Raw genomic sequence first — 55,338 nt, 5'->3', positions numbered from 1 at the left:
CTCGACCACGGTCAGGTGCTTGAGCAGCCCGGCGAGGGTGGTCAGCGAGGGCACCAGCCGCCGGGCCGCGTCGGCGTCGGCGAGGCCGCGCGCCTTGCGCAGCACGGTGGCGCGGTGGAAGTCGAGGAACGCGTCGAGGATCGCCCGTTCGTCGCCCGTGCGGGCGAGGACCGGACCCAGTGTCGGATCGATCGTCGGGGTCGCCATCGCCAGACCCTAGTCGCCCGGACGGGCGGCCCGCTGCCCCGCTATCCGCTGCGCGGGCCCGCCGGCCGGGGCAGGATGGGCGCATGGCTTCCACGGTGCAGATCCCCCTGGTGGGCGGCGCGGCCGACGGCGACACCGTCACGGTCGAGCTGGACAGCAACGGCCGCCCGCCGCTGACCCACCACCACCTCGGGCCGGGCGGGCTGGCGGAGGCGGAGATCTACGAGCTGGAGTCCGGGGACCGGCCGGAGCACGAGTGGGTCTACACCTCGCGCGGCCCGGCGGTCTGACCGCGCCGGCTCAGGCCACCGGCGTCAACACCCGGGCCCGAATGCTGTCCAGCACGCTGCGGGTCACCTGCGAGGTGCCGCGCGCCTGTTCGCACACCTCGGCCACCCGGCGGGCGGTCTCGTCGGCCCGGGCCGCCCGTTCGTCCCACAGCCGGTCCACCTCGGCCAGCAACGGGCCCTCCACCTCCCGTTCCATGCCGCGCAGCGCCGGCACACCGAGCCGCTGGGCCAGGTCGAAGACCTTGCCGGCGTACGGCAGGGGCAGGAACGGCGTGTTCATCATGGCCGCGAAGATCAGGAAGTGCAGGCGCATCCCGACCGCCAGGTCGAAGTGCCGCATCAGGCCGAGGATCTGCGCCGGCCGGTAGTCGCCGTGCAGGATCCGGCCCCGGTCGGCGGCGATCATGTGCGACAGCACCCCGTGCGAGTGCCGGATGTCGTCGCGTTCCATCGGCACGAACAGCACGTGCGCGTCGATCCGGTGCACCAGGAAGTCGCCGATCTGGGCGAGCAGCCGGTGGTAGCCGTCGACGTCGAGGCGTTCGGCGGCCCGGCCCGGCTCCCGCACGCTCAGCCCCACCAGCCGGGAACCGGCCGGTACGCCCTCCTCACGCAGCCACTGCGTGGGAAACTCCTCCGGCTCCAGCAGGAACGCCGGGTCACCGGTCACGGTGATCGGGTTGACCAGGCCGGCCTCCTCCAGCACCATCCGGGACTCCTGGTCGCGGACGGTCACCTCGACCGCCTGCGCCAGCGTCTCGCACACCATGCCGGTGTCCACCCCGTCGGTGAGCGGACCCACTCCGACCGCGTAGGTCAGCAGCGGCAGGCCCCGCTCCTGGGCGACCCGGACCACCCGCAGGTAGCGCCGCGCCTCCCGGTCGTAGAGGATCCCTCCGCCGCCCAGGACGAGCAGGTCGAGCTGGTTGAGCACCTGGGACGAGTCGACCCGGCTGACGCCCTCCCACGGCACCGCCTCGACCTCGGGGTGGGCCAGCGCGGTGTGCGCGGGGTTACGGGAGAACACGATGATCCGCGCGTTCGGTTCGTGTTGGCGCAGGTCGGCCAGGAGGCCGGTGAGGATCGCCTCGTCACCGAGGTTGCGACCTCCGTACGACCCGAGCACACCGATGGTCAGTCCGGTGCCAGCCCTCATCCGATGCTCCTTCCCAGGGGCGTCCGGACCAGCGTTCCCGCGGTATGCGGTGGGGTAACCCGGGCGGTGGACCGGTCAGGGGGCGAGCGCCGCGCCACCGACCAGGCGGGAGACCAGGGAGGAGACCACCTGATCGGGGTCGAACCCGGCGTCGATCGAGGTGGTGAGCAGGTCGAGCAGGAGCCCGTCGACGGCGTAGTGCAGCAGCGCCACCTCGTACGCCCCGCCGGGCAGGGCGGCGGCGACGTGGAAGGCGACGTCGTCGGCGTACCCCCGGCGGAGCACGTCGCCGAGCGCGGCGCGCAGCTCGGGCCGGCGGGCGGCCTCCAGCCGCAGCTCCAGCAGCGCCCGGGTGAGGTCGGGCTCGCGGGTGGTGCGGGCGACGACGTCGCGCAGGTAGTCGGTGACCAGCGCGAGCGACGGTTCCCGGCGGCCGAGGTCGGCCAGCACGGCCGGGTCGGGCGCCATCCGGTCGAAGATCCGCTCGGCGAGGCCGGCGAGCAGCGCGGCGCGGGACGGGAAGTAGTTGGAGGCGGTGCCGGTGGGCACGCCGGCCTCGGCGTCGACCGCCCGGTGGGTCAGGCCGCGCGCGCCGGCGGCGGCGAGGACCCGCAGGCCGGCGTCGGCGAGCAGGGTACGGCGTTCCGTGTTCCGGGCCACGTCGCCGAGCCTAGCACCAACCACGACAGATGTTGTACATTCGTCGAACCACGACAGCCGTCGTGGTAACCCCGGACATCGGAGTCGGTTTGCGCAAGCTCGTCTACTTCGTCGCCAGCACCCTCGACGGCTTCATCGCCGCGCCCGACGGGTCCTTCGACTTCCTCCCCCTGCAGCCGGACGTGGCGCCCTACCTGGTGGCCGAGTGGCCGCAGACGCTGCCCACGTTCGCCCACGACCAGCTCGGCGTCGCCTCCCCGCCCCGCGGCCGCTTCGACACCGTGCTGATGGGTCGCGGCACCTACGAGCCGGGCCTGAAGATCGGCGTCACCAGCCCCTACGCCCACCTGAAGCAGTACGTCTTCAGCCGCTCCCTGCCCCCGGCCGACCACCCGGACGTGGAGGTGGTGACCGGCGACCCGGCGGCGTTCGCGCGCGAGCTGAAGACGCGGCCCGGCGCCGACATCTGGCTCTGCGGCGGCGGCCAGCTCGCCGGCCAGCTCCTCGACGAGGTCGACGAGCTGGTGGTCAAGCTCAACCCGGTGGTGGTGGGCAGCGGCATCCCGCTCGTCGAGCGGGGCTTCTCGCCCGACCGGTTCACGCTCACCTCCGCGCGCCCGTTCGACAGCGGCGTCGTGGTGCTGCGCTACGCGCGGTAAGGCGGGGCCCCCGCTTAACGCATTCGGTAGAGGCGGGGCCCCCGCTTAACACCTCGGGCCCGGCAAACCCGGTTGCCGGCGAGGGCGGGCAGCACGCACGGTGGAACGGTGAGCAGCCCGACGAAGACCCGGATCACCTGGCGCGACCTGCCCGCCCACGTCCGTACCGCGGTCGAGGCCATCCTCGGCGACGAGGTGGTGGCGGCCGAGTCGCAGCCGGGCGGCTTCTCCCCCGGCACCGCCGACCGGGTCCGCACCGCGCGCGGCGGCCGGGCCTTCGTCAAGTCGGTGAGCCCCGCGCAGAACGACCGCAGCCCGGCGATGCACCGGGCGGAGGCCCGGATCGCCGCCGCCCTGCCGCCGACCACGCCGGCGCCCGAGCTGCTCGGCAGCCACGACGACGGCGAGTGGATCACCCTGGTCTACGCCGACGTGGCCGGCCGGCACCCGGCCACCCCGTGGGACGCCGGTGAACTGGCCACCGTGCTGTCCACCCTGGAGGCGGTGGCCGCGACGCTCACCCCGGCCCCCGCCGTCGCGACCACCACCGCGGCCGACGCGCTCGCCGACGACTTCGGCGGCTGGCGGCGGATCGCCGACGACCCGCCGGCCGACCTCGACCCGTGGGCCCGGGCCCACCTGCACGAGCTGTGCGCCGCCGCCGACCGGGGCCTCGCCGCCCTGGCCGGCGACACGCTCTGCCACCTCGACGTCCGCGCCGACAATCTGCTGCTCGGCCCGGACGGCACGGTCACCCTCGTCGACTGGCCCTGGGCCTGTCGCGGGCCGGCCTGGCTGGACACCCTGCTCACCGTCGTCAACGTCCAGGTGTACGGCGGCCACGACCCGGACGCCCTGCTCGCCACCGCGCCGCTCACCGCGCGGGTCGACCCGGCCGACCTCACCGGGGCGCTGGCCGGCTTCACCGGCTTCTTCCTCGACGGCGCCCGGCGCCCCCCACCCCCCGGCATCCCCACCGTGCGGGCGTTCCAGCGCCTCCAGGGCGACGCGCTGCTGCCCTGGCTGGCCCGCCGCCTGACCGGTTGAGTCAAACCCGCTTCGCGTACGCGACGAAGGCGCGCCAGGAGGCCGGGGCGAAGGCGAGGGTCGGGCCGGACGGGTTCTTGCTGTCCCGCACGCCGACGACCTCGGGCAGGTTGTCCGCCACCTCGACGCAGGCACCGCCGTTGGAGCCCGATCGGGATGACTTGCGCCATCGCGCACCGGTCAGATCCATGAGCTTGCCGCCTCCTTGATCAGATCGAGGGACTGCCTACGGGACAGGGCTTCCCCTCGCACCGCCTCCCAGTGCGCTTCCAGGGCAACGAGATCCTCGACCTGGTGCATCATCTGCGCGCGGATCTGGTGGTCGAGGTAGGCCGCGACCGATCCGTCGGTCAGGCTCGCCAGGATGAAGCCGCCCTGCAACGCAGCGTAGAGGCCGGCCTCCTCCGGCACCACCAGGATCTGCACGTGCGGCAGCACGGCCATCTTCACCAGGTGCGCCAACTGTTGGCCCATCAGACCCGCGTGGCCGACGAGGGGACGACGAAGCACCATCACATCGATGACGGAGACCAGCCGGCAGGGGTGTTCCCGGGTGATGATCCCTTGTCGACCGAGCCGGGAGGTGACGCGCTGGTCGATCTCCTCTGCGCTGAGCAGGCTGTCCGCCAGCGTCATCCGCGCATACGCCTCGGTCTGGAGGATGCCCGGCACGTAGGCCGGCTCGTACCAGCGGAGCATGGTGGCCGCGCGCTCGTCGTCGACCCAGGCACGCATCCAGGACGGCGCCCCGTCAGTCAGCGAGGCCCGGCGCAGCATCCGGAGGAACAGGCCGCCGGTCTCCAGCGCCTCGTCGATGGCGGTGAGGTAGTCCGCCTTCGGCGGGCGCTGACCCGTCTCCACCCCGGACACGTGGGACGCGGAGTAGTTGATCCGCCGGGCCAGGTCCTCCTGGCTGAGCCCGGCCCGCGCGCGAGCCTGCCGCAGCTCACCGGCGATGAAGTCCCACCACGAACCGCCCACGGTCTCCCCTTGTCCGCCCGTCGACTCCCACGGTCTCCCGGGCCGGAGCCCGAGCCCGCCCGGCCACTACCAGGAGTGGCGGGAAGCCTTCCGAGCGTAGTGCCGCCCGTCACAGACTGTCATCCGGCGAGCCGACTCCCGTCCGGCCGCCACCGGGCCGCCCCGATGTCCCCCCGATGCCGGGGCGGCCCACCCTTCGCGCCGAGAAAGGTCGTGACGCACGTGGCCGCGTTCCTCGTACCCCGGCTCGGGCCGCATCCGGACCGGCCGCGTCCCTACCCGACCGACCACCCGGCGCACCTGCCGCTCCGGCCACTGTGGCTCTGCCGCGCCTGCGGCACACCGTGGCCCTGCGCCCAGGCCCGCATCCTGCTCAAGGTCGAGTACGCCGACCACCCGGTCGACCTGGCCGTCTACCTCTCCGGGCTCTACCACGAGGCCACCCACGACCTGTTCCGCCTCAACCCGCACGACGGCCCGACCCCACGCGACCTGTTCGACAGGTTCGTCGGCTGGGGTCCGTACCGTCGCGGGGTGCTCGACCGCCCGGCGGCCGACGCGGAGGATTAGGCTCGGCCACCGTGCCCGCTGAGCTGACGATCCGTGCGGCGACCCCCGACGACGACGTCGACCAGGTCTTCGATCTGCTGTGGCAGTTGGCCCCCGCCGACGACCGTCCCGCCCGGGAGGCGCTCGTCGCGGCCTGGCGGGGCCTGCACGCCCAACCGGGCCGGGAACTGCTGCTGGCCCGCCTCGGCCCGAGGCTGGTCGGCACGCTGGACACCGTGGTCGTGCCGAACCTGACCCACGGGGCGCGGCCGTTCATGCTGGTGGAGAACGTGGTCGTCGACCGGGCGGCCCGTCGTCGCGGGGTGGCCGGCGCGCTGATGCGGGCCGCCGTGGACCGCGCGCACCACACCGGCTGCTACAAGATCCAACTGCTGTCCAACCGAAGCCGGGTCGAGGCCCACCGCTTCTACGAGAGCGCCGGCTTCACCCCCTCCGCCACCGGCTACCGCCGCTACCTCTAACCTCCCACCCACCACCCCGCCGATCTTGCAGTTACCGCCCCACAAAAGCCCGATATGCGCCTTATGCCTGGGCCGAAAGTGCAAGATCGCCGCACGGGTGGGCGCGGGGGCCTTGGGCACGACGCGCGGGAGCGCGAGGGCGCGGGCGTGCGGGCGTGAGGGCGCTTGGGCGGGTGGGTCAGGGATGGGTGGGGGCGGCCAGGGGGTTGGTCAGCAACGGAGAGAAGGCGAGGTCGGCGGCGCCGATCAGGGTGGCGTCGTAGCCGAGGGCCGAGACGGTCAGTCGGGCCTTGTCCCGGGAGACGGGCAGCACGTTGGCGGCGATCCGGCGACGGACCTGGGGTGCGGCGGCCGGGAACACCTCGCTCAGCGTCCCGCCGAAGATCACCACACCGGGGTTGAACAGGTTGATCAGGTTCGCCACGCCGATGCCCAGCCAGTCCCCGATCCGACCGAGCGCCTGGCGGGCCGCCGCGTCCCCGGCACCGGCGGCGGCGACCACGGCGCGTACCGCCTCGCGTCCCCGGTGGTCGGCCGGGCGGCCGGCCTCGTCGAGCAGCGCCCGCTCACCGACCTCGGCCTCCAGGCAGCCGCGTGACCCGCAGCCGCACGGTCGCCCCCGATAGGGGTTCACCAGCATGTGCCCGACCTCCGAGCCGTAGCCGCCGTCCCCGTCGAGCAGGTCGCCGCCGACGACGATCCCGCCGCCGACGCCGACGTCACCGTGCAGGTAGATCAGGTTCTGTACGCCCAGGCCGGCGCCACGCTGGTGTTCCGCCATCGCGCCCAGGTGGGCCTCGTTGCCGACCAGCACCGGCAGGCCCAGGTCCAGCCGGCGGGCCAGCTCGGCGCCGAACGCCTGGTCCACCCAGCCCATGTCAGGTCCGAACCGGACCATCCCGTCACCGGGCCGGATCATCCCGCAGTAGGACGCGCCGACACCCACGCACACCGACCCGGGCGGCGCGCCCCGGTGCAGTTCCCGGCCGAAGCCGGCGAGCACGGAGACCACCGCGTCGAGGTCGGCGCCCGCGCGCGGCCGGTCCGCCTCCAGCCGGGCCGCCATCACCCCGCCCAGGCCGACGCGGGCGGCCACCAGCCGGTCCACCGCGATGTCGAAGGCGAGCACGTGGACGGCCTCGGACTCCGGCCGGACCACGAAGGACGGACGCCCGGCCCGGCCGCCCGACGTGGCGGGCACCTCGCGGACCAGACCGGCCGCGGCCAGCTCGGCCGTGAGCGCCATGACCGTGCTGCGGTTGACGCCCAGCCACTCGGCGAGCCCGACGCGCGAGACCGGCCCGGCCAGGTGGACCCGACGGAGCAGCGCGCCGAGGTTGCGCCGCCGGCTGTCTCCGGGCGCGCCCCGGTCCGTGGACAGACCCTTCGGCATCGACCACCCCGTCAGCGCGCCCGCGGCTTGTCGTTCGAGGATAGACCTCGACCCTCCGGCGGCCCGGAGGCGTACGCGCGCCGGGTGGTGTGCCACCAGCAGGTCTCGTGGTGACGCCGGCGGCGGTCAGAACATCCGCAGCCACCGCCGGAGGTGATCGACGAGGTTGCGCGGCTGGAGTGGGGGAAGCGCTCGGCGCAGTTCCTCGTCGGTGGCCGGGCGGGCGTCCAGCGCGGCCTGCCGCAGCAGCGCCCGGTCGACCCGCAGTCCGCCCATGACCCGCACGTTCATGTCGTCGTGCCGGGCCACGTACCCGTGCGTGTCCGCACTCCGGACGAACGTGAGGCCGGCTTCCGCGCGGCACTCGGTGGCGCCGAGGCAGACCTCGTCGCCGGACGCGTACGTGACGTAGAGCGTGACGGCAACGCTCTGCCCCCCGCTGCCGAGGTGGTCGGCGGGCGCGTAGATCATGCTCGGAGGGATCCCGCCCACCTGCCCGACGTAGCCGGGGACCGTCGCCACGTAGTAGTCGCCGGTCTGCTCCTGGTGCCCACCCAGCTCCTTCACGGTGGCCAGGCGCAGCGTCCGCGCCGCGGCCCGCAGCACGTCGTGGCCGACCGCCGGGCTGCCGACGACTGTGACGTACCGGCGGCCGACCGGAACCTGGTAACCGTGTTCGATCTCGTTGTGCCGGTAGACCAGACCACCCGCCTCGACCGTGCAGGAGCCCCAGGTCAGGCGGGAGTCCTGGGCGTTCGGCTGCCCGCACATCCGCTCCCCCGGCAGCACCCGGTCGTACGTGGTGATCGTGACGTACCGGTCGGGTGGGACCGCGGCCGGGTCGGCCGGGGTGAAGCCTCCCCCACCCCGGCCGTCGCCGTAGTCACGGCCGTCGGTGGGCCGGTAGCCGGGAACGGCGACCGAGTAGGCCGTCTCCCGGCGCATGTCGGCGGCGGCCAGGCGCGCGTCGAGTTCGTCCGGCGACTCGTGCCGCAGCACCGCCACTCCGACGCCGGCGAGCACCACGCTCAGCCCGAGCGCGGTCGCGCGGAACCACCGGTGGATCAGGAGCAACCCGGCCGCCAGCGCGTAGGGAACGCCGCCGAGCAGGGTCGTCACGGCCGGGGTGCGGCTCACCGCGATCCCGGCCGCCTCGGCGGCGGCCCAGCTCAGAGCGCCGCCGACGCTGCCTCCGCAGAGGACGGCGAGCGCCCACAGCAGTCGGCGTCCGGCGGTCGCACCGAGGATCGTGACCTCACGGGTGATCGCGACCACGAAGATCAGGTATGCCAGGAGCGCCGCCAGGCCCGCGACCGCGACCGCGACGGCCGGGCCGAAGCCGCCGAAGAACATCATCACGAGCAGGGACTCCCCGATCGCCGGCAGAACCAGCGCTCCCAGAGCCCAGGCCGCCACGAGTTGGCACGCGACGGCGGCCGGCTTCGACGTCTTCCAGGTGATCACCCGTCCAGCCTGCCCGCCCGGGCGCCGCCGGTCAGCCCGCCGGATACCCGGTCCCGTCTGAGTACCGGTACTCACTCCTCCCGCGGAGGCGCTCAACCGGGGACGCGCGCGACGTGCGTGAGGAACGGCAGCACCGCCGCCGGCAGGGCGGGGGACGCGACCACGTCGGCGTGGGTCAGGCCGGGCAGCACGGCCAACCGGGACGCCGGGCGGTCGGCACCGTCGGCGTCCCCGCGTCCGCCGCCGAGCAACCCGAAGAAGTCGGCCATGTGACGGACCGGGATCGCGTCCGCGTCGGCGTAGACCAGCAGCACCGGCATCGGCAGCGCGGCCACCTCGCCCGACCAGTCGTAGTCGCGGCGCAGCAACTCACCACTGCGGGCCCAGAGCAGGGGCCAGTCCTGCGGCCGGGGCGCCACCCGCGCGTACCGCTCGTGGGCCGGGGTGCCGCGCATCCGCTCGGCGACCCGTTCGTCGTGGGCGGACATCGCGGCCAGCGCGTCGGGGTACCATCCCCCACGCCGGCACGGGGTGGAGACCAGGACCAGGCGGCGGACCAGCGTCGGATGCTGGATCGCGGTACGCAGGGCCACGCCGCCGCCGAGCGAGTAGCCGAGCAGGTCGACCTCGGGCAGGTCGATGTGGCGCAGCAACGCGGCCACGTCGTCGGCCATCGACTCGAAGCGCAGCGGCCGGTCGGCGTCGGCGGTGCGGCCGTGGCCGGGCAGGTCGACGGCGATCAGCCGCCGACGGGCGACGAACGCCCGCCGGGTCGGAGCGAACGTCTCCGTCGAGCCGTAGGAGCCGTGCAGCAGGACCAGCGGCCTGCCGGCTCCGCTCTGCTCGTACCAGATCCGTAGTCCGTTGACGTCCGCGTGACTCATCCGCTGATCGTCCCGCCCGTGCCCACGCTTCAGGTCCGTTTGTCCAGGAAGTCGACGGCGACGATCCTCGTATGCGCGCCACGTATACCAATCCCTCACGGAGCGGATTGGATGGATAGGCTCGACGAAGCGCTACGGACGGAGCGACCGCGGATGACGAGGTTGCCGGGAAGACCCACTAACTGCCCACGCTGTGGTGGGCGGCTGGCCCGCGACAACGACACCGGCCGCTGCGCCGCCTGCCAGACGGCGCAGCGGGACCGGCTCATCACACCGCCGACCTTGCCGACAAGCTTTTGGGAACATGAACCGATCCGGCAGGCCCTGACCGAGCGACACCTCGGCCGGGTCTTCCGCGCTTACCGCTGTCATCCGTACCACGGCCGCGAACCGCTGCCGCAGCGTACGGTGGCCGGCTGGCTCGGCATGACCCAGGCGCAACTCAGCCGCATCGAGAATGGTCCACCGATCGTGCACCTCGACCGCCTGGCGCACTGGTCGAAGATCCTCGGCATCCCGGCCCGCGTGCTGTGGTTCAAGCCTCCGGCCTCGATGGTTGGCACCGAAGGGGCGGCTGCCGGAGTCAGCATTGCCACGGACTGGCCGGAGTCGACAAAGATCGCGGACACTGGGGACGTGACGCGACGGGAACTACTGCGCATCCTCACGATGGCCAGTGCTCTGATGGGCGGACCCGCCGCACACAGCGTCGATTGGGAACGCGCTGGTTCCTCAACGGCCGGATCGCCGTCGCCGGGCGCCGGCACCCTGCGACAGTACGAGATGGTGAACGCCTCCCTGTGGAAGGCATACGGCGCAGCGATGCCGAAGCACGCCGCCGCCCCGATGGTCCGTCAGCAACTCGGGATCGTGACTGACGCGCTGCGGCTGTCCAACGCTCCCGACGTCCATCGGCGGCTGTGCGCCGTCGTGGCCGACCTGCTTCAGCTCACCGGCGAACTGGCCTTCGATGCCGGCAACCATGAGGAGGCCGGCCGCTGCTACTCCCTCGCCGCGACCGCCTGCCGCGAGGCCCAGGCGTACGACCTCTGGGCCTGCGCCATGACCCGGTACGCCTACCTGAGCCTCTATCAGCAGGCGTACTCCGACGCGAAGGCGATGCTCGACGCAGCGGCGCGACTGGCCGCGAACGGCGACAGCCAACTGTCCACCAGGCAATGGGTCCAGTCGGTCCGAGCCCAGGCGCTGGCGCGTCTCGGGCAGGTTGACGAATGCCGCCGAGCGCTCGACTCAGCGGAATCCGTCAGCTCGTTGACCGACGAGGTGCACAACGGCGGATGGCTGCGCTTCAACGGGTCACGAACAACCGAGGAACGTGGCAACTGCTACGTAGCGCTGGGACGGCCAGCCCTCGCTGAGCCTGTCCTCATGGAGGCCGTCAGCCAGGGTCTGTCGGTGCGCCGACGCGGGATCGTCATGACCGATCTCGCGCTGGTCGGCGTCCAGCGCGGCGACGTCTACCAGGCCGTACACTTCGGCGCCGCCGCCTTGGACGCCGAGCGACAGGGGCGGTCCGGCGTACTCAAGCAGCGGCTCTTGGACCTGCGGACGGAGCTGAAGCCGTTCGGCGGTGACCACCACGTGCGCCACTTGACCCAGCAGATCACCGCCGCCGTCACGACCCCGGTCGCCGGCTGGAAACCTGAGGAGCAGGCAGATGACCGTTGAAGCAGGCCAGGTCTTCCGGGATGCGTGGATCGCCGGGGTCCGAGCCCACCATCCCGGCGAGCCCAAGCCCGGCTACGTCACGCCCTGGGAGGCGATGCCTGATTGGGAGCGAGCCAGCGCCACCGCCGTGTACGAGCAGGTCGTCGCCTTTCTGGCGGCCACGGACGGCGCTGCGCGGAGGCTGAGCCGGGAGCAGAAGGGGCGCTTCGTCGCGCTGTGCTGGATCGGTCAGATCCACAAGCACTTCCCGAATCCCAAACCGTCGTACGTCGCTGACTGGGCCGACCTGCCAAGCTGGCAGCAGGAGACCGACGCCGACATCTTCGAGAGCATCGCGGAACGAAGCGCACCCATCTAGCCCGGAGGATGGATTCAGCTCACGCCGGTAATCGCCTTGACCAGGTTGATGCCGAAGTAGAACACGAACGCCACCGCGACCGCCCAGAGCAGCGGGTGGATCTGGCGGGCCCGGCCCTGCGCCACCCGGATCGCCACCCAGCTCACGAAGCCGGCGCCGATGCCGTTGGTGATCGAGTAGGTGAACGGCATCAGCGTCATGGTCAGGAACGCCGGCACGGCCACCCCGAGGTCGGTGAAGTCGATGTCCTTCACCTGGCGGATCATCAGCGCGCCCACCACCACCAGCGCCGGGCCGGCGGCCTCGCTGGGCACCAGCGACACCAGCGGGGTGAGCAGCAGCGCGCCGAGGAAGAGCACGCCGGTGACCACGCTGGTCAGGCCGGTCCGGCCGCCGTCGGCGATGCCCGAGGACGACTCGACGTACGTGGTGGCGGACGAGGCGCTGCCCGCGCCGCCGGCGACCGCGGCGACGCCGTCGACGAAGAGCACCTTGCCCAGGCGGGGCATGTCGGTGCCGTCGGAGGTCGCCAGGTTCGCCTGCTTGGCCAGGCCGACCGTGGTGCCCATGACGTCGAAGAAGTCGGCGAGCACCAGCGTGAACACCAGGAGCAGGGCGGTCATCACGCCGACGTGGGCGAACGCGCCGAACGACACGTTGCCGACCAGGTGCAGGTCGGGCTTCTGGATCAGCGGGTCGGGCAGCGTCGGCACGTTGAGCCGCCAGCCCTGCGGGTTGGGCTTGCCGTCGACGAACGCCGGGCCCGGCTTGGCGAGCACGTTCACGATCACCGCGACCACGGTGGTGACGACGATGCCGATCAGCACGCCGGCCTTGACCTTGCGGGCCACCAGGATCCCGGTGACCAGCAGGCCGACCAGGAACACCACGGTGGTCCAGCCGCGCAGCGTGCCGTCGCCGCCGAGCTGCACCGGGACCGTGGTGCCGGCGGCGTCCGGCACCCGCCGGACCAGACCGCCGTCCACGAACCCGATCATGGCGATGAACAGGCCGATGCCGGCGGCGATGGCGGCCTTCAGCTCGGCCGGGATGGCCCGGAAGACGGCCTTGCGGAAGCCGGTCAGCACCAGCACCGTGATGATCAGACCCTCGACCACCACCAGGCCCATGGCCTCGGCCCAGGTCATCTGCGAGGCCACCGCGTACGCGACGAACGCGTTCAGCCCGAGGCCGGTGGCGACCGCGAACGGCACCCGGCCGACGACCCCCATCATGATCGTCATGACGGCGGCGACGAGGGCGGTGACGCCGGCGACCGGCCCGATGCCGAGCAGGTTGCCGTCGGCGTCCGGCGCGGTGCCGATGATCAGGGGGTTCAGCACCACGATGTAGGCCATCGTGGCGAACGTGGCGACCCCGGCGAGCACCTCGCGCCGCACGGTCGAGCCGCGGCGGGTGATCTCGAAGTAGCGGTCGAGGCGGCCGCGCGGGGCGGGTTCCGCCGGCTCCACCGGGGCAGCAGGATCCTGCGTGGACACGCTCATGGCGTGGCGTACTCCGTTCCGGGTTGGCCCGCCGGTCGTCGCCGGACGGGCGGTGGGGGTGCAGCCGTCCCGTTGCGGTTGGCCCGGAGAACGTCGGGACGGCTGGGCTCCACGGACACCGTGAAGCACTACGAAGCCGCGTCCCGGTGGCCGGGAGACGACTTCGCGGGGCCCACCCTAACCAGCCGGTAACCCGAGCTGAGCAGGCGCTGTGTGCCAGGCGTGTGCAGGATCACTCCCGGTCGCGGGGCCGGGCGCGCAGGTGCGCCCGCTCGCCCTGGCTGCCGAACAGGCTGAGGAACTCCACCCCCTGGTCGTCGGCGCGGCCGAACCAGTGCGGCACCCGGGTGTCGAACTCGGCCGCCTCGCCCGGGGCGAGCACCAGATCGTGCTCGCCGAGCACCAGGCGCAGCCGCCCGTTCAGCACGTAGACCCACTCGTACCCCTCGTGGGTCTTCGGGTCGGGCTCGGCCCGGCCGCCGGCCGGGATGATCAGCTTGTAGGCCTGGATGCCGCCGGGCCGGCGGGTGAGCGGCAGCATGGTCATCCCGAACGCGGCGACCGGCCGCAGGTGGATGCGGGGGTCGCCGGTGGGCGGCGCGCCGACCAGCTCGTCGAGCGTGACGCCGTGCGCCTTGGCCAGCGGGAGCAGCAGTTCGAGGGTGGGCCGCCGGCCGCCCGACTCCAGCCGGGACAGCGTGCTGACCGAGATGCCGGTGGCGACGGAGAGGTCGGCGAGGGTGGTCTCCCGCTCGCGGCGCAGCGCCCGCAGGCGCGGGCCGACCGCGTCGAGGGCCCGGTCGAGGTCGTCGTCCATGCCGCCAGTTTGCCACAACGGCAACAACGTTTGCGGTTCTGTCGACGACAGTCGCAAGCTGGTCGCGGAGGTGGTCACGATGACCGAGCCACGGACGGACGGCTACGAGGTGGTGGTGATCGGCGGCGGCGCGGCCGGCCTGAGCGGAGCGCTCATGCTGGCCCGGTCGCGCCGGTCGGTGCTGGTGATCGACGGCGGCGCGCCGCGCAACGCGCCGGCCGAGGGGGTGCACGCGCTGCTCGCCCTCGACGGCGTGCCGCCGGCCGAGCTGCTGGCCCGCGGACGCGACGAGGTCCGCCGGTACGGCGGTCACCTGCTCGCCGCCGAGGTCGAGGCGGTCAGCCGCGACGGGACGGGGTTCGACGTGACGCTTGCCGACGGCCGCCGGGTCCGGGCCGGCCAGGTGCTGGTGGCGACCGGCCTGGTGGACGAGCTGCCGGACGTGGCCGGGCTGCGGGAGCGCTGGGGCCGGGACGTGGTGCACTGCCCCTACTGCCACGGGTGGGAGGTGCGGGACCGGCCCATCGGGGTCGTCGGCAGCGGCCCGCTGTCGGTGCACCAGGCGCTGCTGTTCCGGCAGTGGAGCGACGACGTGGTCTATCTCCGCCACACCGCGCCGCCGCTTACCGACGAGCAGGCGGAGCAGCTCGCCGCGCGCGGCGTGCCGGTGGTCGAGGGCGAGGTCGCGGCCGTCGAGGTCGCCGGCGACCGGCTGACCGGGGTACGCCTGCGCGACGGCCGGACGATCGCCCGCGAGGTGCTGACCGTCGCGCCCCGGATGGCGGCGCGCACCGGGTTCCTGGCGGCGCTGGGCCTGCGCGCGGCGCCGCACGAGAGCGGGGCCGGCGAGCACGTGCCGGCCGACCCGGCGGGGCGTACCGACGTTCAGGGGGTGTGGGTGGCGGGCAACGTGACCGACCTGTCGGCGCAGGTCGGCGCTGCCGCGGCGGCCGGCGCCCGGACCGCCGCGATGATCAACGCGGATCTGGTGGCGGAGGAGACCCGCCGGGCGGTCGAGGCACACCGCGAGACGGCCGAGCACGCGAAACGGCCCTAACCTGACAATTCTTCCCCTAGGTTGGAATGCGCAGGAGCAGTCGAGCGCGGGGGGCGACGTGGAGAGCTATCCGGCGATCGAGGATCACGGGCTCATCGGCGATCTGCAGACCGCCGCGCTGGTGACCTGCGACGGGACGATCGACTGGTTCTGCGCGCCCCGGTTCGACTCGCCGAGCGTCTTCGCCGCGCTGCTGGACAAGGACAAGGGCGGCTACTTCCGCATCGCCCCGCACGACGTCCGGTACGTCACCAAGCAGCTCTACCTGCCCGGCACGCCGATCCTGATCACCCGGTTCATCAGCGCCGACGGCGTCGCCGAGGTGATGGACTTCATGCCGGTCACCGGCGAGCGGGCGACCGACTCGCACCGCCTGGTCCGCATGGTCAACATGGTCCGGGGCAGCATGCGCTTCAAAGTGGAGTGCCGGCCCCGGTTCAACTACGCCCGGGAGGAGCACCAGCTCGAACGGCACCGCAACGGCTACGTCTTCCAGGGCCGGTCGGCGGCGCTCACGTTCCACCCGGTCGACCCGGTGCGGCAGCTCATCTCCCAGACCGGAGACGTCCACCTGGACGACGGCGACCTGGTCGCGTACGGCACGCTGAACGAGGGCGACACCGGCGGGGTGGTCCTGGAGACCGGCGGCACCGAGCCGCGGATCATCCCGCCGGAAGAGGTCCAGGGGATGTTCGAGTGGACCCGGGACTACTGGCGGCGCTGGGTCGAGCGCTCCCGCTACACCGGCCGCTGGCGGGAGATGGTCGAGCGCTCGGCGATCACGCTGAAGCTGATGACGTACGCGCCGACCGGCGCGATGATCGCCGCGCCCACCGCCGCGCTGCCCGAACTGGTCGGCGGCACCCGCAACTGGGACTACCGCTACACCTGGGTCCGGGACACCTCGTTCTCGGTGCACGCGCTGCTCGGCCTCGGCTTCACCGAGGAGGTCAGCAGCTACATGGACTGGCTGGACGAGCGGATCCGCGAGGCCGGCGACCACCAGGACCCGTTGAAGATCATGTATCGGGTGGACGGCTCCTCCGACCTGCACGAGGAGGTGCTCGACCACCTGGAGGGCTACCGCGGCTCCCGCCCGGTGCGGATCGGCAACGGCGCCGCCGACCAACTCCAGCTCGACATCCACGGCGAGGCGCTCTACGCCATGCACCTCGCCGACGAGCAGGGCATCCGGGTGTCGCACCAGGTGTGGAAGAGCACCGTCCGGCTGGTCGACTGGCTCTGCCACAACTGGGACCAGCGCGACGCCGGCATCTGGGAGAGCCGCCACCACCCCCGCAACTACACGTTCGGCCGGGTGATGTCCTGGGTGGCGCTGGACCGGGCCATCCGCCTCGCCACCCGCACCGGCCGCCCCGGCGACATGTCCTGCTGGGTCGAGCAGCGCAACCGGATCTACAACCAGGTCATGGCCCGCGGCTACCACCGGGAACGCGCCAGCTTCGTGCAGGCGTACGACGAGAACGTGCTGGACGCCGCGCTGCTGGCCATGCCGGCGGTGGGGTTCGTGACACCCAGCGACCCGCTGTGGAAGTCCACCCTGGCCGCCATCGAGCGTGACCTCGTCTCGGACAGCCTGGTGCACCGCTACGACCCGGTGCACTCCCCCGACGGCCTCCCCGGCCACGAGGGCACGTTCAACATGTGCACGTTCTGGTACGTCGAGGCGCTGGCCCGCACCGGCCGCCTGGACGACGCCCGGCTCACCTTCGAGAAGATGTTCACCTTCAGCAACCACCTCGGCCTGTACGCCGAGGAGATCGCCGCGACCGGCGAGCAGATCGGCAACTACCCGCAGGCGTTCAGCCACCTGTCTCTGATCAACTCGGCGCTGGCGCTCAACGACCTGCTGGACGCCGAGGCCGACGCCCGCCGCCGCCAGTAGGCGTCCGGCAAATCGCTTGTCGGACGAGCCCTCGGCTGCGACGCTCCGACGGTGATCGACAAGCCGGACGTGGACGAGCGAGCCCTGGCCGCCGAGGTCGCCGCCGCCTGGACGCTCGACGTCGCCGGCCTGACGTTCCTGCCGGTCGGGCTGGACGGGCAGGCGTGGGCCTACCGGGTCGACACGTCCGACGGCCGGCGCTGGTTCCTCAAGCTGCGCCGTGGCGCGTTCACGCCGGCCGCAGTCCGGCTGCCCGGTTTCCTCCGCGCGCACGGCGTCCGGCAGGTCGTCGCGCCGGTCGGTGGGACCCCGCGCCGGTTCGGCGACCACCACCTGCTGCTCTACCCGTACGTCGAGGGCGGCAGCCTCTGGAGTCGCGGCCTCACCGACCGCCAGTGGACCGCGTACGGCGACTTCCTCGGCCGCCTGCACGCGGTGACGCCGAGTCCCGAGATCGCCGCCGTGCTGCCGACCGAGACCTACCGGTCGGACGCCGGGCAGCGGGTACGCACGCTGGGCGGGCAGGCCGCGGCGAGCGCGTCGCTCGGCGCCTTCTGGCACCGGTACGGCGACGCGCTGCACCGGTTGGCGGAGACGGTCGACGCGCTGGCCGCCCGCGTGCCGCGCACCCCGCACGTCGTCTGCCACGCCGACATCCACCCCGGCAACCTGATCGCCGACGGCGACGGTCCACTGCACGTGGTGGACTGGGACGCGCCGATCCTCGCGCCCCGCGAGCGGGACCTGATGTTCGTCCTGAGCCGGGACTTCGGCGAGCACCCCATCGACGCGCGACGCGCGGAGCTCTTCCGCCGGGGCTACGGGCCGGTGGACCCGGAGCCGACGGTGCTGAGCTACTACCGGGCCGAGCGGCACCTCGACGACGTCGCCGCGTTCCTGGCCGGCGTCCTCGACCCCGGGGCGAGCGCCGAGTCCCGGGCCAACGACCTCCACTGGCTCACCCGCATCGCCGAGACCGTCGCCGACCCCGGCTACCAGCCCTGAGACGGGGTCGGGCTCAGCCGGGCACCGTGCCGAACCGGATCCGGCTGCCGTCCGGGTCGGTGACCTCGAAGTCCCGCCCCACTCCTGGTCGCGCCCGCAGGATCGGTGCCAGCCGTTCGGTCATGCCGGGATTGTGCCGCACCGGTGTGGATCGGCGGCGATGTGGGCATCCACCGTCGATGGTGGAGGGACGGGGGTCCGGCGCGGAGCCGGTGGTGCTGTTCGCGTCGCGGTGGTGGCCGGCGGTGCTCGTCCCGCTCGGGCTGCTCGCCCTGGCCGCCGCGCTCGCGCTCACCCTGCCCAGAAGCATCGGCTCCCTCATCTGGCCACTCGGGATGACGACCGCAAGCGTCGTCGCGGCGTGGCGCCACCGCGACGGCGCGCTGCTCGCCGACGACACCGGCCTGCTGGTCCGGCACCGGGGCACGGTCACCCGCAGCTACCGGTGGTCCGAGATCCGCGAGGCCACACTGGCCCGCCCGGGCTTCGGGCGGGTCGCGCTCGCCGTGTATCCGGACGGCGGGCCGTGGGACGTCCCCGGCCCCAACAACGCGACGATGGTCGGACGGGTCTGGCAGTGGCGGCGGCCGGACCCGGAAACCCGGGAGCGGGTGGAGGCGGTGCTGCGGTCCCACGGCGTCCGGGTCGCCGATCGGCTCACGTGACCGTGCCCGGCCGCACGGTCAGCCGGGAGCGGGAACGAAAGCGACATAATTACTGTTTAACCATCAAAGCGGCGAAATAGCACTAGCTTTCTGAGCATGCCGCTGCTCACGCTCCGCCCGTACCTCCAGACGTTCAGCCTGGCGCTGCTGCTCGCCGGATCACTCGCCGGCGCGCCCGCCGCCGGCAGCGACCCGGCGACTGCCGGAACCGCCGCGGACCGGCCCGCCCCGACGCCGAGCGGCGCCCCGGAAACGGGCGCCGGAGCGGGCCCGGCGGAGGACCGCGTGACCCTGCGGCAGCCCCGACTGCTGCCCCGGCCCGGGGCGGTCGCCCCGACGACGCCGCCCCCACTGACCGCGCCGCGCCGCGGCGACCTCGACCCGACGTTCGGCACCCGCGGCGTGACGCTCACCGGCTTCCCCGACCGCGCGGTCGGCGCCAGCTCGGTCGTCACCCTGCCGGACGGCTCGCTGGTGGCCGGCGGCGGCGACATCGACGCCGGATCGGCCGACTTCCTGCTCACCCGCTACCGCTGCGACGGCACGCTCGACAGTCGCTTCGGCAGCGCCGGCCGGGTCACCACCCCGCTGCCCGGTCAGGGCGGCGGCGTCCAGGGTCTCGCGGTGGACCGGCAGCGCCGGATCGTGGCCGCCGGCACCGCGAGCCTCGGCACCGGCGACCAGATCGGCTTCGCACTGGTCCGCTACCTGCCCGACGGGCGGCCCGATCCCCGCTTCGGCACCGGCGGCCGGGTGATCCAGCAGATCGGCCCGGTCGGCAACGCCGGCGCCACCGCCGTACTCGTCCAGCCCGACGACAAGATCGTGGTGGCCGGCGGCGCCAACGACGCCGACGGCAACGCCGTCTTCGCGGCAGCCCGGTTCCGCACCGACGGACGCCTCGACCCCACGTTCGGCGACGGCGGCGCCACGCTGGTGCTGATCCCCGGCGGCGACGCCTCCGCGTTCGCGGTCACCCGGCAGCGCGACGGGAAGATCGTGCTGGCCGGCGCGGCGATCGGCCCCGGCGTGGTCGGCCAGCAGTTCGCGCTGGTCCGCCTCACCACCGCCGGGCGCCCCGACCCGACCTTCGGCGGCGACGGCATCGTCACCGCGCAGAACGTGCCGAGCCAGGGCCAGGGCGGCGCCACCGACGTGGCGGTCGACGCCGACGGCACCATCCTCGCCGGCGGGCTCGGGCAGACCGCCACGGGAGAGGGTCAGTTCGGGTTGATGCGGTTCCGCCCGGACGGCACGCTCGACCCGACGTTCGGCGACGGCACCGGCAAGGTGCTCACCGAGGTCGACGGCGGCTCGGTCATCCGGCGGGTGCTGCTGCGACCGCGGGGCCGGATCGTGGCCGTCGGGGCCGCCGGCCAGCCGTCGACCGTCGCGCTCGCCGGCTACCTGCGCAACGGCGACCTCGACCCGAGCTTCGGCGACGACGGGCGGACCACCACGGCGGTCGGTGCGCTGTCGGCCGGGCTCGGCGGGACCGTGCAGTTCGACCGGATCGTGGTGGCCGGCGCCTCCGGCAACGACAGCCTCACCGAGGGACGCTTCCTGCTGGCCCGCTACCTCGACGGCCGCTCCGCGCACTGCCCGCGTCGGGCGTGCGAGCGCACCCCGAGCACGTACGGCCTGGGGTGACCGGTCCGGCCGACGCAGCCCGGAACGAGCGCTGGACCTCGGTGGCTCAGCGGGCGCGGCGGTAGTGCAGGGAGAGCACGCCGTTGCTCATCGGCTCGGCCGACAGCAGTTCGAGCCGGCGGGTGGTGGGCAGCCCACCCTGGTAGAGCGTCGGGCCGTGCCCGGCGATCATGGGTTGGACCAGCAGCTTGTACTCGTCGATGAGGTCCAGCCGGTCGAGTTCGGTCGCGAGCTTGCCGCTCCCGACCAGGATCCCGTTCGGGGTCGCGTCCTTCAGCTTCTGCACACCCTCGCGGAGGTCGCCGGTGACGTGGTGGCTGTTGGCCCACGGGAAGTCCGTGCGCGTCGTCGACACCACGTACTTGGGATGGGCCTCCAGCGTGGTCGCCCACCGACGCAGGGCCGGCGGGGCATCCACGTCACCGCGCGCGACGGCCGGCCAGTACGCCTCCATCATCTCGTAGGTGACGCGGCCCCACAGCATCGCTCCGCTCTCGCCCAGGAGACGGGTGAAGAAGGCGTGCGTCTCGTCGTCGGCGATCCCCTCCTGGTGGTCGACGCAACCGTCCAGGGTGACGTTGATGCTGAAGGTGAGCAGGCCCATGGCCGAAGAGCCTAGCGCCGCCAGCACGTCGGGAGCGGTTCATCCGCTGGTGGTGTGTGGTGGGCGCGGCAGGTTTCGAACCTGCGACCCCTCGCTTGTAAGGCGAGTGCTCTCCCACTGAGCTACGCGCCCGGAACGCCCGTACGGCGGGCCGGAGCGGCAAGCTTACCTGCCGCCTCCGGCCCGGTCGAACGACCTGTCCGGGGGTGGATCAGCCGGCGACGGCCTCGGCCAGCGCCTTGCGCCAGCCCTGCTGGTCCCGTGCCTCGCCGGGCATGTTCATCTCGGCGAAGCGGACCACGCCGGCCTTGTCGATGACGAAGGTGCCCCGGTTGGCGATGCCGGCGACGTCGTTGAAGACGCCGTACGCCTGGGCCACCGCGCCGTGCGGCCAGAAGTCGGCGAGCAGCGGGAACCGGTAGCCCTCCCGGTCGGCCCAGATCTTGTGGGCGTAGACCGAGTCGACGCTGACGGTCAGCACCTGGACGTCGTCGTTGACGTAGTCGTCGAGGTTGTCCCGCACCTCGCACAGCTCGCCCTGGCAGATGCCGGTGAAGGCGAGCGGGTAGAAGACCAGCAGCACGGTCTTGCGACCGCGCAGGTCCGAGAGCCGGACCTCCTGGTTGTTCTGGTCCTTGAGCAGGAAGTCGGGCGCCTCGGCGCCAACCTCGATCGGCATGCCTGCGCTCCTACTTCTTGCTCTTGGAGCCGCGCCGCAGCACGAGGCGGGCGCCGCTCCAGTCGCGGCCGGCGTTGATGGTGGAGGTCTGCTGGAGGCCGGCGGTCTGGGCGCTCTCCGCGACCTCGCTCGGCTCGACGTGGCCGTCCCGGCCGGCCTTCGGCGTCAGGAGCCAGACCACGCCGTTGTCGGCCAGCGGCCCGAGGGCGTCGACGAGGAGCTCGAAGAGGTCACCGTCGCCGTCGCGGTGCCAGACCAGAACCGCGTCGACCACCTCGTCGGTGTCCTCGTCGACCAGTTCTCCACAGCGGTCGGTCAGGGCGTCCCGGAGATCGGTGTCGACGTCGTCGTCGTAGCCCATCTCCATGACGACCATGCCCGGCTCGATCCCGAACCGGTCCGCCAGGCTGCGTACCCCGTCGGCGGCCTGACCAGCGGTCGCGCTCACTGTCGCGTGCCTCCTCGTCTCATCCCTGCTCCGGCGTCGTGCGACGCCGTGGTGCCCAGTCCACACAGTTGCGGCTCGCTGCGCAAGTGGCGCACCGGGTGGAACGGAATTTACCGTGCCAGCAGCGTACGGGCACCCTGGGTAATGGCTTCCTCGGACACCAGAACCTGCCGGGCAGCCGGACCTAATGGTACAAAAGAGTCAAGTGCCGCCACCCGGCGCGCGGCACCGACGTAGCCGGTGTCGACGAGCGCGGACAGCACCCCCTCCCCCACCCCGCCGGACCGCCGGGTCTCGTCCACCACCAGCACCCGACCGGTCGCCGACGCCTCCCGGATGATGTCCGCCACCGGCAGCGGGGCGAGCCAGCGCAGGTCCACCACCCGGCTCCCGACACCCTCGTCGGCGAGCGTGGCCGCCGCCCGCAACGACATCCGCACCCCGTTACCGAAGGTGATGATGGTGAGGTCCTCGGCGGAGCCGATCCCGTACACCCGGGCCCGGCCGATCGGCACGTGCCGCTCCGCCCAGGCGCCCGGCTCGGCGTACTCGGCCAGCCACTCGCCGTCGCCCTCGGCGTACAGGTCGCGGGAGTGGTAGAGCGCGATCGGCTCCAGGAAGACGCACACCGCGCCGTCCACCCGCGCCGCCGCGAGGCAGGTACGCAGCATCGGCGCCGCGTCGTCCGGCCGGGCCGGCACCGCGACCACCAGACCCGGCACGTCCCGCAGCACCGCCACCGAGTTGTCGTTGTGGAAGTGCCCGCCGAAGCCCTCCTGGTAGGCCAGGCCGGCCACCCGCACCACCATCGGGTTGCGGAACGCGCCCCGGGAGAAGAAGCGCATGGTGGCCGCCTCGCCCCGGAGCTGGTCCTCGGCGTTGTGCAGGTAGGCCAGGTACTGGATCTCCGGCACCGGCAGCATGCCGGCCAGCCCGGCGCCGAGCCCGAGACCGAGGATCGAGGTCTCGTCGAGCAGCGTGTCGAACACCCGGGCCGCGCCGAAGCGGTCCCGCAGGCCCTTCGTCACCCCGTACACCCCGCCCTTGGCGGCCACGTCCTCGCCGAACACGGCCATCCGCGGGTGGTCGAGCATGCCGTCGGCGAGCGCCGCGTTGATGCTCTGCGCCAGCGTCAGCGGCCCGGTCAGCTCCGGCGGCTTGCCGCCGAACGCCTCCGCCCGGGCCGCCGCGCCCGGACCCGCCGCGTGCGCCGCCGCGTCGGCGACCGCCCGGGACACCCGCACCGGCCGGCGGGGCGCCAACTCCGACACCACCTCGACCGGGGACGCCAACTTCGGCTCGTCGAGCACCTCCTCGGCGATGCGCCGGAGCTGCCAGCCCCGCTCGTCGTACCGGGCGAGCAGTTCCTCGCCGCCCGCGTAGCCGGCCGCCACCAGCCGGCGGGCGGTGACCAGCAGCGGGTCCCGCGCCTCGTCCGCGGCGATCTCCGCCGGACTCCGGTAGGCGGTCTCCGCGTCCGCGCCGGCGTGCCCCATCAGCCGGACCGTGCTCAGGTGCAGCACCGCGGGCCGGCGGTGCCGGCGCACCCAGGCCGCCGCCTCCGCCGCCACCCGGTGCGTCTCGACCGCGTCGGTGCCGTCCGCGGCGAAGTAGCGGATGCCGGGCCGGGAGCGCAGCGCGGTGGCCGCCCACCCCTCGGGCGAGCGCACGCTGATGCCGAGCCCGTTGTCCTCACAGACGAACAGGACCGGGATCCGCAGGCCGGTGTGGTCGTACCAGCCGGCGGTGTTGAACGCGGCGGTGGCCGTGGCGTGGTTGACCGAGGCGTCGCCGAACGAGCAGACCACCACGGCGTCCGGCGGCCAGGACGCCACCTCCGGGTCGCCCTCGGCACGCGGGCCGCCCCGGCGCAACCGCTCCAGCGCCAACCCCAGCCCGACCGCCCGGGGCAGGTGCGAGGCGACGGTGGAGGTGGTCGGCACGACCGCGAGGTCGGCCCGACCGAAGACCTTGTGCCGGCCGCCGGCGATCGGTTCCTCGGCGGAGGCGACCATCCCCCGCAGCACGTCGCGCGCCGCCGCCGCGTAGGCGTCGTCGAGCGACGGCGACGGCAGATCGGGTACGCCTGCCGTCGCGCCGCCGTCCGCGTCCCCGGCCACGCCGACCCGATCGGGTACGCCTGCCGTCGCGCCGCCGTCCGCGTCCCCGGCCACGCCGGCCCGATCGGGTACGCCGGGAGTCGCACCGCCGTCCGCGTCCACGGTCACGCCGGCCCCGGTCGGCAGCCGCACCGCCTCGACGCCCGCCTCATCCGGCAGGTCGCCGCCTGCGACTCCGGCACCCGACCGTCGCCCACCGTCGTCCACATCTCCCGGCACGGCGTCAGTCACCGCCGGATCGAGATCTTGGTAGGAAACGGCCCCCATGGGGGCACTTTCGTACCAAGATCTCGACGGATCCCGGTCCTCGGAACGATCATCTCGGGAAGCGGGAGAAGCAGGGTCGATGGCGTCCGGGTCGGTGAGGTCCGGCAGGTCCGGCGCGCCATCCTGGCGGGGGGCCGACGCCCCGGGCGGGGGCGGCGGGGTGGACGGGAAATCGCCGGCCGCCTGGGCGGCGCGCAGGCAGTAGAACGCCCCGGACCGGTAGTGCAGCAGCGCCGGGTCGGTCGGGCGCAGCGCGGCGGCCACCGCGGCGTTTCCCTCGTGGCCGGCCGAGCCGATCGTGTAGTAGCCCTCGCCGAACCCGCGCAGCCAGCGCCCGGCCAGGTCGAGCAGCCGGCTGGTGAGCTGCGCGTCGAACAGGGCCAGCGCCTGCGCCCCGGTCAACGACCCGTCACCGGGCAGCGGTTCGCCGAGGTCGCGGCGCCGCTCAGGCGTGCCGAGCGCGGCCAGGTCGGCGCGGAGCCGGTCGTCGAGATCGTGCGGGGTGGTCACGTCGGACAGCATTACCGACTCGGGCCCGCCTCGCCCAGTCGGACACGTTCCGCCCGGCGTGGCTCAGATCTCCCCGCACGCCTCGGGGCAGCCGCCGTCGGACACCTTCCAGACCAGCTCGCGCAGCGTGGCCAGCTCGGCCGCGCTCAGCCCGTCGAGCAGTCGGGAGTCCGACATCGCCTGCCGGAGCCGGTCGCGCACCTGCCGGCCGCGCGCGGTGACCACGAGCGTCTTCTGCCGTCGGTCGGTCGGGTCGGTGCGCCGCTCCACCAGGCCGGCCTGCTCCAGCTTGTCGGCCAGGCCGGTCACGTTGGACCGGTCGCAGCCGAGCTGCTCGGCGAGGTCGCGGGCCGGCAACGGGTGGTCGGGGTCCAGCTCGTGCAGCGCCCGGCCGGCCGCCGGGGTGAGCCCCAGCGCGGCGATCGCCTCGTCCTGGTGGTGCCGCAGCGCCGCGGCCACGTGCAGGATCCGACGCACGGTCTCCCCGGCCAGGACGGCCCGGTCGTCCGGCGCGGCGGTGGATGGCACCATGCCCGCCATCATACGTGACAAAGCAACAATTGACCCGGTCCACTACATGACGCGGCGCCCGGCTCAGCCGGCGAGGAACGAGAAGCGGACCTGGCGGTCCGGGTTGTCGCCGTTCGGGTCGACCAGGCAGATCGACTGCCAGGTGCCGAGCTGGAGCCGCCCGTCGAGCACCGGCAGCGTGGCGTACGGGGGCACGAACGCCGGCAGCACGTGGTCGCGTCCGTGCCCGGGTGAGCCGTGCCGGTGCCGCCACCTGTCGTCGGTGGGGAGCAGGTCGTCGAGCGCCCGGAGCAGGTCGTCGTCCGAGCCGGCGCCGGTCTCGATGATCGCCAGGCCGGCGGTGGCGTGCGGGACGAAGACGTGCAGCAGCCCGTCGCCGGCCCCGGCGACGAACCGCTCGGCCTCGGCCGTGATGTCCCGGACGGTGGGCCGGGAACCGGTCCGGACGCTGATCACCTCACTGCGCATACGGCGCATTCTGCCGCAGCGGCTCAGTTCCCGCCGCCGCCACCGCAGTCGCCACCGCCGCCGTCCCCCGAGCCGTAGTCCGGCATCTGGCCGCCGCCGGTCTCCGGGCCGGGCGTGTGCGGGAGGACGGCGGCGCCGCCGGCCGCCTCCCGGTAGCCGGCGCCGAACCGGCGGCGGTGGCGGATCTCGTCCACACCGGCGAGGACCAGCATCACGCCAACGCCGACGCCGATCGCCCAGCCGGACCCCCACTCCGGGGTACGGGCGATCTCCCGCGCCAGCGCGACAGCCGAGCCCCCGATGAGCAGCGCTCCCACCGCCACCAGCACATGACCCGCCCGAACCGGCCGTCCCCGCATGCCGGCAGGGTAGTCGGGGCCGCCAACCACGGGCCGGACGGCGCGGCAGGTGATCGCACAAAGTTACCGACGGGTACCTGTGTTGCGCATCGCGTCTGGGGGAGGCAGACGTGACGACGAGCGCCACCAGGGGGCAGGATGGCGCTAGAGACCTATCCCACACAGAACCGAGGGAACGCCTGTGGCTACGGAACGCAAGCGCCCGGTGATCACCGCTGGTCTGCCGAGCCAGCTTCCGGACATCGACCCTGAAGAGACCAGCGAATGGGTCGAGTCGCTCGACGGTGTCATCGACGAGCGCGGAACCAAGCGCGCCCGGTACGTCATGCTTCGCCTGCTGGAGCGGGCCCGCGAGCGCCAGGTCGGGGTGCCGTCCCTGACCACCACCGACTACATCAACACCATTCCGCCGGAGCGGGAGCCGTGGTTCCCCGGTGACGAGCACATCGAGCGGCGGCTGCGGGCGTACATCAGGTGGAACGCCGCCATGCTGGTGCACCGGGCGCAGCGCCCGGAGATCGGCGTGGGCGGCCACATCTCCACGTTCGCCAGCTCCGCGTCGCTCTACGAGGTGGGCTTCAACCACTTCTTCCGGGGCAAGGAGCACCCGGGCGGCGGCGACCAGATCTACTACCAGGGGCACGCCTCCCCCGGCATGTACGCGCGGGCGTTCCTGGAGGGCCGGCTGAGCGCCGACCAGCTCGACGGGTTCCGGCAGGAGCTGTCGCACCGCGCCGGCTCGCTGCCCTCCTACCCGCACCCGCGGCTGATGCCCGACTTCTGGGAGTTCCCCACCGTCTCCATGGGCCTCGGCCCGCTGAACGCCATCTACCAGGCGCGGTTCAACCGCTACCTGCACCACCGGGGCATCAAGGACACCTCCCAGCAGCACGTCTGGGCGTTCCTCGGCGACGGTGAGATGGACGAGGTGGAGTCGCTCGGCGCGATCGGCGTGGCCGCGCGCGAGGAGCTGGACAACCTCACCTTCGTGATCAACTGCAACCTCCAGCGGCTGGACGGACCGGTCCGCGGCAACGGCAAGGTCATGCAGGAGCTGGAGGCGTTCTTCCGGGGCGCCGGCTGGAACGTCATCAAGGTGGTCTGGGGCCGCGAGTGGGACCCGCTGCTCGCCGCGGACACCGACGGCGCGCTGGTCAACCTGATGAACACCACGCCCGACGGTGACTACCAGACCTACAAGGCGGAGTCCGGGGCGTACGTGCGCGAGCACTTCTTCGGTCGCGACCCGCGCACCCGCAAGATGGTCGAGCACCTGAGCGACGACGAGATCTGGAACCTCAAGCGGGGTGGGCACGACTACCGCAAGCTCTACGCGGCCTACAAGGCGGCGATGGAGCACACCGGCCAGCCGACGGTCATCCTCGCCAAGACCATCAAGGGCTGGACGCTCGGCTCGCACTTCGAGGGCCGCAACGCCACGCACCAGATGAAGAAGCTGACGCTCGACGACCTGAAGCTGTTCCGCGACCGGCTCTACCTCGACATCCCGGACAAGCAGTTGGAGGAGAACCCCTACCTCCCGCCGTACTACACGCCGGACGAGAAGTCGGACGAGATGGAATACCTGCGGGAGCGGCGTCGCCAGCTCGGCGGCTTCCTCCCGTCGCGCACCACCGCGCCGAAGCGGCTGGCCATCCCGGGCAGCGAGCGGTTCGCCGACGTCAAGCGCGGGTCCGGCAAGCAGAAGGTGGCCACCACGATGGCCTTCGTCCGCCTGCTCAAGGACGTGATGAAGGACAAGGAGTTCGGCAGGCGCTGGGTGCCGATCATTCCGGACGAGGCCCGCACGTTCGGCATGGACTCGCTCTTCCCGACCCAGAAGATCTACTCACCGCACGGCCAGCGCTACACCTCGGTCGACCGGGAGCTGTTCCTGTCCTACAAGGAGTCGACCACCGGGCAGATCCTGCACGAGGGGATCAACGAGGCCGGCTCGGTCGCCTCGTTCACCGCCGCCGGCACGTCCTACGCCACGCACGGCGAGCCGATGATCCCGATGTACATCTTCTACTCGATGTTCGGGTTCCAGCGCACCGGCGACGGGTTCTGGGCGGCGGCCGACCAGATGGCGCGCGGCTTCGTGCTCGGCGCCACCGCCGGCCGCACCACGCTCAACGGTGAGGGGCTCCAGCACGAGGACGGGCACTCGCTGCTGCTCGCCGCCACCAACCCGGCGGTGGTCGCGTACGACGCCGCGTTCGCGTTCGAGCTGGCGCACATCCTGGAGAACGGCCTGCACCGGATGTACGGCGAGGCGCAGGAGAACGTCTTCTACTACCTCACCGTCTACAACGAGCCGATCTTCCAGCCGGCCGAGCCGGAGGGCGTGGACGCCGAGGGCATCCTCAAGGGCATCTACCGCTACTCCCCGGCCCCGTCCGTCAACGGCGACGCGCCGAAGGCGAACATCCTCGCCTCCGGCACCGGCATGCAGTGGGCGCTCAAGGCGCAGCAGTTGCTCGCCGAGGACTGGGGCGTGGCCGCCGACGTGTGGTCGGTGACGTCCTGGACCGAGCTGCGCCGCGACGCGGTGGAGTGCGAGGAGCACAACCTGCTCAACCCGGGCGACGAGCAGCGGGTGCCGTACGTCCAGCGGAAGCTGGCCGACGCCGAGGGGCCGAAGGTCGCGGTCAGCGACTGGATGCGCGCGGTGCCGGACCTGATCTCCCGCTGGGTGCCGGGTGACTACACCTCGCTGGGCACCGACGGTTTCGGCATGTCGGACACCCGGCACGCGCTGCGCCGCCACTTCCACGTGGACGCCGAGTCGGTGGCGGTCGCCACGCTGCGGCAGCTCGCCCTGCGCGGCACGGTCCCGGCGCACGTGCCGGCCGACGCCGCCCGCAAGTACGCCCTGGACGACGTGAACGCCGCCCCGGTCGGCGAGACCGGCGGCGACAGCTAGTAGGTGAAAGGAAGGGCCCCTTCTTAACGCCTCCCGCAGAGAAGGGGCCCCTTCTCACCGCCGACGTCGGTGAGAGACGTCGCGCGGCGGACGGACACGACGATGGTCCGGCGTCCCTGGCCGGGATGCCGGACCATCACCGTTGCGGGCGACGCCGGGACTGTGACCCGGTCAGCCGACGGCGGCCAGGTCGGTCAGCCGGGCCAGCGAGTCCTCCAGGTCGGCGCCGACCCGGCGCAGGCCGAGCCGCAGCATGGCGGCCTTGACCGGCCCGGCGGGCCACCGCACCACGATCAACCGGACGACCGTGCCGCCGGCCTCCTCGTCCGCGGTGAGCTGGACGTAGATCTCGGTGCGCGCCTCGGCCCGGGCGCCGGCGCCCTTGGCCCGTTCGCGCCAGCCGATCAGGGTCGGTTCCTGATAGGCGATCACCTCGGCCTCGTGGGCGGCGCCGCGCCCGGCCTGGACCAGTTGCCGCCGGCCGAACCCCTCCCCGGAGAGGACCTCGGCCGCGCGGACCCCCGCCAGCCAGGCCGGCAACTGCTCGGCCCGCTGCACGACGTCCCAGACCACTTCTACCGGCGCCGCCACGTGCGCGCTACGTTCCACGAGGATCATGAGCGTCTTTCCCCCACTTAAATCACATCCGCGATATTTGGCACTCTATGTGTAAATCGGACTTAAGCGGACGGGATCGGAGAAGACACGCCGAACGCCCTTGTGTCGGCCGTCTTCCCGGCCTATAGCGCGGCGACCAGCCACCCCCTAGAGTGCGAACACGCTTCATGTCTTGGGAGGGCGAATTGACGACGGTGCCGCTGCCCGACTTCCCCGCCGGCTTCCGCTGGGGGGTGTCCACCTCCGCGTACCAGATCGAGGGAGCGACAGGCGCCGACGGCCGAGGTCCGTCCATCTGGGACACGTTCGCCCACGAGCCGGGCCGGATCGTCGACGGCAGCACCGGCGACGAGGCCTGCGACCACTACCACCGGTACGCCGAGGACACCGCGCTGATGGCCGGACTGGGTGTGTCCGCGTACCGGTTCTCGGTCGCCTGGCCCCGGGTTCAGCCCGGCGGCGCCGGCCCGGCCGACCCGGACGGGCTGGACTTCTACGACCGGCTGGTGGACGGCCTGCTCGACGCCGGCATCGACCCGGTCGCCACGCTCTACCACTGGGACCTTCCCCAGCCGCTGGAGGACGCCGGCGGCTGGTTGAACCGGGACACCGCCGCCCGCTTCGCCGAGTACGCCGACCTGACCGCGGCCCGCCTCGGCGACCGGGTGAAGCTCTGGATCACTCTCAACGAGCCGTTCATCCACATGACCCTCGGCTACGGCATCGGCACCCACGCGCCCGGCCGGATGCTGCTCTTCGACTCCTTCCCGGTGGCCCACCACCAGCTCCTCGGGCACGGTCTCGCGGTCGCCGCGCTGCGCGCACGCAGCATCAGCGAGGTGGCGATCGCCAACAACTACTCGCCGGTGCGGCTGGTCGGGGACACCGACGCCGACCGGGCCGCCGCGCGGGCGTACGACGCGCTGCACAACCGGCTCTTCACCGACCCGCTGCTCGGCCGCGGCTACCCCGACGCGCCCGGCCTCGACCCGGCCGTGGTCCGGGACGGGGACCTCGACGTCGTCGCCGCGCCGATCGACGTGCTCGGGGTGAACTACTACAACCCGACAGGCATCCGGGCGCCCGAGGAGGGCTCGCCGCTGCCGTTCGAGATGGTGCCGCTGGACGGCTACCCGCGCACCGCGTTCGACTGGCCGGTGGCCCCGGACGGGCTGCGTGAGCTGCTGGGCCAGCTCCACGACCGCTACGGCGACGCGCTGCCGCCGATCCAGGTCACCGAGAGCGGGTGCGCCTACGACGACGCGCCGGACGCCGACGGCCGGGTGCACGACCCCGAGCGGATCGCCTACCTGGACGGGCACGTGCGCGCGGTGCACGAGGCGATCGGCGCGGGCGTGCCGGTGACCGGGTACTTCGTCTGGTCGCTGCTGGACAACTGGGAGTGGGCGGAGGGGTTCACCAAACGCTTCGGCCTGGTGCACGTCGACTACCCGACCCAGCGGCGTACCCCGAAGTCCTCGTACGCCTGGTTCCGGGACCTGATCCGGCGATGACCACGGTGAACCCGACGCCGGCCTCGCTGCCGGCGGCGCTCGCCGAGCCGACCGTGCCGGTGCGGCGGAGCTGGATCGCGCTGATCTTCGCGGCCAACCTGGGCGTCTGGATGGCGTTCTTCACCCCGATCCAGGTGCTGCTGCCGCAGCAGATCGAACGCATCTCACCCGGCGACAAGGAGGCCATGCTGGCGGTGGTGACCGGCCTCGGCGCGCTCGCCGCGGTGCTGGCCAACCCGCTCGCCGGCGCGCTGTCGGACCGTACCTCGCTGCGGCTGGCCAACCGGCACTTCGGCCGCCGGCACGTCTGGACCGCGACCGGCGCGGTGGTCGGCGCGGTCGCCCTGGTGCTGCTGGCCCGGCAGGACACCATCGCGGGGGTGGCGGTGGCCTGGGTGGCCGCGCAGGTCTGCTTCAACGCCATGCTGGCCAGCCTCACCGCCGCGATCCCGGACCGGGTGCCGGTGGCCCAGCGCGGCGGCGTCTCCGGCTGGGTGGGCATCCCGCAGGCGCTCGGCCTGGTGCTCGGCGCGGTGCTGGTCACCGCCGTGGTCACCGGCAACGCCGCCGGGTACGTGGCGATCGCGCTCGCCGTGCTGCTGCTGTCGCTGCCGTTCGCGCTGCTCACCCAGGACGATCCGCTGCCCCGGGAGCACCGGTCGCCGTTGCGGGCACGCGCCCTGCTCGCCTCGATGTGGATCAGCCCGCGCCGCCACCCGGACTTCGCCTGGGCGTGGTTCACCCGGTTCCTGGTGCAGCTCGGCAACGCGCTCGGCACGCTCTACCTGCTCTACTTCCTCACCGACGGGGTGCGGGTGGCCGACCCCGAGGGCTCGCTGCTGGTGCTGATCCTGCTCTACACGCTGGGCATGATGCTGACCGCGGTGGTCGCCGGGCGGATCTCCGACCGCTCCGGCCGGCGCAAGGTGTTCGTGATCGTCTCCGGGCTGATCATGGCGGTGGCGGCGACGCTGCTCGCGGTCGCGCCGGTCTGGCCGATGGCGATCGTCGCCGCGCTGCTGCTCGGCGCCGGCTACGGCGTCTACCTGGCGGTGGACGCCGCGTTGATCACCCAGGTGCTGCCCGCCGCCACCGACCGCGCCAAGGACCTCGGCGTGATCAACATCGCCAACTCCGCGCCCCAGGTGCTCGGGCCGGCGCTCTCCGCCCCGATCGTGGTCCACCTGGGCGGATACCCCACGCTCTACGCGGCCACCGCGGTGGTAACCCTGGTCGGCAGCGCGCTGGTCGTGAAGATCAAGGCGGTGCCCTGACCGGCCCCCTGCCGGAATGCGGTCGCGGTCCGCCGTAGGCTGGGGGACGTGACGGTACGTGTACGCTTCGCCCCCTCCCCGACCGGAATGTTCCACGTCGGCGGCGCCCGCTCGGCGCTGCAGAACTGGATCTTCGCCAAGCAGCAGGGCGGGGTGTTCGTGCTGCGCGTCGAGGACACCGACGCGGCCCGCAACCGGCCGGAGTGGACCGAGGGCATCCTCTCCGCGCTCGACTGGATCGGCATCGCGCGCGGCAGCTACGAGGGCCCCTACTTCCAGTCCTCCTACGCGGGCGAGCACCGCGCCGCCGCCCAGCGCCTCTACGAGGCCGGCCGGGCCTACTACTGCGACTGCACCCGCGAGGACGTGCAGGCGCGTACCGGCTCGCAGCACCGCGGCTACGACGGTTTCTGCCGCGACCGGGGCCTGCCGGCGGGCGAGGGCCGGGCGCTGCGCTTCCGCACCCCGGACGAGGGCGAGACCGTGGTGGTCGACCTGATCCGGGGCGAGCCGACGTTCGAGAACAAGCTGATCGAGGACTTCGTCATCGCCCGCGGCGACGGCTCCCCGGTCTTCCTGCTCGCCAACGTGGTCGACGACATGACCATGGGGATCACCCACGTGATCCGGGCCGAGGAGCACCTGCCCAACACCCCGAAGCAGCAGCTGCTCTGGGACGCGCTCGGGGTCAAGCCGCCGATCTGGGCGCACGTGCCCGTGGTGGTCAACGAGAAGCGGCAGAAGCTGTCCAAGCGTCGCGACAAGGTCGCCCTGGAGGCGTACCGGGACGAGGGCTACCTCGCCGACGCGATGCGCAACTACCTGATGCTGCTCGGCTGGGCTCCCTCGGGCGACCGGGAGATCGTGCCCTGGTCGGTGATCGAGGACGAGTTCCGGCTCGACGAGGTCAACCCCTCCCCCGCCTTCTTCGACGAGAAGAAGCTGCGCGCGTTCAACGGCGAGTACATCCGCGCGCTGCCGGTCGACGACTTCGTCGCCGCCTGCCAGCCGTGGCTCACCGGCACCGACACCATCGCCCCGCCGCCGTGGCAGCCGGACGAGTTCGACCCGGCCGCGTTCGCGGCGGTGGCGCCGCTGGCGCAGACCCGGATCGCGGTGCTCGGCGAGATCGTGCCGAACGTCGACTTCCTGTTCCTGGCCGACCCGCTGATCGACGAGGCGGCCTGGGCGAAGGCGATGAAGGAGGGCGCGGCCGACCTGCTGGACGCCGCGATCGCCGCGTTCGAGTCGCTGGAGCCCTGGCACGCCGAGTCGCTGAAGGCCACCCTGGAGGCGGTCGGCGCGGAGCGCGGGCTGAAGCTGGGCAAGGCGCAGGCGCCGGTCCGGGTCGCGGTCACCGGCCGCACCGTCGGGCTGCCGCTGTTCGAGTCGCTGGAGGTGCTCGGCCGCGAGCGCACGCTGACCCGGCTGCGCGCCGCCCGGGTACGCCTGGTCTGAGCCCCATCCCGCCCCGCCACCACGCCACCACGCCGCCCCGCCACCACGCCACCACGCCGCCCCGCCCCGCCGCCACGCCACCGCGTCGGCGCTCGCGACGTGGCGGCCGGCAGGAGGCGGCGAGCCGGAGTGGCCGAGACGGACGTGAGGGCCGGCGGGATGCTCGGCCTGCCGCGACCAACGTGGCGGTTACCTCGGCGTGCCGCAATGGCCGCCGAAACGGTGCCGGCGTCGCGCGGCTGCCGGTCAGGCCCTTCGGCGTGCCGTGACCGCGACCGGCAGGCGGGGCGGTGGTGTCGCTGGGGCGCTGCGGACGGCTGATCGGCGCGGCGGGTTCCTCGGCGTGTCGTCGCCGAAGATGGCAGGACGTTTGAGCGATATGCCTCTGAGTCATATTTATGCCTCAGAGGCATATCGCTCTCCGCCGCACTGTTTCCGGCCACCGTTACGCTGAGTGTTCGGCCGCCGGATAGGGGGCGGCAGGCGCCATCACGGCTCGGCCGGCCAGCGCCCGCGGCTCACGCGGCGACCGGTCGCACACGACCGACCGCACGGCACGGCCCCGATACGGCCGGAGTTGACATGGCTTGGACGGCCCGAGACGACCATCCTGCCCCAATGGCTGTCTGCGCCGACCTGGGACACCCATGGTGTTCCAGTCACGCCCCGGCCGGCCGGCGAGTGGAACACCATGGGTGCCTAGGTGGAGCTGAGACACCCATGGTGCTGCAGTGACGCTCCGAGGAGTTGGTGGGTGGAACGTCATGGGTGTCTGGTGCACGGCACGGCACGGCACGCGTGGCGGCGCCGGTCCGGGCCGGGCGGCATCAGGTCAGCGTCGACGGGCGCGGCGGCGCAGCACCAGGCCGCCGGCCAGCGCTGCCAGCACCAGGACCACGACGGGCGCCCACCACCATCCCGTACCCCCGTCGTCGTCCGCGGCGGCGGCCGGGGTCGCACTCGCCGACGTCGGCGCGGCGGCGCTCGGCGACGCGGTCGGGGTGGGCGCGGCGGTGGGCGTCGCGGTCGGCGACGGGGACTCCGCCGGGGTGCCGGTGGTCAGGGTGAAGCGGATCTCGCCCGTGACCGGGTGCCCGTCGTCGGACGCGAGCTGATAGGTCACGATGTAGAGCCCGGCCGCGCCCGGGGTGAACGGCACGCTCACCCGCTTGCCGGCGAACGTCGGCGCGCCGCCCGTGGCGGCCACGTTGTCCGGCCCGGTGACCGTCACCTTCGTGGTGGCCTCCTTCGGTGTGGCGAGGAAGCGCAACTCGATCCGCTTCGGCGCGGTGGCCACCCGGGCACCGTTCCGGGGATCGCTACCGGTCAACGAATTGTGCGCGCTGGCCGGCGTGGCCGGCGACAGCAGCGACACCCCCGCCGCCACCCCGAGCACCAGCAGCCAGGCACGTGTCGTGCGGGCAACCCTGCCCCCCATGGACCCCTCCGTCCGGGTAAGATCCGGCCGCTGATCTTCGGCCGTTCCATTGGTCGGTCTCAGCTCGCAGATAGTTCCAATTACTCTTCCACCTACTGCAACCACGCGACGTTCTGCGGAGTCTTTCAGGTGGGCGGGTCCAGTGTGACCGGCAGGAAGCCAGCCATCGAACGGGGCGAGGAGGCGGCGATGGTCCGGAAGGTGAGACGGCTGCTGACCGTCGTGGCCGGGGCGGCGGTGGCACTCGCGTGCTCGCTCGCGCTCACTGGTACGACGGCCGCGGCAGCCGCGCCGAAGCTCGCCCCGCCGGGCGTGGACATCACCGGCGACCGGCTCGACCAGCCGCTGCAACTCCGGGGCGACACCCGACCGGCCGAGGTCAACATGATCATCGACCAGGTCAAGTGGCTGGGGGCCACCGGGCAGCTGCGTGGCCCCGCCGCCAAGGACCTCGGTCCGAAGTACACGGTGGTGGTGCTGGTGGCCGGCACGCCGAAGAACACGTTCGACCTGTTCCCGCTCGCCAAGGGCGGCCCCCGCGTCTACCGGCCGGCCAAGCAGCCCGACCTGAGCCATCCGCGGGCCGGCTGGTTCCTGGGTCGCCTCAACATGTCCGAGACGCTGCGCGCCGTCGGGGTGCCGCTGGCGCCCCAGTTCGACACGCTCTCCGGCGGCATCGGTGGCGGCGAGCGGGTCCTGCCGGAGGATGCGCTCGACCCGAAGGGCAACCTCGACACCGCGCTCGCCGAACTCCAGCGGCTGCTGCTGCTCAACATCGGCGTGGTGCTGGTCATCACCGTCGGGCTGGCCGGCATCGCGCTCCTGGTGCGTCGCCGCACCCGCTGAGCCTCGGCTGCCGGCCGGGCACGGGCTCCCGGCCCTCGCTCCGCTCGGTGCGGTCACCCATGCTCAGATCGTCAGCACGACCTTGCCCCGGACGTGCCCTGCCTCCACCAGCCGCTGCGCCTCGGCCGCCTCGGCCAGCGGGAACGTTTGGGCCAGGTGCACGGTGAGCCGGCCGGCGTCGACCAGCCCGGCCAACACGCTCAGGTCGGCCGTGGACGGCTTGACGAAGACATAGGTGCCGCCGAGCCGGGTCACGTGCTCGGGGTCGGCCGTGGAGACCAGCCGCGCCGGCCGGGTGATCAGCTCGGCGGAGACGTCCAGCGCGTCGCCGCCGAACAGGTCCAGCACCACGTCCACCCCGTCGGGCGCGACCGCGCGGACCCGGTCGGCCAGACCATCGCCGTAGGCGACCGGCTCCGCGCCCAGCGACCGGACGAAGTCGTGGTTCGCCTCGCTCGCCGTGCCGATCACCCGGCCGGCGCCGAGCGCCCGGGCCACCTGCACCGCCAGGTGGCCCACCCCGCCGGACGCGCCGTGCACCAGCACGGTGTCGCCGGCGCCGGTGCGGGCCAGTTGCAAGGTCTGGTAGGCGGTCAGGCCGGCCAGGGGCAGCCCGCCCGCCTGCGCCCAGGACGCCTGCGCCGGCTTGTCGGCCAGGCACCGCTCCGGGGCCGGGACCAGTTCCGCGTACGTCCCGTGCTGCACGTCGTCGCGGCGGACGTAGCCGATCACCTCGTCGCCGACCGCGAACCCGACAACCGCCGGGCCGACCGCCTCCACCACCCCGGCCGCGTCCCACCCCGGGACCAGCGGGAAGTGGCTCGGGAACGCGCCGTCGAGGTGTCCCGCGCGGATCTTCCAGTCGACCGGGTTGACCCCGGCGGCACGCACCCGCACCAGGACCGTGTCCGGCCCGACGGGCGGGGTGGGCAGCTCGTGCGGGGTGAGCAGGTCGGCCGGGCCGTACGCGTCGATAGCCATCGCCTTCACCCACCCACGCTAACCGCCGGACGGGGCTCGCGTGGTCAGCACCAGCGACGCGGCGGCCGCTCCCGGCGGGTCGTGCGGCTGCCCGGGCGCACCGCGCCGTGCCGGTGACCACCGGCCCAGCCGGCCTGGTCACTGCGGCAGGTCCGGGCCGGCGCCGGCTCGACCGCCGGGCACGCCGGCTCGACCACCCGCTGTCGCGGCACCGCCGGCTCGTCGTCGCGTTCGGGCGACCGCCCGGCGGCCTCACCCGGATGGGTCAGACCCGTCCGCCGCGGCTGGTCGTGGCCCGGCCGGCAGGGCTCGTCCTGGGCGCAGCCGTGCTCGGCCTCCCCGTGCGCCATTCCGGTCTCCTCACCCTCGCCGTCGCCCGTCGGGCGGAACGCCCCGACGCGCCCTGACACCGTACTGGCCCGGCCCGACGAGATCGTCAGCGCGTACCGGTGGAGATCGCCCGCCGGGGAGCGGGCCACGAACGTGGAGTGGATCCGCTGGTCAGCGCGTGTCAGGCTGGTGCGGTGAGCGAACCGGGCGGGACGGAGACGTCGGCGACGCTGCGCCGCATCGAGCGGGCCGCGGGCAGCCTGGCCACCGCCAGCGTGGCCCGGATGGACGAGAGCCTGCTGTGGTTCCGGGAGCTGCCGGCCGACCAGCGCTCGTGGGTGATGGTGGTCGCCCAGGCCGGCGTGCGGTCGCTGGTGCAGTGGCTGCGGCAGGGCGGCGGCGCGACCGACCGCACCCAGGAGGTGTCGGACGAGGTCTTCGCCACCGCGCCGCAGGCGCTGGCCCGCTCGATCAGCCTTCAGCAGACCGTGGCGCTGATCAAGGTGACCATCGAGGTCGTCGAGGAGCAGGTGTCGGAGCTGGCCGTGCCGGGCGAGGAGCAGTCGCTGCGGGAGGCCGTGCTGCGCTTCTCCCGGGAGATCGCATTCGCCGCCGCGCGGGTCTACGCGCGGGCCGCCGAGACCCGCGGCTCCTGGGACGCCCGGTTGCAGGCGTTGCTCGTCGACGCGCTGCTGCGCGGCGACTCACCGGACGTGCTGGCCAGCCGGGCCGCGGCGCTGGGCTGGTCGGACGCGCCGCCGGTGGCGGTGGCGGTGGGCCGCTCCCCCGGCGGCGAGGTGGCCGCCGTGCTGCACACGGTCTACCGGCAGGCCCGTCGGATCGGCGTCGAGGTGATCGGCGGCGTGCACGGCGACCGGCTGGTCATCGTGCTCGGTGGGGCCGCCGACCCGTTGGCGGCCACCGAGAAGTTGCGTACCGCGTTCGGCGACGGGCCGGTGGTGGTCGGCCCGGCCGTGCCCAGCCTGGACGAGGCGACCGAGTCCGCGCGGGCGGCGCTGGCCGGGTTCCGGGCCGCGCCGGCCTGGCCGACCGCGCCGTGCCCGGTCTCCGCCGGCGAGCTGCTGCCCGAGCGGGCGCTGGCCGGCGACGCCGAGGCCCGCCGCCGGCTGCGCCACGACGTGTACGCGGCACTGGCCCGTGCCGGCGGCGAGCTGCTGGAGACGCTCGACGCGTTCTTCGCCGCGGGCGGCACGCTGGAGAGCGCCGCGCGGGCGCTGTTCGTGCACCCGAACACGGTGCGCTACCGGCTCAAGCGGATCGCCGAGGTGACCGGCTTCTCGCCGCTGTCGCCGCGGGACGCGTTCGCGCTTCAGATCGCGCTGACCGTGGGCCGGCTCGACCCGGTGGCACCGGCCGTCGCACCGGTCCCGAACCAGACAGCGAGCGCAGCGGGTCGGAAAGCCGCCCAGAGCGGTGACGACCGCCGCCGATCTTTGTAGGAATCCTCTAAAGCTTCTAGTGCGGTTTCGTGCCGTGCGTTACAGCGCGACTCACGAGTATCCGTCAGAGTCGTACACGTGCTCGCCGTACTCTCCCCCGGACAGGGTTCGCAGAAGCCCGGTTTCCTGAACCCCTGGCTCGACGTCGCCGGCGTCGAGGCGCGCCTGCGTTGGTGGTCGGCGCTGGCCGGGGTCGACCTGATCCACCTCGGCACCCGGGCGGACGCGGACGAGATCAAGGACACCGCCCGCACCCAGCCGCTGCTGGTCGCCGCCGCGCTGCTGGCCGCCGAGCACCTGCCGATGCACGACGTGGCGCTGGTCGCCGGGCACAGCGTGGGCGAGCTGGGCGCCGCCGCGCTGGCCGGGGTGCTGCCCGCCGAGGCGGCCGTGACGCTCGCCGGCGTACGCGGTCGGGAGATGGCCGCCGCCTGCGCGCTGGAGCCGACCGGGATGGCCGCCGTGCTCGGCGGCGACCCGGACGAGGTGCTCGCCGCGCTCGAGGCCCACGGGCTGTACGCGGCCAACCGCAACGGCGCCGGCCAGATCGTCGCCGCCGGCGCGCTCGCCGGGCTGGACAAGCTCGCCGCCGAGCCGCCGACCCGGGCCCGGATCATCCGGCTCCAGGTGGCCGGCGCGTTCCACACCCCCTACATGGCCCCGGCCGAGACCGCGCTGGCCGGCGTGGCCGCCGGTGTCACCGTCGCCGATCCGGCCCGGATCCTGCTGTCCAACCTCGACGGCGAGCCGGTCGGGCACGGCCGGGAGAGCGTCCAGCGCCTGGTCCGACAGGTGACCGCCCCGGTCCGCTGGGACCTGTGCATGCGCGCGCTGGCCGACCTCGGCGTCACCGGCGTGATCGAGCTGCCGCCCGCCGGCACGCTGGCCGGGCTGGTCAAGCGGGAGCTCAAGGGCGAGGGCGCGCCGGAGATCGTCACCCTGAACACCCCGGACGACCTGCCCGCCGCCCGGCGGCTCGCCGCGCGGCACGGCGGCCCCGCCGCCCACCGCCCGGTGGCCCGCTTCCGGGTGGTGGTCGCCCCCGCCGCCGGCGTCTTCACGCCCGCGGCCGAGCTGACCGAGGGGGCCGAGCTGCACGCCGGTCAGGTCCTCGGCCACGTCGCGGGCCGGCAGGGCCCGGTCGAGGTGACCGCGCACCACAGCGGGCCGCTCACCGAGTGGCTCGCGCACCACGCCGACCCGGTCGCCCCGGGCCAGCCCCTCGTCCGCATCGGAGGATCGCACTAAATGGCCGGCAGCCGGATCGCCGCGATGGGGCACTACCAGCCCTCCCGCGTGGTCACCAACGACGAACTCGCGCAGATGGTCGACACCAACGACGAGTGGATCCGCGACCGGGTCGGCATCGTCACCCGGCGGATCGCCGGCGACGAAACGGTGGCCGACATGGCCATCGCCGCCGCCGGGAAGGCGCTGGCCAACTCGGGGCTGACCGCCGCCGACATCGACCTCGTCGTGGTGGCGACCTGCACGTCGGTGGACCGCAGCCCGAACGTGGCCTGCCGGGTCGCGGCCAAGCTGGGCATCAACGCGCCCGGGGCGTACGACGTCAACACCGCCTGCTCCGGCTTCGCGTACGCGCTGGGCACGGTGGATCACGCGATCCGCGCGGGCGCGGCGCGCAACGCGATAGTCGTCGGCGCGGAGAAGCTCTCCGACTTCACCGACTGGACCGACCGGTCGACCTGCATCATCTTCGGCGACGGCGCCGGCGCCGCGGTGGTCACCGCGACCGCCGACGACGAGCCGGCCGGGATCGGGCCGGTGGTGTGGGGCTCCGCGCCGGAGAAGAGCGACGCGGTACGGATCGAGGGCTGGCAGCCCTACATCGCGCAGGAGGGGCAGTCGGTGTTCCGCTGGGCCACCACCTCGCTGGCCCCGCTCGCGTTGCAGGCCTGCGAGCGGGCCGGGGTCCAGCCGTCGGAGCTTGCCGCGTTCGTGCCACACCAGGCCAACGGCCGGATCATCGACGGCATCGCGAAGCGGCTGAACATCCCGGACGCGATCATCGCCAAGGACATCGTCGAGTCCGGCAACACGTCGGCGGCGAGCATCCCGCTGGCCCTGTCGAAGCTTGTCGAGCGGCGCGAGGTGCCCGCGGGCGCCCCGGTGCTGCTGTTCGGCTTCGGCGGCGGCCTGACCTACGCCGGTCAGGTCGTCCGCTGCCCCTGATGACCCCCTCGGGCGCGTACGCGCTCCAGGTGCGGTGGTCGGCGTCGCCGGCCACCGAGAGAACCCCCGATGAGAGGAACCAACCGCAATGACCCGTGACGAGATCACCGCCGGCCTCGCCGAGATCCTCGAAGAGGTTGCCGGCGTGAACCCGGACGACGTGGCCGAGGGGAAGTCCTTCACCGACGACCTCGACGTCGACTCGCTCTCCATGGTGGAGGTCGTGGTGGCGGCCGAGGAGAAGTTCGGCGTCAAGATCCCGGACAACGAGGTGCAGAACCTGAAGACCGTCGGGGACGCGGTCAGCTACATCGAGGCGCAGTCCTGATCATGAGTCGCCCCGACGTCGTCGTCACCGGGCTCGGCGCGACGACCCCGCTCGGCGGGGACGTCGCGTCGACCTGGGACGCCATGCTCGCCGGCCGCTCCGGGGTGAGTGCGCTCACCCAGGAGTGGGCCGCGCAACTGCCCGTCCGGATCGCCGCCCAGCTCGCGGTGGACCCGTCCGAGGTGCTGGACCGGGTGAAGCTGCGCCGGCTGGACCGCTCGCAGGCGATCGCCCTGATCGCCGCGCGGGAGGCGTGGGCGGACGCCGGCCTGACCGAGCCCGGGGTCGACCCGGAGCGGCTGGCGGTCAGCGTCGGCTCGGGCATCGGCGGCGCCACCACCCTGCTCGCCCAGGACGACATCCTGGAGGCGTCCGGCCCGCGGCGGGTCTCCCCGCACACGGTGCCGATGCTGATGCCGAACGGCCCGGCCGCCTGGGTCGGGTTGGAGTTGGGCGCGAAGGCCGGCGTGCACTCGGTGGCCAGCGCCTGCGCGACCGGCGCGGAGGCGATCGCGCTGGGCCTGGACATCATCCGCTCCGGCCGCGCCGACGTGGTGGTGGCCGGCGGCACCGAGGCGGTCATCCACCCGCTGCCGATCGCCGGCTTCGCCTCGATGCGGGCCATGTCGACCCGCAACGACGAGCCGGAGAAGGCCTCCCGGCCGTGGGACAAGGCCCGCGACGGCTTCGTGCTGGGCGAGGGCGCGGGCCTGCTGGTCCTGGAGCGTGCCGACCACGCCGCCGCCCGGGGCGCGCGGGTCTACGCGCGGCTGGCCGGCGCCGGGATCACCTCCGACGCGTACGACATGGTGCAGCCGCACGCCGAGGGTGAGGGCGCGATCCGGGCCATCGCCAAGGCGGTCGCCGACTCGGACGTGGCCCGCACCGACATCGTGCACGTCAACGCGCACGCCACCTCCACGCCGGTGGGCGACATGCTGGAGATCGGCGCGCTGCACCAGGCGATCGGTGACCACCCGCTGCTCACCGCCACCAAGTCGATGACCGGTCACCTGCTCGGCGCGGCCGGCGCGCTGGAGTCGATCGCCACCATCCTGGCGATCCGCGACGGCGTGGTGCCGCCGACGATCAACCTGGACGACCCGGACGACGGGCTCAACCTGGACGTGGCCGCGCACAAGGCCCGGCACCTGGAGATCCCGGCCGCGTTGAACAACGCGTTCGGCTTCGGCGGCCACAACGTGGCGCTGGTCTTCACCCGCCCCTGAGGCGGGTAAGGAGGGGCCCCCTTTTAACGGACGTCTGTTAGAAGGGGGCCCCTCCTAACGGTCAGCCACGGTTGCGGGGGTGCTGGCGGGCGGTCCGCTCGTTGCCGTGCCGGTAGTTGCCGGTCCAGCGGGCCATCACCAACTGCGGGTCGTCGTCCACCTCGGCCAGGAACTGCGCGGCCCGACCACCGCGCAACGTGCCCGCCGCCCGCCCGTGGTGCGTGATCACCACGGTGCCGTCGGCGCGTGCCACGTAGCGGAACCCCTGCGCTGCCTCTCCCATGGGCGCTGACCCTGCCACCCGGGCACCCGGCACCGCACCCGGGTTTCCCCGCGCGGGGTGTCAAGCGGGGCCCCCTCCTCTACCGCAGGCGTTAACCGGGGGCCCCTCCTTACACCTTGCAGGTGGTGGCGGGGAGGCCGGGGACCGGGACCGGGGCGCGGCCGGTGGGGCGGGCCTTGCCGGCCAGCACCGCGGCCAGCGCGGTCATCGACGCCCGGGTGGACGAGTAGGTCGCCAGCACCGTCGGCGACTTCGCCCCGGACAGCACGTACGGCGTGTCCATGGCCACCGTCACGGCCGCGTCGGCGCGCAGGTCCTTCGCGCCGTCGCCGTACCCGACCAGGTGCACCACGGTGCCGCCGGAGGACACCACCTTGACCCCGGCCGCGGTCAGCGCCTCGGTCAGCAGCGCCCGGGTGCGGTCCCGGCCGCCGGAGGAGGTGACCCGCACCGGGCCGGCCACCGCGCCCCCGCACGAGCCGCGCAGCACGGTGACCGCGGCGGCGGCCAGGTCGGCGGCGGCCTTGCGGTGCTCGGCCGTGTCCAGCGTCGACAGGGCCGGCTGCGGGTGCCCGGCCAGCCGGAACTTCATGGTGAGCACCCGGGTGACCGCCTCGACCAGGCGGGCCCGGGGCAGGGAGCCGTCCTTGAGCGCGGCGCGCAGCCCGTCGTACGCCTGGCTCACGTTCGGGGTCATCAGGATGAGGTCGTTGCCGGCGTTGAGCGCGCGGACCGCCGCCTCGCCCGGCGACCACTTCTTGGCCGGCGGCATGTTCATCCCGTCGGTGATCACCACGCCCTGGAAGCCGAGCTGGCCGCGGAGCACGTCGGTGAGCAGCTTGCGGGAGAACGTGGCCGGGGTGCCCGGGTCGACCGCCTTGACGTCGAGGTGCGCGGACATCACCGCCATCGCGCCGGCGTCGATCCCGGCCCGGAAGGGCGGGAACGCGGTGCGGTCCAGCACGGCCCGGGACTGCCCGACGACAGGAAGCTCGGCGTGCGAGTCGGCGGCGGTCAGGCCGTGCCCGGGGAAGTGCTTCACCGCGGCGCCGACGCCCTCGGCCTGCAGGCCGCGTACCGCGCCGGCCACCTGCGGGGACGCGGTGGCCGGGGTGGCCCCGAAGGACCGCGAGCCGATCACCGTGCTGCGGGTGGCCAGCACGTCGGCGACCGGCGCGAAGTCCAGGTTGACGCCCATCGCGGCCAGTTCCGCCCCGGCGGCCCGCCAGGCGGCCTCGGTCAGCGCCGGGTTCCCGGCCGCGCCGGCGGCGAGCGGGCTGGGCAACTGGGTCACCCCGTCGGTGATCCGGGTGACCACGCCGTACTCCTGGTCGGTGCCGACCAGGAAGGGCGCGGCGCCGGCGGGCAGCTTCCCGGCGGCGTCGCGCAGCCCGTCGGTCAGCTCCCGGACCTGCTTCGGGCTGTCGACGTTCGTGGTCTCCTGGTTGCCCGAGGTCGGGTCGTCGGCGCTGAAGCCGACCAGGATGACGCCGCCGAGGCGATATCTGGCCACCATCTCGGCGGGGGTGTCGACGCCGGCCAGGGCCCGGTTGCCGGCGGCCGAGCCGGCGGAGACCTTGGTGGCCGAGCTGCCGTAGGCGTACGGCATCAGCACCTGCCCGACCAGGTCCTCGTCGGAGAGCGTGGCGACCAGCGCCGCCGCCCGGGCGGCCGGGTCGGCGGTGGTGGGCGTCGGCGACGAGGGCGCGGAGGGCGCCGGCTTCGACGGGGCCGGGCGGGGCCGGTCCGGCCCGTCCGAGCAGCCGGAGACGACCAGCGCGGTCAGTGCGGCGAGCGCGACGGCGGAGCGCCGCGGGGAAATCGACACGGGTCCCACCGTATCGGGGCAACTCGCCCCGCCGTCACCCCACCCGGGTGAGCAGTGTCACCGGGGCGCCGTCACCGGCGTACCGGTAGGGCTCCAACTCGGCGTCCCAGGCGGTGCCGAGCGCCTTGTCCAGCGCGTGCGCCAGCGCCTCCGGGGCGCGGGCGGCGGCCATCAGGGTGCGCAGCCGGTCCTCGCCGAGCTGGATGTCGCCGGCCGCGCCGACGGTGGCCCGGAACAGCCCCCGTCCCGGGACGTACATGAAGCGCTCGCCGTCGACGCCGGAACTGGGTTCCTCGGTCACCTCGAAACGGATCATGGGCCACTGCCGGAGGGCAGCAGCCAGCTCGGCACCCGTCCCCGGGCTGCCGGTCCAGCCGCACTCGGCGCGGCGGGCGCCGTGGTCGACGGGCTGCGCCGTCCAGTGCAGGTTGACCGGCGCGGCGAGGACGCGCGCGATCGCCCACTCGACGTGCGAGCACACGGCGAGCGGGGTCGAGTGGACGTATACGACGCCACGCGTTGGCACGGTGACCTCCCGGTGAGCCGAGGTGCGTCTTCCCCTACGACCTCGTCACCCGAGTGGCCTCTGGCACACATGATGACGGCTGTGACAGGTGGTGCGCCAGCGAATCGGAAAATTCGCCGGGGTCGGGCGGCCGGAAATAGCCGGGCGGCCGACCCGGTTGTGTCCCGGTGACGGCGCGACCACCAGCCAGGTGTCGCGGTCGTGTACAGTTCTCTGGGCGGTTGTGTGCCGCCGCACAATCTTCGCGGGCCGGCATCCACCCGGGTGTCACCCGCATCAGCCCCCGGACGTTTCCCGTCCCCACCGTACGTCTGCAAGGAGTACCTCCGTGGCGAGCAACACCTCTAAGACCGCGCGCGCGTCAGTCCGGGCCGGCCAGGCTGGCCAGGGTGGCGCCCTCAGCGTGCTGGGCGAGTTCAAGTACCTGATCCCGCTCAACGGCGGCAAGCACGCCTACGTGCGCAACCTGACCAACGGCAAGACCGCGCACCTGCGCACCGACTCCGACGCCTTCGTCGAGGAGATCCGCACGCTGGCCGCCGCCGGCCACGCCGCCAAGATCCGCGCCGAGATCAACGGCCTGGCCGCGGCCCACCCGGAGCACGGCTGGGACGCGACCGAGAAGCGTCTCGTCGAGGCCGGCGTCTTCGAGGGCTGAGCGCCCGCACCCGCACCACCCAGGACCGCCCGTCGGGGATCACCCCGGCGGGCGGTCCTGCGTCTCCTCCTCCGCCAGCACCGTGACCTCGCTGGTGGCCAGTTCGTAGAGCGCGCCCACCACGGCCAGCTCACCGGCCGCCACCGGGCCGGCGAGCAGATCGTCGGCGCGCAGCGCGGCCACGGTCCGCCGTACGTGCCGGCGGATCGCCAGCGGATGCACGGCCGGGTCGTGCACGCCCACCTCGACCACCGCCGGCGCGATCCGGTCCACCACGTAGGCCAGCGCCCCGTCGGGCCGCCGCCCGGTGCGCAGCGCGTCGACGGTCGAGGCGACCGCGCCGCAGCGCTCGTGGCCCAGCACCATCACCAGGCGTACGCCGAGCTGCCCGACCACGTACTCGATCGAGCCGCAGACCGCCCGGTCCAGCACGTGCGCGCCGGTACGGATCACGCAGATCGAGCCGAACGTCTGGTCGAAGATCGCCTCCAGCGGCACCCGGGAGTCGATGCAGCCCAGCACCACCGCGTACGGCTGCTGGTCGCCGGAGGCCACCGCCGCGGCGGCGCCGACGTCGTGCCCGTGCAGCGGCTGGCCGCTGACGAAGCGGCGGTTGCCGGTGAGCAGCTCGGCCAGGGCGGCCCGGGGGCTGCGGGCGGCGGGCGTGGTCGGCATGCCCCCAGCCTGGTCACCGATCCGAACCGGCGCGGGTGGACGGCGAATCTTCTCACCGTCCCGGTTGCCGTGGTGTCATGGCGGGTAACGCCGGTGTCACCGCCGGGTCACTCCGGTGACGCACCGGACGGCCCCGGGAGGTGGACCATGGAACTGAGGCTTCCCGACGACGTACGCCTGCACGTCACGGTGACCGGCCCGGCCGACGCCGAGGTCACGGTGATCCTGCTGCACGGGTGGACACTTGACGGCCGCAGTTGGCACCGCCAGCTCGCCGACCTGCGGGAGCGCTTCGGCGACCGGGCGCGGCTGGTCGCCTACGACGCGCGCGGGCACGGCCGGTCGAGCTGCCTGGCCCTGCCCGACGCCACCCTGGCCCAGCTCGGCGACGACCTGGCCGCGGTGGTCGACGAGTTCGCCCCGTCCGGCCCGGTCGTGCTTGTCGGGCACTCGATGGGCGGCATGACCGTGATGGAGTACGCGCACCGCCACCCGGACCGGTTCGCCGCCCGCACCGCCGGCCTGGTCTTCGTCTCGACCACCGCGGAGGGGCACACGCACACGGTCTACGGGCTGTCGCCGCGGATCGCCCGGTTGATCCGGCTGGCCGAGACCACCGGGGCCGGGGTGCTGGCCCGTTGCGGGGGCTGGCGGCCGCCGCGCCCGCTGCTGCGCGCGTTGCGTCCCAGCATCCGCTGGATGCTCTTCGGCGACCGCTGCGACCCGGCGGACATCCGGCTGGTCACCTCCGCGGTGGCGCGTGCCACGCTCCGCTCGATCGGCGGGTTCCGCGCCTCGATCGGCGCCCAGCACCGGCTGGAGACGCTCGCCGCGCTCGGCGGGCTGCCGGCCGCCGCGCTTGTCGGCGACCGGGACCGGCTGACGCCGCCGCCGTGCGCCGAGTCGATCGCGGCGGCGCTGCCCACGACCGAGCTGACGGTCTGCCCCGGCGCCGGGCACATGCTGATGATGGAACGCCCGGACGAGGTGAACGCCGCCGTGGCGGGCGTGGTGAGCCGGGTGCTGACCGGCGGACGGACGGCCGGGAAACGGGTGGGAACAGCCGGATAACGGGCAACCGGCACCGGTATGGGCCGGCGCGTGGCATGGCCCCGGCGCCCGGGTTGCCGGCGGCCCGTACCCTCATTCAGCCCGTTGCGCCGTCCGACCACAGGAGCACCGCGTTGACCGACCAGACCACGCTGGACCGGGAGATCGCCGCCGAGCAGCGGCACCTCGACCGGGTGTACGCCCGGCTGGCCGAGCTGCGCCGGTCCGCGGCCGACGCCGAGCGGGAGGGGTACCAGCTCGCCCGGGTCGGCACGTTCGGCGCGCTGGTCGAGCGGGACGCGATGGTCTTCCACGCCGCCCAGCGCCGGCACGTGCTGGACGCCGAGCACGAGGGACTGGTCTTCGGCCGGCTGGACCTGCGGACCGGGCAGGTGCTGCACGTGGGCCGCCTCGGCGTGCGCGCCGACGACGCGGAGACGCTCGTGGTGGACTGGCGGGCGCCGGCCGCCGCGGCGTTCTACCAGGCCACACCGGCCGAGCCGCGGGGCGTGGTGCGCCGGCGCACGATCCAGTCCCACGCCGAGAAGGTCACCCGGATCGAGGACGACCTGCTGGACCCGGAGGCCGCCCCGCCGGACATGGCGGTGGTCGGCGACGGCGCGCTGCTGGCCACGCTGTCCCGGGCGACCGGCCGGGGCATGCGCGACATCGTGGCGACCATCCAGCGGGAGCAGGACGAGGCGATCCGCTCCCCCGGCAACGGCGTCACGATCGTCTCCGGCGGCCCGGGGACCGGCAAGACGGCGGTGGCGCTGCACCGGGCCGCGTACCTGCTCTATTCGGACCGGGCCCGGTACGCCGGCGGCGGCATCCTGGTGGTCGGGCCGTCCGGCGTGTTCGTCGAGTACATCGCGTCGGTGCTGCCGTCGCTCGGCGAGGAGACCGCCACCCTGCACTCGCTCGGCTCGCTCTTCCCGGGCCTGTCCGCGACCCGGACGGACCCGCCGGAGGTGGCGGCGGTGAAGGGCTCGCTGCGGATGCGCCGGGTGCTGGAGCGCGCGGTCCGCGACGCGGTGCCGGACTCCCCGGCGGAGCTGCGCCTGCTCTACCGTGGCGAGCTGCTGCGGCTGGACCGGCCGGCGCTGGACGCGGTGCGGGACCGGACGCTGACCCGGGGCGCGCGCCGCAACGAGGTGCGCCGGGCGGCGTTCGACGCGGTGCTCGCCGCGCTCTACGCGCAGGCCCGCACGCTGCGGGTGGGGCGGCTGCCGGAGCAGCCGGCGTTTGAGGACGAGATCATCGAGCGGCCGGAGTTCCGCGAGTTCCTCAAGGCGTGGTGGCCCCGGCTGCACCCGCGCCACGTGCTGGGCTGGCTGGCGCGGCCGGAGCGGCTGCGCCGGTACGCCGGCGGGGTGCTCTCCTCGGCCGAGATCCGGCTGCTCGCCGACGCGTACCGGACGCTCGACGCGGACGGGCTGACGGTGGCCGACATCGCGCTGCTGGACGAACTGGACGCGTTGCTCGGCACGCCGGTGCGCCGGGCGAAGCCGAAGCGGGACCCCTACCAGCTCGCCGGCGGCGTGCGCGAGCTGAGCACGTACGCCGATCGGCAGCGGGCCGCGCGGGCGGCGGCCCGGGAGCGCCCGGCGGACTACCGCGACTACGCCCACGTGGTGGTGGACGAGTCGCAGGACGTCTCGCCGATGCAGTGGCGGATGGTGGGGCGGCGCGGGCGGCTGGCGTCCTGGACGGTGGTCGGCGACCCGGCGCAGACCGCGTGGACCGGCGACCCGCAGGAGCTGGACCGGGCCCGGGACCAGGCGTTGGGGCGGCGTCGCCGGCACCGTTACGAGCTGACCACCAACTACCGCAACTCGGCGGAGATCTTCGCGGTGGCGGCGGCGGAGATCCGCCGGTTGTACCCGGACCTGGCCTTGCCGGACGCGGTGCGCTCCACCGGCGTGCCGCCGGTCCAGCGCTCCGTGGCGGCCGCCGAGCTGCCTTCGGCCACGGTCGAGGCGGCCCGGACGCTGCTGGCCGAGGTGGAGGGCACGGTCGGGGTGATCACGCCGGTGCCGCGCCGGGACGAGGTGGCCGGCTGGCTGGGCGCGCTGGGCGGCGGCCGGCTCCAGGTGGTGACCAGCCTGCAGGCCAAGGGCATGGAGTACGACGGCGTGGTGCTCGTCGCGCCGGGCGAGATCCGGGCCGACCCGGGTTCCGGGGTGCGGACGCTCTACGTGGCGCTGTCCCGGGCCACCCAGCGCCTGACCACGCTCGATCCGGTGGGGTGACCCCGCCTCACTTGCATACATAGCGATGTGAGCATAGATTGGTCCTGGCGGAGACACGGGGCGGAGGGTGTGTGCGTGGGCGCAGGTCATGACCACAGCGGCGTGGTGGCCAACGCGGCGCACCGCCACCGAGGGCGACTCTGGGCCGCCTTCGCGCTGCTCAGCGCGCTGATGCTGGTGGAGGCGGTGGCCGCCTTCACGACCGGCTCGCTGGCCCTGCTCTCCGACGCCGGGCACATGTTCACCGACGTGCTCGGCATCGGCATGGCGCTCGCCGCGATCAGCGCCACCCGGCGCGCCCGCACCGACCCGCAGCGCACGTTCGGGCTCTACCGGCTGGAGGTGCTCGCGGCGCTGGCCAACGCGGTGCTGCTCGGCGCCGTCGCGATCTACGTGCTGATCGAGGCGGTCCGCCGGTTCGGCGAACCGCCGGAGGTGCTCGCCGGGCCGATGCTCGTGGTCGCCGTGCTCGGCCTGCTCGCCAACATCGCCGCGTTCGCGCTGCTGCGCTCCGGCGCGCAGGAGAGCATCAACCTGCGCGGGGCCTACCTGGAGGTGCTCGGCGACCTGCTCGGCTCGCTCGGCGTGATCGGCGCGGCGGTGGTCATCGCGCTCACCGACTGGTGGTGGGCCGACCCGCTGGTCGCGGTGGCGATCGGCCTGTTCATCCTGCCGCGCACCTGGCGGCTCGGCCGCGCCGCCGTACGCATCCTGGTGCAGGCCGCGCCGGAGCACCTCCAGGTGACCGCGGTGCACGACCGACTGGCCGCGGTGCCCGGCGTGGCGGAGGTGCACGACCTGCACGTCTGGACGCTCACCTCGGGCATGGACGTGGCCTCGGCGCACCTGGCGATCGACCAGGGCGCCGAGGTCGCCACCGTGCTGGCCGCGGCCCGGGCCGCCCTGCACGAGGACTTCTCGATCGACCACGCCACGTTGCAGATCGAGCCCGGAGCGTCAGCGGGGGCGTGCGGTCCGACCGAGTGGTAATTAGGACAGGCTTAAATCGTTGTGGTTATTGTTCTCTTATGCCGGTTTTGCCCGGTTGCCGGCGCCGGCTCGCGGCGCCGGCTCCGGGCAGCGCCGGTAGGCTCGGTCGCGGCCGCACCACGGGCACCACTCCGGCGCCCGTCGGCACGGCCGGCGCCTAATCGCCCGCAGGGCGAGCCGGGGAACCAGGTACGTGGGGTGCATCCGCGTCAGCGGTAGGGATCTTCCGTCCCGAACCCGTCAGCTAACCCGGTCGGCGGTTGACGGAAGGACACGTTGAATGCCCACAGTGGCACCTGTACGACGGACGGCCGCCCGGTTGGCGGCCCTGCTCGTCGCGATGCTGGCCCTCGGCGTCGTGACCGTGCCGGTCTCCCCCGCCGCGGCGGCGCGGGCGGCTTCCCCGACCGGCCTGCTCGTCGCCGCACCCGGCGACGACGACGAGGGCGGCACCCCCGCGCTGCGCGACCAGCTCGACGCGGCAAGCAAGGGTTGGCTCGACGCCAAGGCCGCGTTGAGCCGCTCGGTGACCCGGCAGAAGCAGCTCAACGACCGGCTCAAGACCATCGACGTGGAGCTGGCCGAGCGCGACGCCAAGGTCGGCGAGATCGCCGGGGTGGCGTACCGCACCGGTCGGATGGGCACCGCCGCGGCGCTGCTCGCCAGCCGGACGCCGGAGGGCTTCATGGACCGGGCCGCGGCGCTGGAGACGGTCGCCGCGCACGAGGACCGGACGCTGCGCGACCTGATCACCACCCGGGACGAGGCGATCCGCACCCGCACCGCGCTCGACGGCGAGATCCTGGAGCAGCGCAAGCAGGTCACGCTCATGGGCAAGCGCAAGGAGCAGGCCGAGCGGGCGCTGGAGGTGGCGAACCGGCGCAGCTCCACCACCCGCGACAGCGACGACGGCGGCAGCACCCGGGGCACGTCCTCGGCGAACGCGACACCCGCCAAGCGCAACTCCGACGGGTCGTGGCCGGCGGAGTCGTGCAGCGTCAACGACCCGACGCCGGCCAGCGGCTGCATCACCCCGCGCACGCTGCACGCGTTGCAGCAGGCCAAGGCCGCCGGCTTCACCCGGTACGTCTCCTGCCACCGGCCCAGCGGCTCGGGCGAGCACCCGAAGGGGCGGGCCTGCGACTTCGCGGCGCAGAAGGACGGCTTCGGAGGGGTCGCCAGCGGCGGCGACAGGACGTACGGCAACAACCTGTCCGCGTACTTCATCCGCAACGCGGACCCGCTCGCCGTGCTCTACGTGATCTGGTTCAAGCGGATCTGGCTGCCCAGCAGCGGCTGGAAGTCCTACAGCGGCGGCAACGGCGACCCGTCCAGCGACCACACCAACCACGTGCACCTGTCGGTCTACTAGCGCTCTACGCTCCACGACGTACCCCGGATGTCGTCGCGGGGGGCCCCCCGGGGGGGGCGCGCGCCCCGGGGGGGGGGGGGGGGGGGGGCGAGAAACCCCCCCCCCCCCCCCCCCGGCCCCCCCCCCCCCCCGCCCCCAAACCCACACCCGGTGCGCTGTGGTGCTTCCCCGCCCGCCCCCCCCCCCCCCCCCCCCCGGGGGGGGGGGGGCCCCCCCCCCCGGGCCCCCCCCCCGATCCGGTGGGATCGGGGCATGAGACGACTCTCCCCCGCCGGCCGCAAGGCGCTGCTCACCGCGCACCTGGTCACCTCGCTGGGCTGGCTCGGCGCCGACCTCACGCTGCTCGCGCTCGGCCTGGCCGGGCTGCGCGGCGCCGACCCCGAGGTGGTCTACCCGGCGGCGGCGCTGCTTGTCACCTGGCTGTTCGCGCCGCTGAGCGTGGCGGTCTGGCTGGTCGGCACGGCCAGCGCGCTGCTCACCCCGTGGGGTCTGCTGCGCTGGCGCTGGGTGCTGGTGAAGTTCGCGCTCACCACCGTCATGCTCGGCCTGGTGCTGCTCCTGCTGACCCCCCGGATCCGGCACCTCGGCGTGCTCGCCGGGGCCGCCGACGCGCACCTGCGGGTCGACCTGGTGGTGGCGCCGGCCGTCTCCACCACCCTGCTGCTGATCGCCACCGTGCTGTCCACCCACAAGCCGTGGGGACGGATCGAGCGGGACCCGGTCAGGCCGGGCGGCCCTCGAGCGTCGCGCCGAGGCGGGCGGCCAGGCCCAGGTGAGCCGCCCGAGCCTGGCGGAACGCGTAGCCGAGCAGCGGCGCGGGCGCGGTGAGGGTGATCTCCACGTCGATCCGCACCACGCCGTCGGGCTCGTCACGCAGGCGGGTGTGGTTGCGCACCGTCGTCGCCGGTTGCTGCCGAGCGACGGTGACCACCTCGTCCTCGTTGGCGATCAGCACGTCCGCCTGGTAGGTGATCGGGAAGTGCAGCGGACCCAGCTCCAGCCGGTCGGTGATCGCATAGCTGGCGAGCGCGCCCGGCCGGGGCGGCAACTGCCGGACCCGCACGATCAACGGATGGAGTTCGCCCTGTCGGCTCAGGTCACCGAGCAGGGCCACCGCGTCCGCCCGGCGGCACCGGGCCTGCACGGTGTAGCTGAAGCTGTCGCTGCTCTGCAACCGGTCCCCCTCGCCGTCGTGGGTCCGGACGATCGTCCCGTACCGGGGCCGGGCTGGCAACGGGTCGAAGGTCCCCCGGCCGGCGAGGTGCCGGACGGCCCGTCGGCGACGGTCTCCGTGGCCGGGCGAGGGTCGGCGCTCAGGCGCCGGGGAGCACCTCGGGGACGTCGTCGGCGAACCAGGGCTCGGGCGCGCCGAAGAGGCCGAGCAGGCCGGTCACCCAGAGCTGCCGGTGCACGAACCGGCTCGGCTCGGTGACCACCAGCTTGACGCCGCTGACCTCGCAGGTCTGGAAGCCGGCCACCATGGCGCTGATGCCGACGGAGTCGATGAACGTCACGAGCCGCATGTTGAGCTCGATCCGGGCGGGGCGCCCCTTGGCGAGCACCTCGGCGATCGCCTCCCGGACCTCGTATGCGGTGTCGACGTCGATCTCCCCTCGGGGCGCGATCTGGACGACACCACCCGGACGCATCGACTTCACGATCGACAGGCTCACGCGAGCACCTCCACTCGCCCCAACGGGCGCCTCATCAGTACGCGGGCCGCGACCGAGAGTATTCCTCCAACGGCCCCGGTCGCCACCCCCCGGGATGAGCAATTCGCGGACTGGGCACACCTGGGCGAGCCCAATCCGGACCTCCGGGTTCCGAATTCCCCTGCGACGCGGACCACGACCAGCCGAACGACCGAGCCGGGCCGACCGATCCGCCGACCCAGGGTAGCGGGCGCACGCACGTCACGGGGAACACCCACCCTTCGGCGCGTTCGGGTGATTCATGCCGTTATGTCCGTCCAGCCGCGCCGCCTCCCCGGGGTTTGGCGCGGCGGCGGGTGGGGCACTGCCCTCGGGGAGTGAACCCGCCGGATGAACACCGGAGTCCGAAGTGGCCGCCGGGCTTCGGCACCCGAGGAGGTAGAACGATGTTCGGATCCAGCCTGATCGACCGCCGCAGCAAGCCCGAGCGGGTCGCGGACCAGGCGTGGCAGCACCTGCTCGCCGCGGCCGGCTCCGCCGGTGACAGTGTGCGCGACGTCACCCGCACGGCCCGCCGCAGCTCCTCCGGCCTCGCCGACGACGCCACCGACCTGGTCGGCTCCGCCGCCGAGGAGGCGCGCCGGCGGGCCAGCCTCGCCTTCGACGCGCTCGCCGGTCGCCGGCCCGCGCTGCCCTGGACGCTGCTGATCGCCGCGGCCCTGGCCGGCGCCGCCATCGGCTGGGCCGCCGGCACCGCCGCCCGCGCCGCCGGCAGCCGGGAGCGCGGCGCCGACGAGATCGAGTTCGTGGACGTGGACCGGCCGAACTCCCCGGCCGGCCTGGACGGCTGACCGAACGGCTCGGACGAAGAGCGGTGGGCGCCCCCCGGATTTGGGGGGGGGGCCCCCCCGCGGGGGGGGGGTCGCGGCCGCCGGGGCCCCGGGGGCCCCCCCCGCCGGGGGGCCCCCCCCGGGCCCCACTCCGGCAGGGAGGCAGGTCTAGCGGGGCGGTGCGTACTCGGGTTCGGTCTCCGGCGGCGGTTCCTCG

At 73.6% G+C, this 55,338-nt stretch carries 56 protein-coding genes, 1 tRNA gene, 1 pseudogene and 1 riboswitch (1 of these 59 only partly in view); of the genes and pseudogenes, 29 read left to right on the top strand and 29 right to left on the bottom strand.

What is annotated here, in order from left to right:
• Positions 1-207, bottom strand: the start of a protein-coding gene (locus tag ACIA5A_RS03370) for a DinB family protein (RefSeq protein WP_396755952.1). 315 nt of this gene lie to the left of the window's left edge; 207 of the gene's 522 nt are visible here — the first part of the coding sequence; its start codon is at positions 205-207; the stop codon falls past the left edge of the window.
• An 83-nt stretch (positions 208-290) separates the two neighbouring features.
• On the opposite strand from ACIA5A_RS03370, the gene ACIA5A_RS03365 reads away from it, so the two are divergent.
• The gene (locus tag ACIA5A_RS03365) at positions 291-497 is read left to right on the top strand and encodes a hypothetical protein (RefSeq protein ID WP_396755951.1); all 207 of its coding nucleotides are present in this window, start codon (positions 291-293) and stop codon (positions 495-497) included.
• A gap of 10 nt (positions 498-507) precedes the next feature.
• Here ACIA5A_RS03365 and ACIA5A_RS03360 read toward each other — a convergent pair whose 3' ends face one another.
• Positions 508-1,653 (bottom strand): polysaccharide pyruvyl transferase family protein, encoded by a 1,146-nt coding sequence (locus tag ACIA5A_RS03360; RefSeq protein ID WP_396755949.1) that lies wholly within the window; start codon positions 1,651-1,653, stop codon positions 508-510.
• Positions 1,654-1,728: 75 nt separating this feature from the next.
• Entirely contained in the window at positions 1,729-2,313 is a 585-nt protein-coding gene (locus tag ACIA5A_RS03355) for a TetR/AcrR family transcriptional regulator (protein WP_396755947.1), read from the bottom strand.
• A 62-nt stretch (positions 2,314-2,375) separates the two neighbouring features.
• Here ACIA5A_RS03355 and ACIA5A_RS03350 point away from each other — a divergent pair, with 62 nt between their 5' ends.
• Together ACIA5A_RS03350 and ACIA5A_RS03345 are read left to right on the top strand one after the other, a co-directional pair.
• Positions 2,376-2,972 carry a dihydrofolate reductase family protein gene (locus tag ACIA5A_RS03350; protein ID WP_396755945.1) on the top strand — a complete coding sequence of 199 codons (597 nt, stop codon included), beginning with the start codon at positions 2,376-2,378 and terminating at the stop codon, positions 2,970-2,972.
• Between the two features lie 108 nt (positions 2,973-3,080).
• Entirely contained in the window at positions 3,081-4,019 is a 939-nt protein-coding gene (locus tag ACIA5A_RS03345; protein ID WP_396755943.1) for a phosphotransferase, read from the top strand.
• Position 4,020: 1 nt separating this feature from the next.
• On the opposite strand, the gene ACIA5A_RS03340 is transcribed toward ACIA5A_RS03345, so the two are convergent.
• Positions 4,021-4,209, bottom strand: a complete 189-nt coding sequence (locus ACIA5A_RS03340) for a DUF397 domain-containing protein (RefSeq protein ID WP_396755941.1) — start codon at positions 4,207-4,209, stop codon at positions 4,021-4,023.
• Positions 4,200-5,000: a helix-turn-helix domain-containing protein gene (locus ACIA5A_RS03335; protein WP_396755939.1), complete on the bottom strand. Its 801-nt coding sequence runs from the start codon at positions 4,998-5,000 to the stop codon at positions 4,200-4,202. Before ACIA5A_RS03335 ends, ACIA5A_RS03340 begins: the two co-directional genes overlap by 10 nt.
• Positions 5,001-5,222: 222 nt before the next feature.
• Between ACIA5A_RS03335 and ACIA5A_RS03330 the strand changes: the two genes are divergently transcribed.
• Together ACIA5A_RS03330 and ACIA5A_RS03325 are read left to right on the top strand one after the other, a co-directional pair.
• On the top strand, positions 5,223-5,570 hold the full coding sequence (locus ACIA5A_RS03330; protein WP_396756483.1) for a hypothetical protein: 348 nt from the start codon (positions 5,223-5,225) through the stop codon (positions 5,568-5,570).
• Positions 5,571-5,581: 11 nt separating this feature from the next.
• Complete coding sequence (locus ACIA5A_RS03325; protein WP_396755937.1) at positions 5,582-6,031, top strand: GNAT family N-acetyltransferase; 450 nt, start codon at positions 5,582-5,584, stop codon at positions 6,029-6,031.
• A gap of 178 nt (positions 6,032-6,209) precedes the next feature.
• Here ACIA5A_RS03325 and ACIA5A_RS03320 read toward each other — a convergent pair whose 3' ends face one another.
• The 3 genes from ACIA5A_RS03320 to ACIA5A_RS03310 form a co-directional block, all read right to left on the bottom strand.
• Positions 6,210-7,424, bottom strand: a complete 1,215-nt coding sequence (locus tag ACIA5A_RS03320) for an ROK family protein (RefSeq protein WP_396755935.1) — start codon at positions 7,422-7,424, stop codon at positions 6,210-6,212.
• A 126-nt stretch (positions 7,425-7,550) separates the two neighbouring features.
• Positions 7,551-8,888 carry a hypothetical protein gene (locus ACIA5A_RS03315; RefSeq protein WP_396755933.1) on the bottom strand — a complete coding sequence of 446 codons (1,338 nt, stop codon included), beginning with the start codon at positions 8,886-8,888 and terminating at the stop codon, positions 7,551-7,553.
• A 92-nt stretch (positions 8,889-8,980) separates the two neighbouring features.
• Positions 8,981-9,772 (bottom strand): alpha/beta fold hydrolase, encoded by a 792-nt coding sequence (locus ACIA5A_RS03310; RefSeq protein ID WP_396755931.1) that lies wholly within the window; start codon positions 9,770-9,772, stop codon positions 8,981-8,983.
• Between the two features lie 153 nt (positions 9,773-9,925).
• Between ACIA5A_RS03310 and ACIA5A_RS03305 the strand changes: the two genes are divergently transcribed.
• Together ACIA5A_RS03305 and ACIA5A_RS03300 are read left to right on the top strand one after the other, a co-directional pair.
• A complete protein-coding gene (locus tag ACIA5A_RS03305; RefSeq protein WP_396755929.1) occupies positions 9,926-11,461 on the top strand; it encodes a helix-turn-helix domain-containing protein in 1,536 nt (511 codons plus the stop codon).
• The gene (locus ACIA5A_RS03300) at positions 11,451-11,819 is read left to right on the top strand and encodes a hypothetical protein (protein ID WP_181569703.1); all 369 of its coding nucleotides are present in this window, start codon (positions 11,451-11,453) and stop codon (positions 11,817-11,819) included. Before ACIA5A_RS03305 ends, ACIA5A_RS03300 begins: the two co-directional genes overlap by 11 nt.
• 14 nt (positions 11,820-11,833) lie before the next feature.
• On the opposite strand, the gene ACIA5A_RS03295 is transcribed toward ACIA5A_RS03300, so the two are convergent.
• Positions 11,834-13,324 carry an NCS2 family permease gene (locus ACIA5A_RS03295; protein ID WP_396755927.1) on the bottom strand — a complete coding sequence of 497 codons (1,491 nt, stop codon included), beginning with the start codon at positions 13,322-13,324 and terminating at the stop codon, positions 11,834-11,836.
• Positions 13,325-13,556: 232 nt separating this feature from the next.
• The gene (locus ACIA5A_RS03290) at positions 13,557-14,141 is read right to left on the bottom strand and encodes a helix-turn-helix domain-containing protein (protein WP_396755925.1); all 585 of its coding nucleotides are present in this window, start codon (positions 14,139-14,141) and stop codon (positions 13,557-13,559) included.
• Positions 14,142-14,220: 79 nt separating this feature from the next.
• Here ACIA5A_RS03290 and ACIA5A_RS03285 point away from each other — a divergent pair, with 79 nt between their 5' ends.
• The 5 genes from ACIA5A_RS03285 to ACIA5A_RS03265 all read left to right on the top strand — a co-directional run bounded on the left by ACIA5A_RS03285 (position 14,221) and on the right by ACIA5A_RS03265 (position 20,424).
• Positions 14,221-15,198, top strand: coding sequence for an NAD(P)/FAD-dependent oxidoreductase (locus tag ACIA5A_RS03285; protein ID WP_396755923.1), 978 nt, complete (start codon positions 14,221-14,223; stop codon positions 15,196-15,198).
• 58 nt (positions 15,199-15,256) lie between these two features.
• Positions 15,257-17,104 carry a glycoside hydrolase family 15 protein gene (locus ACIA5A_RS03280; protein ID WP_396755921.1) on the top strand — a complete coding sequence of 616 codons (1,848 nt, stop codon included), beginning with the start codon at positions 15,257-15,259 and terminating at the stop codon, positions 17,102-17,104.
• A 51-nt stretch (positions 17,105-17,155) separates the two neighbouring features.
• Positions 17,156-18,109, top strand: coding sequence for a phosphotransferase enzyme family protein (locus ACIA5A_RS03275; RefSeq protein ID WP_396755919.1), 954 nt, complete (start codon positions 17,156-17,158; stop codon positions 18,107-18,109).
• A gap of 179 nt (positions 18,110-18,288) precedes the next feature.
• Positions 18,289-18,774: a hypothetical protein gene (locus tag ACIA5A_RS03270; protein ID WP_396755918.1), complete on the top strand. Its 486-nt coding sequence runs from the start codon at positions 18,289-18,291 to the stop codon at positions 18,772-18,774.
• Between the two features lie 96 nt (positions 18,775-18,870).
• Entirely contained in the window at positions 18,871-20,424 is a 1,554-nt protein-coding gene (locus tag ACIA5A_RS03265; RefSeq protein WP_396755917.1) for a hypothetical protein, read from the top strand.
• A 46-nt stretch (positions 20,425-20,470) separates the two neighbouring features.
• Here the strand turns inward: ACIA5A_RS03265 and ACIA5A_RS03260 are convergent, their stop codons facing one another.
• From ACIA5A_RS03260 to ACIA5A_RS03220, 9 genes and pseudogenes are all read right to left on the bottom strand, one after another.
• Complete coding sequence (locus tag ACIA5A_RS03260) at positions 20,471-21,028, bottom strand: dihydrofolate reductase family protein (RefSeq protein ID WP_396755916.1); 558 nt, start codon at positions 21,026-21,028, stop codon at positions 20,471-20,473.
• 57 nt (positions 21,029-21,085) lie between these two features.
• Positions 21,086-21,160, bottom strand: a tRNA-Val gene (locus ACIA5A_RS03255).
• 79 nt (positions 21,161-21,239) lie between these two features.
• The gene (locus ACIA5A_RS03250; RefSeq protein ID WP_396755914.1) at positions 21,240-21,707 is read right to left on the bottom strand and encodes a peroxiredoxin; all 468 of its coding nucleotides are present in this window, start codon (positions 21,705-21,707) and stop codon (positions 21,240-21,242) included.
• 10 nt (positions 21,708-21,717) lie between these two features.
• Complete coding sequence (locus ACIA5A_RS03245; protein WP_091572628.1) at positions 21,718-22,155, bottom strand: DUF3052 domain-containing protein; 438 nt, start codon at positions 22,153-22,155, stop codon at positions 21,718-21,720.
• A gap of 110 nt (positions 22,156-22,265) precedes the next feature.
• Entirely contained in the window at positions 22,266-24,542 is a 2,277-nt protein-coding gene (locus ACIA5A_RS03240; protein ID WP_396756481.1) for a thiamine pyrophosphate-dependent enzyme, read from the bottom strand.
• A gap of 177 nt (positions 24,543-24,719) precedes the next feature.
• Positions 24,720-25,064: pseudogene (locus ACIA5A_RS03235) on the bottom strand (transketolase); the annotation flags it as partial.
• A 51-nt stretch (positions 25,065-25,115) separates the two neighbouring features.
• Positions 25,116-25,583 (bottom strand): MarR family winged helix-turn-helix transcriptional regulator, encoded by a 468-nt coding sequence (locus ACIA5A_RS03230; RefSeq protein WP_396755912.1) that lies wholly within the window; start codon positions 25,581-25,583, stop codon positions 25,116-25,118.
• Positions 25,584-25,646: 63 nt separating this feature from the next.
• On the bottom strand, positions 25,647-26,051 hold the full coding sequence (locus tag ACIA5A_RS03225) for a YjbQ family protein (protein WP_172967946.1): 405 nt from the start codon (positions 26,049-26,051) through the stop codon (positions 25,647-25,649).
• A 23-nt stretch (positions 26,052-26,074) separates the two neighbouring features.
• Positions 26,075-26,410 (bottom strand): hypothetical protein, encoded by a 336-nt coding sequence (locus tag ACIA5A_RS03220; RefSeq protein ID WP_396755910.1) that lies wholly within the window; start codon positions 26,408-26,410, stop codon positions 26,075-26,077.
• A 181-nt stretch (positions 26,411-26,591) separates the two neighbouring features.
• Between ACIA5A_RS03220 and aceE the strand changes: the two genes are divergently transcribed.
• A complete protein-coding gene (gene aceE / locus ACIA5A_RS03215) occupies positions 26,592-29,336 on the top strand; it encodes a pyruvate dehydrogenase (acetyl-transferring), homodimeric type (RefSeq protein WP_396755908.1) in 2,745 nt (914 codons plus the stop codon).
• 171 nt (positions 29,337-29,507) lie between these two features.
• On the opposite strand, the gene ACIA5A_RS03210 is transcribed toward aceE, so the two are convergent.
• Entirely contained in the window at positions 29,508-29,954 is a 447-nt protein-coding gene (locus ACIA5A_RS03210; protein WP_181569720.1) for an SRPBCC family protein, read from the bottom strand.
• Between the two features lie 167 nt (positions 29,955-30,121).
• Between ACIA5A_RS03210 and ACIA5A_RS03205 the strand changes: the two genes are divergently transcribed.
• The 3 genes from ACIA5A_RS03205 to gltX are packed head-to-tail and all read left to right on the top strand — an operon-like array spanning position 30,122 to position 34,200.
• On the top strand, positions 30,122-31,468 hold the full coding sequence (locus ACIA5A_RS03205) for a GH1 family beta-glucosidase (RefSeq protein WP_396755906.1): 1,347 nt from the start codon (positions 30,122-30,124) through the stop codon (positions 31,466-31,468).
• A complete protein-coding gene (locus ACIA5A_RS03200) occupies positions 31,465-32,742 on the top strand; it encodes an MFS transporter (RefSeq protein WP_396755904.1) in 1,278 nt (425 codons plus the stop codon). Before ACIA5A_RS03205 ends, ACIA5A_RS03200 begins: the two co-directional genes overlap by 4 nt.
• A 48-nt stretch (positions 32,743-32,790) precedes the next feature.
• On the top strand, positions 32,791-34,200 hold the full coding sequence (gene gltX, locus ACIA5A_RS03195; protein ID WP_396755902.1) for a glutamate--tRNA ligase: 1,410 nt from the start codon (positions 32,791-32,793) through the stop codon (positions 34,198-34,200).
• 832 nt (positions 34,201-35,032) lie between these two features.
• On the opposite strand, the gene ACIA5A_RS03190 is transcribed toward gltX, so the two are convergent.
• The gene (locus ACIA5A_RS03190; protein ID WP_396755900.1) at positions 35,033-35,638 is read right to left on the bottom strand and encodes a copper resistance protein CopC; all 606 of its coding nucleotides are present in this window, start codon (positions 35,636-35,638) and stop codon (positions 35,033-35,035) included.
• A 189-nt stretch (positions 35,639-35,827) separates the two neighbouring features.
• On the opposite strand from ACIA5A_RS03190, the gene ACIA5A_RS03185 reads away from it, so the two are divergent.
• Positions 35,828-36,484: a hypothetical protein gene (locus tag ACIA5A_RS03185; protein ID WP_396755898.1), complete on the top strand. Its 657-nt coding sequence runs from the start codon at positions 35,828-35,830 to the stop codon at positions 36,482-36,484.
• 63 nt (positions 36,485-36,547) lie between these two features.
• Here ACIA5A_RS03185 and ACIA5A_RS03180 read toward each other — a convergent pair whose 3' ends face one another.
• Complete coding sequence (locus ACIA5A_RS03180) at positions 36,548-37,465, bottom strand: NADP-dependent oxidoreductase (protein WP_396756479.1); 918 nt, start codon at positions 37,463-37,465, stop codon at positions 36,548-36,550.
• 44 nt (positions 37,466-37,509) lie between these two features.
• A complete protein-coding gene (locus ACIA5A_RS03175) occupies positions 37,510-37,815 on the bottom strand; it encodes a hypothetical protein (protein WP_396755896.1) in 306 nt (101 codons plus the stop codon).
• Between the two features lie 174 nt (positions 37,816-37,989).
• Between ACIA5A_RS03175 and ACIA5A_RS03170 the strand changes: the two genes are divergently transcribed.
• From ACIA5A_RS03170 to fabF, 5 genes are all read left to right on the top strand, one after another.
• On the top strand, positions 37,990-39,255 hold the full coding sequence (locus tag ACIA5A_RS03170; protein WP_396755894.1) for a PucR family transcriptional regulator: 1,266 nt from the start codon (positions 37,990-37,992) through the stop codon (positions 39,253-39,255).
• A 78-nt stretch (positions 39,256-39,333) separates the two neighbouring features.
• Positions 39,334-40,503 (top strand): acyltransferase domain-containing protein, encoded by a 1,170-nt coding sequence (locus ACIA5A_RS03165; RefSeq protein WP_396755892.1) that lies wholly within the window; start codon positions 39,334-39,336, stop codon positions 40,501-40,503.
• A complete protein-coding gene (locus ACIA5A_RS03160) occupies positions 40,504-41,448 on the top strand; it encodes a beta-ketoacyl-ACP synthase III (protein WP_396755890.1) in 945 nt (314 codons plus the stop codon). It begins immediately after the preceding gene.
• A gap of 88 nt (positions 41,449-41,536) precedes the next feature.
• Positions 41,537-41,776 (top strand): acyl carrier protein, encoded by a 240-nt coding sequence (locus ACIA5A_RS03155; protein ID WP_007072348.1) that lies wholly within the window; start codon positions 41,537-41,539, stop codon positions 41,774-41,776.
• A 2-nt stretch (positions 41,777-41,778) separates the two neighbouring features.
• On the top strand, positions 41,779-43,005 hold the full coding sequence (gene fabF, locus ACIA5A_RS03150) for a beta-ketoacyl-ACP synthase II (RefSeq protein ID WP_396755888.1): 1,227 nt from the start codon (positions 41,779-41,781) through the stop codon (positions 43,003-43,005).
• Between the two features lie 61 nt (positions 43,006-43,066).
• On the opposite strand, the gene ACIA5A_RS03145 is transcribed toward fabF, so the two are convergent.
• From ACIA5A_RS03145 to ACIA5A_RS03135, 3 genes are all read right to left on the bottom strand, one after another.
• Complete coding sequence (locus ACIA5A_RS03145) at positions 43,067-43,288, bottom strand: hypothetical protein (protein ID WP_396755886.1); 222 nt, start codon at positions 43,286-43,288, stop codon at positions 43,067-43,069.
• Positions 43,289-43,397: 109 nt separating this feature from the next.
• Positions 43,398-45,116, bottom strand: a complete 1,719-nt coding sequence (locus tag ACIA5A_RS03140) for a glycoside hydrolase family 3 protein (RefSeq protein ID WP_396755884.1) — start codon at positions 45,114-45,116, stop codon at positions 43,398-43,400.
• A gap of 34 nt (positions 45,117-45,150) precedes the next feature.
• A complete protein-coding gene (locus ACIA5A_RS03135; protein WP_396755882.1) occupies positions 45,151-45,642 on the bottom strand; it encodes a DUF3145 domain-containing protein in 492 nt (163 codons plus the stop codon).
• A 328-nt stretch (positions 45,643-45,970) separates the two neighbouring features.
• Between ACIA5A_RS03135 and ACIA5A_RS03130 the strand changes: the two genes are divergently transcribed.
• The gene (locus tag ACIA5A_RS03130) at positions 45,971-46,300 is read left to right on the top strand and encodes a hypothetical protein (RefSeq protein WP_396755880.1); all 330 of its coding nucleotides are present in this window, start codon (positions 45,971-45,973) and stop codon (positions 46,298-46,300) included.
• A gap of 39 nt (positions 46,301-46,339) precedes the next feature.
• Here ACIA5A_RS03130 and ACIA5A_RS03125 read toward each other — a convergent pair whose 3' ends face one another.
• Complete coding sequence (locus ACIA5A_RS03125) at positions 46,340-46,975, bottom strand: carbonic anhydrase (protein ID WP_396755878.1); 636 nt, start codon at positions 46,973-46,975, stop codon at positions 46,340-46,342.
• A gap of 147 nt (positions 46,976-47,122) precedes the next feature.
• Here ACIA5A_RS03125 and ACIA5A_RS03120 point away from each other — a divergent pair, with 147 nt between their 5' ends.
• From ACIA5A_RS03120 to ACIA5A_RS03100, 5 genes are all read left to right on the top strand, one after another.
• Complete coding sequence (locus ACIA5A_RS03120) at positions 47,123-48,046, top strand: alpha/beta fold hydrolase (RefSeq protein ID WP_396755876.1); 924 nt, start codon at positions 47,123-47,125, stop codon at positions 48,044-48,046.
• Positions 48,047-48,159: 113 nt separating this feature from the next.
• On the top strand, positions 48,160-50,277 hold the full coding sequence (locus ACIA5A_RS03115; protein ID WP_396755874.1) for a HelD family protein: 2,118 nt from the start codon (positions 48,160-48,162) through the stop codon (positions 50,275-50,277).
• Positions 50,278-50,352: 75 nt separating this feature from the next.
• Entirely contained in the window at positions 50,353-51,267 is a 915-nt protein-coding gene (locus ACIA5A_RS03110; RefSeq protein ID WP_396755872.1) for a cation diffusion facilitator family transporter, read from the top strand.
• Positions 51,268-51,411: 144 nt separating this feature from the next.
• Positions 51,412-51,542: riboswitch (cyclic di-AMP (ydaO/yuaA leader) on the top strand.
• A gap of 5 nt (positions 51,543-51,547) precedes the next feature.
• The gene (locus tag ACIA5A_RS03105; RefSeq protein ID WP_396755870.1) at positions 51,548-52,639 is read left to right on the top strand and encodes a coiled-coil domain-containing protein; all 1,092 of its coding nucleotides are present in this window, start codon (positions 51,548-51,550) and stop codon (positions 52,637-52,639) included.
• Positions 52,640-52,891: 252 nt separating this feature from the next.
• Positions 52,892-53,467 (top strand): hypothetical protein, encoded by a 576-nt coding sequence (locus ACIA5A_RS03100; protein WP_396755868.1) that lies wholly within the window; start codon positions 52,892-52,894, stop codon positions 53,465-53,467.
• Here the strand turns inward: ACIA5A_RS03100 and ACIA5A_RS03095 are convergent.
• Positions 53,361-53,873, bottom strand: a complete 513-nt coding sequence (locus tag ACIA5A_RS03095; protein WP_396755866.1) for an SRPBCC family protein — start codon at positions 53,871-53,873, stop codon at positions 53,361-53,363. The genes ACIA5A_RS03100 and ACIA5A_RS03095 overlap by 107 nt on opposite strands.
• 79 nt (positions 53,874-53,952) lie before the next feature.
• Positions 53,953-54,312 carry an STAS domain-containing protein gene (locus tag ACIA5A_RS03090; protein ID WP_181569741.1) on the bottom strand — a complete coding sequence of 120 codons (360 nt, stop codon included), beginning with the start codon at positions 54,310-54,312 and terminating at the stop codon, positions 53,953-53,955.
• A gap of 425 nt (positions 54,313-54,737) precedes the next feature.
• On the opposite strand from ACIA5A_RS03090, the gene ACIA5A_RS03085 reads away from it, so the two are divergent.
• Positions 54,738-55,142 carry a hypothetical protein gene (locus ACIA5A_RS03085; protein ID WP_396755863.1) on the top strand — a complete coding sequence of 135 codons (405 nt, stop codon included), beginning with the start codon at positions 54,738-54,740 and terminating at the stop codon, positions 55,140-55,142.
• The last annotated feature ends 196 nt before the right edge of the window (positions 55,143-55,338 follow it).

Origin of the sequence: Micromonospora sp. NPDC051300, from assembly GCF_044455315.1 — a bacterium.
GTDB lineage: Bacteria > Actinomycetota > Actinomycetes > Mycobacteriales > Micromonosporaceae > Micromonospora > Micromonospora robiginosa.
This window is presented reverse-complemented; position numbering and strand designations above follow the sequence as displayed.

Excerpts from the sequence above, each read along its gene's own strand:
- ACIA5A_RS03305 (WP_396755929.1), top strand. The coding sequence starts at position 9,926 with ATGACGAGGTTGCCGGGAAGACCCACTAACTGCCCACGCTGTGGTGGG.
- ACIA5A_RS03185 (WP_396755898.1), top strand. The coding sequence starts at position 35,828 with ATGGTCCGGAAGGTGAGACGGCTGCTGACCGTCGTGGCCGGGGCGGCG.
- ACIA5A_RS03100 (WP_396755868.1), top strand. The coding sequence starts at position 52,892 with ATGAGACGACTCTCCCCCGCCGGCCGCAAGGCGCTGCTCACCGCGCAC.
- ACIA5A_RS03230 (WP_396755912.1), bottom strand. The coding sequence starts at position 25,583 with ATGGTGCCATCCACCGCCGCGCCGGACGACCGGGCCGTCCTGGCCGGG.
- ACIA5A_RS03210 (WP_181569720.1), bottom strand. The coding sequence starts at position 29,954 with ATGATCCTCGTGGAACGTAGCGCGCACGTGGCGGCGCCGGTAGAAGTG.
- ACIA5A_RS03340 (WP_396755941.1), bottom strand. The coding sequence starts at position 4,209 with ATGGATCTGACCGGTGCGCGATGGCGCAAGTCATCCCGATCGGGCTCC.
- ACIA5A_RS03220 (WP_396755910.1), bottom strand. The coding sequence starts at position 26,410 with ATGCGGGGACGGCCGGTTCGGGCGGGTCATGTGCTGGTGGCGGTGGGA.
- ACIA5A_RS03320 (WP_396755935.1), bottom strand. The coding sequence starts at position 7,424 with ATGCCGAAGGGTCTGTCCACGGACCGGGGCGCGCCCGGAGACAGCCGG.
- ACIA5A_RS03310 (WP_396755931.1), bottom strand. The coding sequence starts at position 9,772 with ATGAGTCACGCGGACGTCAACGGACTACGGATCTGGTACGAGCAGAGC.
- ACIA5A_RS03250 (WP_396755914.1), bottom strand. The coding sequence starts at position 21,707 with ATGCCGATCGAGGTTGGCGCCGAGGCGCCCGACTTCCTGCTCAAGGAC.
- ACIA5A_RS03175 (WP_396755896.1), bottom strand. The coding sequence starts at position 37,815 with ATGGCGCACGGGGAGGCCGAGCACGGCTGCGCCCAGGACGAGCCCTGC.
- ACIA5A_RS03365 (WP_396755951.1), top strand. The coding sequence starts at position 291 with ATGGCTTCCACGGTGCAGATCCCCCTGGTGGGCGGCGCGGCCGACGGC.
- ACIA5A_RS03295 (WP_396755927.1), bottom strand. The coding sequence starts at position 13,324 with ATGAGCGTGTCCACGCAGGATCCTGCTGCCCCGGTGGAGCCGGCGGAA.
- ACIA5A_RS03200 (WP_396755904.1), top strand. The coding sequence starts at position 31,465 with ATGACCACGGTGAACCCGACGCCGGCCTCGCTGCCGGCGGCGCTCGCC.
- ACIA5A_RS03105 (WP_396755870.1), top strand. The coding sequence starts at position 51,548 with ATGCCCACAGTGGCACCTGTACGACGGACGGCCGCCCGGTTGGCGGCC.
- ACIA5A_RS03240 (WP_396756481.1), bottom strand. The coding sequence starts at position 24,542 with ATGGGGGCCGTTTCCTACCAAGATCTCGATCCGGCGGTGACTGACGCC.
- ACIA5A_RS03260 (WP_396755916.1), bottom strand. The coding sequence starts at position 21,028 with ATGGGCCTGCTCACCTTCAGCATCAACGTCACCCTGGACGGTTGCGTC.
- ACIA5A_RS03125 (WP_396755878.1), bottom strand. The coding sequence starts at position 46,975 with ATGCCGACCACGCCCGCCGCCCGCAGCCCCCGGGCCGCCCTGGCCGAG.
- ACIA5A_RS03300 (WP_181569703.1), top strand. The coding sequence starts at position 11,451 with ATGACCGTTGAAGCAGGCCAGGTCTTCCGGGATGCGTGGATCGCCGGG.
- ACIA5A_RS03180 (WP_396756479.1), bottom strand. The coding sequence starts at position 37,465 with ATGGCTATCGACGCGTACGGCCCGGCCGACCTGCTCACCCCGCACGAG.
- ACIA5A_RS03160 (WP_396755890.1), top strand. The coding sequence starts at position 40,504 with ATGGCCGGCAGCCGGATCGCCGCGATGGGGCACTACCAGCCCTCCCGC.
- ACIA5A_RS03145 (WP_396755886.1), bottom strand. The coding sequence starts at position 43,288 with ATGGGAGAGGCAGCGCAGGGGTTCCGCTACGTGGCACGCGCCGACGGC.
- ACIA5A_RS03225 (WP_172967946.1), bottom strand. The coding sequence starts at position 26,051 with ATGCGCAGTGAGGTGATCAGCGTCCGGACCGGTTCCCGGCCCACCGTC.
- ACIA5A_RS03360 (WP_396755949.1), bottom strand. The coding sequence starts at position 1,653 with ATGAGGGCTGGCACCGGACTGACCATCGGTGTGCTCGGGTCGTACGGA.
- ACIA5A_RS03285 (WP_396755923.1), top strand. The coding sequence starts at position 14,221 with ATGACCGAGCCACGGACGGACGGCTACGAGGTGGTGGTGATCGGCGGC.
- ACIA5A_RS03205 (WP_396755906.1), top strand. The coding sequence starts at position 30,122 with ATGTCTTGGGAGGGCGAATTGACGACGGTGCCGCTGCCCGACTTCCCC.
- ACIA5A_RS03265 (WP_396755917.1), top strand. The coding sequence starts at position 18,871 with ATGCCGCTGCTCACGCTCCGCCCGTACCTCCAGACGTTCAGCCTGGCG.
- fabF (WP_396755888.1), top strand. The coding sequence starts at position 41,779 with ATGAGTCGCCCCGACGTCGTCGTCACCGGGCTCGGCGCGACGACCCCG.
- ACIA5A_RS03085 (WP_396755863.1), top strand. The coding sequence starts at position 54,738 with ATGTTCGGATCCAGCCTGATCGACCGCCGCAGCAAGCCCGAGCGGGTC.
- ACIA5A_RS03270 (WP_396755918.1), top strand. The coding sequence starts at position 18,289 with ATGGTGGAGGGACGGGGGTCCGGCGCGGAGCCGGTGGTGCTGTTCGCG.
- ACIA5A_RS03290 (WP_396755925.1), bottom strand. The coding sequence starts at position 14,141 with ATGGACGACGACCTCGACCGGGCCCTCGACGCGGTCGGCCCGCGCCTG.
- ACIA5A_RS03155 (WP_007072348.1), top strand. The coding sequence starts at position 41,537 with ATGACCCGTGACGAGATCACCGCCGGCCTCGCCGAGATCCTCGAAGAG.
- ACIA5A_RS03190 (WP_396755900.1), bottom strand. The coding sequence starts at position 35,638 with ATGGGGGGCAGGGTTGCCCGCACGACACGTGCCTGGCTGCTGGTGCTC.
- ACIA5A_RS03120 (WP_396755876.1), top strand. The coding sequence starts at position 47,123 with ATGGAACTGAGGCTTCCCGACGACGTACGCCTGCACGTCACGGTGACC.